Genomic DNA, 57,671 nt, shown 5'->3' with positions numbered 1-57,671 from the left:
TTGGCGAACCGCTTTTGAAAAGTGTGGGCAAAAGCATAACTGTTCCAGTAGACGTTCATCTCATGATTTGCGATCCTATCAGATATATTGATAACTACGCAGATCTTGGAGCTGACCTTATAACTTTTCATTATGAGGCGGCTGATGATCCGCAAGCTGTTATTGACAAAATACATTCGAGGGGGATCAAGGCAGGAATCTCCATTAAGCCTGCAACACCTGTAAGTGCGATCCAGCCATTTCTTAAGTCTGTTGATATGGTACTCGTTATGACAGTAAACCCAGGTTTTGGCGGTCAAAAGTTTATTCCTGACACTCTTGAAAAAATAAGCGAAGTGAGATATCTAATTGACCAGACGGAAAGGGATATCAGACTTCAGGTTGACGGTGGCGTAAATCTCGAAACTGCTGGTTTGCTTAAAGAGTCTGGTGCAGACACTTTAGTAACGGGAACATATGCGTTTAAGGCAAACGATATGCCAGAGGCTGTTAAGCTTCTAAGAGAAATAGTTTAGTTTTTCAAAAGGAGTACTGCTCAATAATGGGCTGTACTCCTTTATTTTGTTTATAATCACGTTGTCAGTAGCGCAGGTTTTCAGTAAAGCTTTTTTCGCAACTGTTGAGCGTGCGTATCCTATGGTGAAGATTAGAGCATAACCACTAGGAAGCTGATACAGACTGCTTTTTATAATCTTTTCGGAGTGTTTTTTGTATATTTCAGTAGCTTTTGATATTAGCTCGTTTGGATCGTAGCTGATTATGGCAAGTTCGGTGGTGTGATGACTGTCGTTTTTAGGTAGTATAAAATATATGTTTATTGTTTCTTCGCTTGTCAAAGCAACATCAACTTCAATATTTCCTTCGGATATTTTTATAAGTCCTGTCTCTTTGAGTATAAACATGAGTTCAGATAAAAAATCTTTGCTCCTTTTGTTGTTTTTCTCAAAATCTTCAAAGGATATATTCATTATCCGCATATCCTTTTCGTTGAGAATAACTTTTATTTCATACTCTGACAGCCTTTTTATCTCCAAAACAAACACCCCTTATGTATAATGTCAGTCTGTGCTGTATCATTATACTCATAAGGGGTGGTTTCTGTGAAAATTTGTTTATGAAAGCTGATCTGAAAGTTCTGCCCATTCGTCCATTTTCTGGTCAAGGGCGGTTTTGGCTTCTTCAAGCTCTTTGCATTTCTCGCTCATTTTGCTGTAGTCGGAAGCTATCTCAGGGTCAGATATGGCATTTTCAAGTTCAAATATCAGAACTTCTGTATCTTCGATCTCCTTTTCAAGTTCTCTTATGCGGTTGCGTTTTTGAGCGTCAGCGGCACGCTGTTCCTTACTGCGATATTGTCTTGCTTTGTTTTCTTTGTACGCTTTTTCCTCTTCAGCACGCTTTATCTCTGCTTCGCTCTGCATCTTGAGCTGACGGGCAGCGTTCACCGCTTCGCTGTATGCGTCAAAGTTGCCCTCGTATGAGTTCACCTCGTCATGCTTTATCTCTATTATCCTGCTTGCTACCTTGTTGAGTAGATATCTGTCATGAGATATAAGGATTATCGTTCCACCAAACTCTGCCAAAGCGTCCTCCAGCACTTCTTTTGTGCTTAGGTCAAGGTGGTTTGTAGGCTCGTCAAGCACAAGTACATTTCCACGATTGAGAGCCATTATGGCAAAGCAAAGCTTTGCCCTTTCGCCACCGCTGAGAACAGAAATAGGCTTGAACACATTCTCGCCTGTAAGCAGAACTGCACCTAGCACGCTTCTTGCCTGTTGTTCTGATAATCTTGGATAGCGATCCGTTATTTCTTCAAGCACTGTCTTATGAGGATCAAGTATAGCGTGTTCCTGTTCAAAATAGGATATCTTCACGTTTCCGCCCCAACTTATATTCCCACCCTCGTGTGGGATAATGCCTTGGATAAGTTTCAGTATGGAAGTTTTTCCGATACCGTTCGCACCGATTATAGCAACGTGCTCTCCACGGCGAACGTTCATTGTAAGTGACTTTATAAGCTCCTTTTTGTCAGCACCCTCGCCAACGACCAGCGGACAGTCAACAACTCGCACAATATCCTTTGTTGGCTCAATATCATATTCAAGCTTTATCTTTGGCGGCTTTGAGTACATAAGCGGTTTGTCGATTCGCTCGATACGGTCAAGCATATGCTGTCTTGACTTCGCCATTTTTGAGGTTGAAGCCCTGACGAGATTTTTCGCCACATAGTCCTCAAGCTTTGCTATCTCTTTTTGCTGTGCTTCATATTCTTTGAGCTGACGCTCTGATTTCATTTTCTTTTGCACAAGATAGGAGGAATAGTCCCCTCGATATGATGTGAGCCTGCCTTGTTCTATCTCACATATTCTCGTACAGACCTTGTTTAGAAAATATCTGTCGTGGGAAACTATGATTATTGCACCCTTGTAGCCTTTGAGATAGTCCTCTAACCACATGAGCGTTTCAAAATCAAGGTGGTTGGTAGGCTCGTCAAGTATAAGCAGATTAGGCTCTTCAAGAAGAAGCTTAGCCAGTGCAAGACGTGTTTTTTCACCGCCTGAAAGGGTAGAGATGACTCTGTCTGTAGGTGTTGAGCCAAAGCCCATGCCGTTAAGCACCTGCTTTATTTTTACATCTATCCTATATCCGTCCCGAGCCTCAAAGTATGAAGAAAGCTCGGCATATTCGTGGCTTATACTGTCAATATCTCCGCCATCTGCCATTTTCTTTTCAAGGACTTTCATTTTATCCAGTGTTTCAAGGAGGGGAGCGAAAGCGTTCTTCATTTCCTCACCTATGGTAAATTCAGAATTAAGTCCGCTGTTCTGCCTTAAAAAACCAATGGAAGCCTTTCCTGCGATATTCACAGAGCCCAGTCCTTCGGGGGTCTTGTCGTAGCCCTCACTGCCTGTAATGATATTAAGCAGGGTAGACTTTCCACATCCGTTTATGCCGATAAGTCCAACGGCTTCTCTGTCTTCAACTGTGAAATTTATATCCTTGAGCAGTGCCTGCCCATTGAAATATTTGTAAAGATGTTCAACATTCAATAACATTGTATATTTCTCCTGTAACAATTATCAGAACTAATTATACACTATTTTCTTCTTGATTTCAACCTTTTTTATTTTATTGCCACACTTATGCCATGCTTAATAAAAAAATATGAAAAAAGTGCGTAAAACTATGTACTTTTTGATCGAGATGTGGTATAATGAAAACAAGTCTATAATTTTAGTCTTGATAGGCTGATTATTTTATCCGAAAGGACGGGTGATGTTAGGGTTGGAGCAGAAGCTTTCTTTGTATGGTTTTAATAATCTAACCAAGACCCTTAGCTTTAACATATATGATGTATGTTATGCCAAAACTGAAAGAGAACAAAAGGAATATATTGCTTATATTGACGAGCAGTATAATTCAGAAAGACTTACGAAAATTCTTTGCGACGTTATTGAGATGATAGGCGCAAGGATACTTAATATATCAAAACAGGATTATGAGCCGCAGGGTGCGTCTGTGAACGTGCTTATTGCTGAAAAAGCCCTCGATGAGGACAGTATCGACCCTTCGTGCAATCAAGGAAAAATAGGCGGCGATGTGCCTGAAATGATACACGCTCACCTTGACAAGAGCCATGTTACCGTTCACACATTTCCTGAATATCACCCAGACAATGCTATTTCCACATTCAGAGTGGATATAGATGTTTCTACTTGCGGAACTATTTCTCCGCTAAATGCACTGAATTATCTTATCAGCAGCTTTGACTCTGATATTATCACTATTGACTACCGAGTAAGAGGCTTTACGCGAGATGTTTTGGGAAAAAAGTTTTTTATTGATCACAAGATAACTTCGATTCAGGATTATATAGATAAAAATACGCTGACTAAATATGATGCAATAGATGTCAACGTTTACCAGTCGAATATTTTCCATACCAAGCTTCTCATTAAGGATATCGACTTGCAGAATTATCTTTTCAAGCAGGACGTATATGAGCTTACGCCGAAGCAAAGGCTTGACATAACAGATAGTCTGCGCCGTGAGATGATTGAGATATACAGCGGCATGAACATATACTGATAAGGTAGTGATAGATTTGAACTTAACACAGAATAACGCACCTGTGTATGAGGCTTTAAAAAAACATATGAGGAACAGAGTGGTGCGTCTTGACGTACCTGGTCACAAGGGCGGAAGAATGAATAAAGAGCTTCGTGACTTTTTGGGCGTGGATTGTCTGAAGTGCGATGTGAACTCCATGAAGCCACTTGACAACCTTTGTCACCCTGTTTCTGTGATAAAAGATGCTGAAATGCTTGCCGCTGAGGCTTTTGGTGCAAAGCACGCATTCTTTATTGTAAACGGCACAACTGCCGCAGTTCAGACGATGATATTTACAAGCTGTAAGGCAGGAGATAAGATAATAATGCCGAGAAACGTTCACAGAAGTGCTATCAATGCACTTGTTGTGTGCGGTGCTATACCTGTTTATGTAAACCCAGGCACAAACAAACAGCTTGGAATACCTCTTGGAATGTCCGTTAAGGACGTTGAAAAAGCTATCAAGGAAAATCCTGATGCAAAGGCTGTTTTGGTGAATAACCCAACTTATTACGGAATTTGCTCTGATATAAAAAGTATCGTCAAGCTTGCCCATGAGCATGGTATGTTGGTGCTTGCGGACGAAGCACATGGCACTCACCTTTATTTTGGTGAGGGTCTGCCTTGCTCTGCAATGGCGGCAGGAGCAGATATGGCGGCAGTATCAATACACAAAACAGGAGGAAGCCTAACACAGTCATCACTCCTTCTTTGTGCAGACACTGTTTCAGAGGGTTATGTAAGACAGATAATTAACCTCACTCAGACCACAAGCGGCTCTTATCTGCTTATGGTATCACTTGACCTTGCAAGAAAAAATCTTGCGCTCAACGGCAAGGAGCTTTTTAAAAAGGCAGTTGACTATGCCGATTATGCAAGGGAAGAGATAAATAAGATAGGTGGCTATTATGCTTTCGGTCGGGAGCTTGAAAATGGTGATGATATCTTCGCATTTGACAGCACAAAGCTTTCCGTTCACACAAGAGCCATGGGATTGGCAGGTGTTGAGGTCTATGACATTCTACGTGACGATTACGACATTCAGATAGAGTTCGGTGATATCGGAAATATACTTGCTATAGTTTCCGCAGGAGATAGAGAGCTTGAGATAGAGCGTTTTATATCCGCACTTTCCGAAATTAAAAGGCTTTATTCAAAAGACCCGTCAGGAATGTTTGACCACGAATATATCAATCCTATCGTTGAGATACCGCCGCAGCAAGCTTTCTACAGCGAGAAAAAATCAGTGCCTATAGAAGAAAGCAACGGTATGATATGCGGAGAGTTTGTTATGTGCTATCCGCCGGGAATACCTATCCTTGCCCCTGGTGAGAAGATAACTTCCGACATACTTAATTATATCGCATACTGTAAAGAAAAGGGCTGTTTCCTTACAGGTACGGAGGATCTTGAGATAAACAACATAAACGTAGTGGTAAATTCATAGAGAGGAGATACATTTTATGGATCTTTGGTTTACTGAGAAACATACGGACGATGTTAATTTCACCATTCGTGTAAAAAAACAGCTTTATTCTAAAAAAAGCTATTATCAGGAAATAGACGTTTTTGACACATATGAGTTCGGCAGGGTATTAGTGCTTGACGGCTTTATAATGCTTACCGAAAAGGACGAGTTCATCTATCATGAAATGGTAACGGCAGTCCCTATGGCGGTCAATCCTGAGATAAAAAAGGTGCTTGTTATTGGTGCGGGGGACGGTGGAACTATCCGCGAGCTTTGCAGATATAACACTATTGAAAAGATAGATATGGTGGAGATAGATGAGCAGGTAGTAAATGTGTGCAAGGAGTATCTTCCACAGACAGCCTGTGCATTTGACGACCCTAGACTTACCCTCTATATTGAGGACGGTCTGAAATTCGTTCGCCGCAAGGAAAATGAATATGACCTTATTATAGTTGACTCCACCGACCCGTTTGGACCTGGAGAGGGACTTTTTACAAAAGAATTTTACGGCAACTGCTCAAAGGCGCTCACAGATCAGGGAATATTGATAAACCAACATGAAAGCACTTATTATGATTCCTATGTGGATATGGTAAAGCGCACACACAGAAGAATAGGCAGTGCGTTCCCGGTTTCAATGGTCTATCAGACACATATACCTACCTATCCGTCGGGTCATTGGCTTTTCGGCTTTGCTTCTAAAAATCTTCACCCTATATATGACCTTAAGGCTGATGAGTGGAAAAAATTCGGCATAAAGACAAGATATTATAACACAGAGCTTCACAAGGGCTGTTTCGCACTGCCGAATTACGTCCTTGATGTACTTGAGGACTGTGACTAAAGGAGAAAAGTATGGAAAAAAATGTTCATACCTTTATAGGCTGTGATTGTGAATATGATGATTCAAAGATAGTCCTTTTCGGCGCACCATATGACAGCACAACTTCGTTCAGGCCGGGTACAAGATTTGCAAGCTCTGCAATGCGCAATGAGAGCTTCGGCATTGAGACTTATTCACCGTATCAGGATAAGGATCTCCTTGATGTGAATGTGTTCGACAGCGGCGACCTTGAACTGCCATTTGGCAATCCTGAGGGCGCACTGAGGGATATCCAAAGCCGTACATCAGAAATACTTGATGACGGCAAAGTGCCTTGCATGATAGGCGGCGAACACCTTGTCACTCTCGGTGCAGTTAGAGCTGTGGCAGAGAAATATCCAGATCTGCATATCGTTCACTTTGACGCTCATGCCGATCTGAGGGACGATTACCTTGGAGTGAAAGAGTCACACGCCTGTGTGCTTCATAGATGCTGGGATATTGTGGGCGACGGAAAGATATATCAATTTGGCATCAGAAGCGGTGACAGGGACGAGTTCAAGTTTGCGAAAGAGCATACTTTCATGGAAAAGTTCGGCTTTTTCAGACTTGACAGCATAGTGAAAAAACTTCAGGGCAAACCTGTTTACTTTACCCTTGACCTTGACGTGCTCGACCCTTCAGAGTTTCCGGGAACGGGTACTCCTGAGGCAGGGGGAGTTACTTTCAAGGAGCTTATGTTTGCAGTGGAGGAAGTCGCAAAGCTCAATATCGTGGGCTTTGATGTGAATGAGCTGTCCCCTGTATACGATCAGACAGGACGTTCAACGGCACTTGCCTGCAAGCTGCTGAGAGAGATACTTTTGTATTTTTATAAGTAAATAAGTATAATTGATAAAATAGAAAGGAATGATCTAATATGTCAAGAGCATTGATAATCGGTGCAGGCGGAGTTGCAGGTGTAGTTATACACAAGTGTTGTCAGAACAGCGAGGTATTTACTGATATCTGTATCGCCAGCAGAACAAAGTCAAAGTGCGATAAATTCAAGGAGGAACTTCAGGATAAGACAAAGACAAATATCACAACTGCACAGGTGAACGCAGACAACGTGCCTGAGCTTGTTGCTCTTATGAAAGAATATAAGCCTGATATTTGTATCAACGTGGCTCTGCCTTATCAGGATCTCCATATCATGGACGCTTGTCTTGAGTGTAAAGTAGACTATGTTGACACAGCAAACTATGAGCCAGAGGACACTGCAAAGTTTGAATACAAGTGGCAGTGGGCTTACAGAGAGAGATTTGAAAAGGCTGGTATCACAGCGCTTCTCGGATCTGGCTTTGACCCAGGTGTAACAGGTGTTTTCTGTGCATATGCTCAGAAGCATTATTTTGATGAAATAAACTATATAGATATCCTCGACTGCAATGGAGGCGATCATGGCTATCCATTCGCAACGAACTTCAATCCTGAGATAAACATAAGAGAAGTTTCTGCAAAGGGTTCTTATATTCAGGACGGCAAGTGGGTAGAAACTGAGCCAATGGAGATAAAGAGAGTTTATAACTTCGATCAGGTTGGCGAAAAGGATATGTATCTTCTTCACCACGAGGAGCTTGAATCACTGGCTCTCAACATCAAGGGTATCAAGAGGATTCGTTTCTTTATGACATTTGGTCAAAGCTATCTTACACACCTTAAGTGCCTTGAGGACGTGGGTATGACTTCTATCGAGCCTATCGACTTTGAGGGCAAGAAGATAGTACCGCTACAGTTCCTTAAAGCAGTTCTTCCTGATCCAGCTTCACTCGGTCCAAGAACAAAGGGTAAGACAAATATCGGTTGTATCTTCCAGGGCAAAAAGGACGGCAAGGACAAGACATATTACGTTTACAACGTATGCGATCATCAGGAGTGCTATAAGGAAGTCGGTTCACAGGCTATCTCCTACACAACAGGCGTGCCTGCAATGATAGGCGCAATGATGATACTCACAGGCAAGTGGAAAAAGCCGGGCGTACACAATATAGAGGAGTTTGATCCGGATCCATTCATGGACGCACTTAACAAGTGGGGTCTGCCTTGGACAGAGAACTTTGATCCTGTTCTTGTTGACTAATAGGAGAACAAAAAAATGAAGATCGAAGAAGCTTTTGCGAGATATCTCGGACAAGAGGTTCTTGTTTATACAGTTTCGCAGGGAGGTTCGCTTTCATCAGTTATAGACTGCACACTTGAAGAGATAGGCGATGGCTGGGTAAGAGTTACTCAGGGTGATGATAGAAACGAAAGTATCGTGAATACAGCCAATATCATCAGGATAAGAGAGTATCCACGAAACAAAAACGGCAAAAAGAAAATGGTTTTTGATTAAAGGTGACGAAAAGTGAAAACCAAAACAAAAAAAATGATAGCACCAGTTGTGATAGTTGCTTTGATATCTATTTATTATATAGCTATTGGCGTTATTTTTGCATATATGAATGGTGTTCCTATGCTTGCAAAGATAATTGCTCTGGTAGTTCCTGCCTTGCTGTCAGGCGTTGCGATAACGGTGCTTATTCAGCGTATAAAAGAAATAAAGAAGGGCGAAGATGATGATCTTAGTAAATACTGATTATATTTCTGGCAAAAAGCTTGAAATGCTTGGGCTTGTCAAAGGCTCAACTATCCAGACCAAAAATGTCGGAAAGGATATCATGCAGAGCTTTAAAAATCTTGTTGGCGGAGAACTTACTGCCTATAATGAGATGATGAATGATGCAAGAGCTCTTGCCACGAAGAGAATGGTGGTTGAAGCTGAACAATTGGGTGCTGATGCAGTAGTTAATATAAGATATGCTTCATCTGCTATTGCGGCAGGCGCGGCTGAGGTGATTGCATACGGAACAGCAGTAAAATTTATGGGGGACGAGTAAATGATATTGATGATAGACGATGTTAAAATGGTAAATGCTGATATGTTTTACCCATATGTCAGCAAGGCGCTTGCTCATGATATGGATTCTATAGCTAACGGCGACAAGCTTTATGAGAAGCTATGTGAAGTCGAAGAGCCATTGGAAATAATGATACATGACTTTGACGATATTCCTGAGGAGAGTCTTGAATTTGCCAAGGGTGTTCTTAGTGTTTTTATGGACGCAAGAATGAAAAACAAAAATATTACAGTAAACTTTATCAACGATGGTTCATATAGATGAGCTGTGGAGGAAAAGAATGTTTGATATTTCTAAGGTGAAAACCCCTTGTTATGTTGTTGACGAAGCAAAGCTTCTAAAAAATCTGACTATCTTGAATAATGTCATGGAGAAAACGGGTTGTAAAATACTTTTGGCACAGAAAGCTTTTTCCATGTATAGCACATATCCTATGATATCACAGCACTTGAAAGGCACTACCGCCAGCGGTCTTTATGAGGCAAAGCTTGGCAGGGAAGAGTTTGACGGAGAAGTTCATGTTTATTCTCCTGCATACACAGAAAAGGACATGAATGAGCTTGTTCAGATATGCGACCATATCGTGTTCAACTCACCAAAACAGTGGCAGAAATTCAAGGGCATTGTTGAAAAAAGCGGCAGGAAGATATCCTGCGGAATAAGGTGCAATCCTGAGTATTCGGAGATCAAAACTGATATCTACAATCCATGCTTCAAAAATTCAAGGCTCGGAACAACTTTAGATAATTTTGATGACAGTCTTATCGATGGCATAGATGGTCTGCATTTTCATACTATGTGTGAGCAAGGCTCTGATGTGCTAAAAAGAACGATACCACATATTGAGGAGAAGTTCGGCAAGTATCTTTACAATATGAAATGGATAAATCTTGGTGGTGGACATCACATAACCCGTGATGACTATGACCTAGATACCCTTATCGAGTGTGTGAATTATCTTCATGACAAATATGGTGTTCAGGTCTATCTTGAACCGGGCGAGGCTGTTGCACTCAATGCAGGATATCTTGTTTCAGAGGTGATAGACACGGCTAAAAACGGCATGGATCTTGCTATCCTTGATGCCTCAGCAGCCTGTCATATGCCTGACGTTCTGGAAATGCCTTACCGACCGAATATCATCGGTTCAGGGCAGGCAGACGAAAAGGCTTACACCTATCGCCTTGGCGGTCCGACCTGTCTTGCAGGTGATATAATCGGGGATTATTCCTTTGATAAGCCGCTTAAAGAGGGTGACAGGCTTGTTTTCTGTGATATGGCTATATATTCCATGTGTAAAAACAACACTTTCAACGGAATGCCTTTGCCGTCAATATATCTTCAAAAGCTTGACGGCGAGTTGGAGCTTATAAAAGAGTTCGGCTATGATGATTTTAAAATGAGATTATAAGAAAAAGCGGTCTGATTTTTGGTCAGATCGCTTTGTTTATGTTTTATTTATGCAAGGCAGTGTTTTTCGATTTCTTTCATAACGCTGTTGTCATTGTTTGAGCCTGTCATGAAATTTGCTACCTTTTTAATAGACTCATGAGCATTTGACATTGCAAAGCTGTAGTAAGAATTGTTGAGCATATCAACATCGTTAAGATAATCGCCGAAAGCCATGGTTTCTTCATATCGTACTCCAATGCGGTTTTCTATGGTTCGCAGTGCAGTGCCTTTTGTTACGCCCTTATTCATTATATCCGTCCAGTATTTACCTGAAAGCTGCACGTTGAAATTTTCGCCGAAGCGTTCTTCAAGCTTGCAGTAGCCGTCATTTTCAATGCCGCTTTCTTCAAAAACGGCTATCTTGAAAATATCATCGTCGACAAGGGTGAGATCCTCCATCTTTACTTGATTTACATAGTATGAAGCTATTTCTTGGTGCTGACTATCATTTCTTGAGTTATGCCATGTGCCATTTTTTCCGCAAAGAAGGACTGTAAGTCCTAATTTGTCGCAAAATCTAACTGCTTCTTTAACGGTATCCTTTGGCAACACTGAAACCGAAAGAAGTTTTCCTTTATCAACAACATATGCACCATTGTCGCAAATAAATGTCATGTCGTCAAGATATTCAGAAAACTGTTTTTTTAGCGTGCAGTAGCTTCTGCCACTTGAAATAACAAATCTGATATTTTTATTAAACAGCCGTTTTACTATGTTGTCAAAATTTTTGGGAAGCTGCTTGTTATCGTCAAGCAAAGTGCCGTCCATGTCAGTTGCAATAAGTTTTATCATTGTTTTCCTCCGTGATCATTGTTATGCTCAGACATTCATATTATAATGTATTTCTATACTATTTTCAATTATTTTTGATTTTTGACAAAAAACTTTGTCGATTTTAATATATTTATTCCATATAAACAAAAGCACATTGAGATTATTGTACAGTTAAATTATTTGAACATACATAAAATGTAAATTGTTTTACACGATTATTACAAAAGTGAAAAATAGCTGAAATTTCAGCTTAATTTGTTGACATTAAGGTTCAATGGGAGTAAAATATACTTTGTTCAAGGAATATTGCCTTTAAATTAGTTGGCTTGTTTGAGGAAAGTTTTGTGTATTTCACTGAAAAGGTTTTAATATGCTTGACTTTTATCAGAAAAAATTATACAATATTCTTTGCGACTGAATAAAGTAAATTGAAAAGGAGATATAAATGAATAAGGTCATAACAAAGATCCGCAGTGGAATAGGCGGATACCTGAAGGATAACATCTTGTTTCTAACATTTGTATTTGCATCTGTTCTGAATGGATTTCTTCTTAGAGCATTTACTGTTAAGTTTAATTACAGCCAGATAAAACCGCTCATGGCTGATATGGCAGTTATACTGTTGCTTGCTCTAATTTCATATGTGTTTAAAAAGCCAAGAAAGCAATTTGTATATTTGCTTGTACTCACCATAATTTTTTCTATTCTTTGTACGGCAAATTCTATATACTATACAAATTATAAGTCGTTTATCTCAGTATCGCTTATTTCAACGGCTTCACAGCTCGGCGGAGTAATGGACGCTGTTACTGAGAACATCATGGAACCAAAGGATCTTATTTTCCTGTGGGATATCCCTGTGATCATAGTTGTGTACATACTTCTTAAAAGACGTACAAGAGATTATATCACCGAGGTCAAGGAAAAGAGAAAGCGCCGTGAATATGCTCTTGGAACATTTTGTGTTTCCATAGGTCTTGCAGGAATATTTTGTTCAACACTTACCGGCACTGATTATTCAAGACTTGCTAAGCAGTGGAACAGAGAATATGTTCTTGGCACTTTTGGTCTTTACACATATCAGTTCAGCGATGTTATTTCCTGCACTCATGCGAAAATAAATATGATGTTTGGTTACGAGGAAAGCGAGGAGGTTTTCAATAAGTTCTATGACGATAAGTCAAAGACTGAAGAAACTTCTGAAAAGAGTAACAAGTACACGAATATTTTCAAGGATAAGAACATTATAGTTATCCACGCTGAAAGTTTTCAGCAATTCTGTATGGATACATATATAAACGGAGAAGAGCTTACACCTAATATGAACAAGCTTGCGAGAGAGGGTCTTTATTTTTCAAATTTCTACGCTCAAGAGAGTGTGGGAACAAGCTCAGATAGCGAGTTTACCTTTGCTTCTTCACTTATGCCAGCTTCAAGCGGTACAGTTGCTATCAACTATTGGGACAGAGATTACACAACTACCCAGAAAATGCTTAAGAAGAAGGGCTATTATACTTTCAGTATGCACGGCAACAACGGCTCTTACTGGAACAGACTTAATCTACATCATTCCCTTGGTTATGATGATTTCTTTAACTATAACAAAGATTTTAACATTGATGAAACTATTGGTCTTGGTCTGTCAGACAAATCGTTCTTCAGACAGGCAGTGCCAAAGATCGAGAAGATAAACAAGGAGCATGATAAGTGGTATGGTGCGTTCCTTATGCTCACAAACCATACGCCGTTTACTGACATTGAGCGTGTGAGCGACTATGAGGTAGATTTCAAGTATAAGATGTTCAACGAAGAGGATGGAATGTATGAGGAAAAATCTGCACCGTTCCTTGAGGGTACAAAGCTTGGATCTTATTTTAAGTCTGTTCACTATGCAGATCAGGCTATTGGTCAGTTCATGACAGAACTTGACAATGCAGGACTTCTTGATAACACTGTTGTTGTTATTTATGGTGACCATGACGCAAAAATAAAGGCAGAGGAGTATGACCGATATTTCAACTATAATCCATTTACTGATTCTGTTCTTACTGAGGATGACGAGGGCTATGTTCCTGTTGACGATTTCTACTACAATCTTAACAGAAAAGTGCCGTTCATAATATGGTCGAAAGACGGCGGATATGAGCCTACAGAGGTCAAGCAGATAATGGGTATGTATGACGTTCAGCCAACACTTGGAAATATGTTTGGCTTCTCAAATGTCTATGCACTTGGTCATGATATCTTTTCTGTTGCTGATAACGAGGAAAATGTTGTTATCTTCCCAAACGGCAATTTTGTAACAGATACTGTTTACTATGATAGCCAGAAAAACACATATTTTGATCTTACGGATTACAAAAATGTGGCAACGGCGGTGTCATGCAATCAAGTATATAAAGATGATCCTAACCCAGTGTATATGGACGACGATCAGGGTCTGTTCAAGACCACTGTGAATGAAACGTACTGTCAGGATTCTTGTAACGCACGAATAAACGATGGTGTTGTGGACGAGGATTATATCAGTAACTATTCAAATTATGCCGAGGAGCGAATTAACATCTCCAATGCTATAATCTACTATGATATGATATATAAGACCGACCACGGTTTCAGCAACAACAATATGAACAGTGACAATTCATCGTCAGGTGCTAATTCTGTTTTTGCACCGCCTGAGAATAAGAGAACATTTGGCAGACACGCTGCATAATAAAAATCGGAGCAGAGTATGACACTCGGCTCCGGTTTTTTTGTATCTTAAAAAGCATAAAAAAAAGACTAGCGAAGCTAGTCGATTTTTTGGAATATTCAAGCATTAAGCTCTTTCTACCTTACCTGAACGCAGGCATCTTGAGCAAGCGTAAATGTGACAAGGAGTGCCGTTTACAACAGCTTTAACTCTCTTTACATTTGGCTTCCAAGTTCTGTTTGTTCTTCTGTGTGAGTGTGATACCTTGATACCAAAAGTAACGCCCTTACCGCAGATTTCGCATTTTGCCATTACGCTGCACCTCCTTTACCCTTAAAAATGCAATACTATTATTCACAATATTAAATATTATAGCATAACTGAAAAGAAATTGCAAGAGCTTTTTGAGATTTTTTTTGAAATTTCCGTAAAATCGCATATATTTATCGTTTTCGATTAAAAATAAAGACAAAATGCCTTGAAATTTCATTGAAAATAGTGTATAATTACACTTGTGGTTTGTGTAATTTTGTTTTGAAATGACAGGAGGTCATGAAAATATGGATCCGCAGAAAATTCTTGATTACGGTGCAAAGCTCATCGTAATTTTCATGTGTATACCTATCCATGAGTACGCTCACGCATGGGCGGCAACAAAGCTTGGGGATGATACCCCACGTTATCAGGGTAGACTTTCCCTTAACCCTCTTGCACATCTTGACCCTATTGGTGCATTGTGCATATTCTTCATAGGTTTTGGTTGGGGTAAACCTGTTCAGGTAAACCCTATCAGGTTTAAGAATTACAGGAAGGGCATGGCACTCACGGCAGCCGCAGGTCCTATCTCAAATATCATAATGGGACTTATCGGAATAGTTCTTTATAAGCTTTTCTATGTGCTTTATATAGTGCATTATTCTATAGCTTTTTACTATGTGTCGCTTGTATTATATTACTTTACAGCTATAAACGTGGGACTTGCAGTGTTCAACCTTATACCTATCCCGCCGCTTGACGGTCAGAAGATACTTTCTTACTTTACAAGCAGTAAGGTAGATCGCTTTATGGCACAGTATCAGAACTATATCGCTATTGCATTTATGATACTTGTTGTAACAGGCGTTCTTGATACGCCTATAGGTTGGTTACAAAATGGTATGTTCTGGATAATGGATAAGCTTACGTTCTGGGTTGACCCTATACTAAAAGCGATATTTTTGAAATAAAACTGTTCATGAAAGGAAAAACGTAAATGAGTGCTGCTCAGTTCAAGCTGGATATGTTTGAAGGACCGCTTGACTTGCTTCTTCACCTTATCAGCAAGCACAAACTGAATATTTACGATATTGAGATATCTTTGCTCCTTGAACAGTATATGGACTATATCAATGATCTTGACCACGAGGATTATGAGGATGCCGCTGATTTTCTTGAAATGGCGGCACGCCTTATATACATAAAGACCTGTTCGCTTCTGCCTCATGACGAGGAGTCAAAAGAGCTTAAAAAAGAGCTTGAAGGCAGGATCATCGAGTATTCTCTGTGCAAACAGGCTGCACAGACTCTCCGTGAAGTTTACGTTGGTGACCTTGTTTTTATAAGGACAGCGATAAAGCTTCCTGTAAACAAGACCTATACCCGTGAGCATGACCCTCAGTGCCTTTATGACGCTTATATGGGCATATCAAAGAAAGCCCGTGAGAGCGTTCCGCTGAAAGCGAAGATGTTTGAGCCGATAGTTTCACATAAGATAGTATCGGTCACATCGAAGATAATCCATGTCCTTAAAAGACTTTATAAGCATGGTGAATGCGATATGGGCGACCTTTATGACGGCATGACGGAGAAAAGTGAGAAAGTCGCTACTTTTCTTGCTATATTGGAGCTTACAAAGTCTGGCAGGATATTTCTCAATGACGATAACTCAAAGATTTTTTTCAACAAGGCTTCAAAGAACAAAAAAGTCGAGTCCGACTTCGATAAGCCTGTTGTTATCGAAAGCGAAACGACAGAAGCTGTCCCCGAGCCTGAGCCTATAGAAAATATACTTGACGATGAGCCTGCAGATGAGATAGAAGAAGTTGCTGATGTTGACGCAGAGCGTGAAGAAGCTTCTCAGTCAAAGCGGTATATATCTGCAAAATCCGAGCGCATATCAGGTGAAGTTATTGCGGCGTATGCTCCTGTGAAATCAGCTGAGGAGGTCATGGCTGAAATGGAGCAGATATCTGAAAAGATAGACAGTGTTGTTTTATATACCGAGCCTGTTATGGCAAAGCCTGAGCCCGAACAGCCTGATGAAGCCACTATGGAGGAGATAAGGCTGATCGAACAGCTTGCGGATATTACCCCTGATACTGTATTCAAGCCGAACTATTGGGCAAAAAGAAGATATTATTGGGGATATTCACCTGTGGGCGATGACGGAGACAATAATTTCTGGTGCTACGGATAAAATAAGAAAAGGGATAATCTATGGAACATTCAAATATACAGGCAGCCGTCGAGGCTGTGCTTTTTGCAAGCGGAGAGCCTGTGGAGAGCGAGAAGCTATGCGAGGCAGTTGGTATCGTCAAAGATCAGCTTGAGGAAGCTCTTGGCTCTTTGGCAGATAAATACAGCAAGGCTGAAAGCGGAATTACGCTTCTGAGCCTTAATGGGTCATATCAGCTTGCCACAAAAGAAGAGCTTGCGACATTCATAAAGGCGGCTTTGGAGATAAAGAAAAACTCTGTTCTTAGCCCTGCGGCAATGGAGACGCTGACAATAGTCGCATACAATCAGCCTGTAACAAAGGGCTTTGTCGAACACGTCAGGGGAGTTGACTCCTCGGGAGTTGTAAATTCTCTCGTAGATAAGGGTTTGCTTGCAGAAGCGGGAAGACTTGACCTGCCTGGCAGGCCTATTGCATACAAGACGACGGACAATTTTCTCCGTTGTTTCAGGCTGTCAAGCCTGGACGATCTGCCGCCTATCCCTGATAAGCAGGAGCAGATAACCATTGACGAGATAACAAAAGAGAATGATACGGAAGAATAAAGTATGACCATGAGGGGAGATGATAACGATAATTGTTTTATGGATACTGCTTGGTATTATAGCGGTTATTGTTATCCTGCTGCATTTTTCCATTACGGCACAGATAGATCTGAATAAAAAAGGCTTTGATCTTAAAGTACGGTATATGTTTTTTGACATTTATCCACGAAAGCCTAAGAAGAAAAAACAGAAAAGATCAAAAAAAGCTGAACTGCCTGAGGATAGTTTTGATGATTTTGAGGAGTTTGAGGACAATATTGAAGAAAGCTTACCTGTCCCACAGACTGATGATACGACAGATAAAACAGGAGAAGTGTCCGAGCAAATTGTTGAAGCTAAGCCTGAAAAAATAGAAAATAATGAAGCAGATGAAAATGTCAGCGTGACTGAGGTAGAGGATAAGCAGGAAGATATCGCTGATATTGATACTGATACCAATGTTGAAGCTGGTGCAGAGGACAAACCCGAGGAAATAACTGTGAAGCAGGAGAAAAAGGGCTTTGTCGGAAAGCTTTTTCATAAAAAGGATAAGGGTGAAAAGAAGCCGGTTTCCAAATCTAAAGAAAAGAAAAAAAGCAAGTTCTATGAGCTGAAAGCGCAGTATAAAAAGGTGAAGCCTTATATTCCCATGGGCTGGAAATATTTCAAAAAGCTTCTGAAAGCTATACGCTTTACAGACACAAGGATAGTTCTTGACGTTGGAAAAGAGGACGCTTACGAAGCGGCTATGCTATACGGCAAGGTGCAGGCAGGGCTTTTCAATACTATTGCAATACTTGCGGGTGTTTTTACAGTAAAGCTTAAAAAAGCTGATGTGAACTGCATTTTTGATGAAAAAAAGTTCGGATATGACGTTCATACCTTAGTCAGGGTAAGACCAAGCACTTTGATAGCAATAGGGTTTTGCACGGGCGTTAATTTTCTTAAAATATATCTTTCAGGCAGACGTAAGAAAAAGCGTGCTGCCAAGCGTCGCAGTAAAGAGCTTGCGGCTAAAAAGAATGAAGTTAAAGCAACAAATTGAAATACGAAAGGTTGAGAAAAATGAGCGAAAGTACAAAGATCGAGGGACTTGTTAAAACTGCAATGGACAAGGTCCGTGAAATGGCAGACTGCGAGACTGTTGTGGGCAAGCCTATCGTTACCGCAGATGGTACTACTATAATCCCAGTTTCAAAGATATCAGTGGGCTTTGCGTCGGGTGGCTCTGACTTGCCAACAAAAAGCACAAAGGAAACGTTCGGCGGTGGCTCAGGCGGAGGAGTAACTATCCAGCCTATCGCTTTTATCGCTGTTTACAAGGGCGAAGCAAAGCTTTTACAGCTTTCGATGAATGCGACAAAGGAAAACGCTATCATAAATATGGTACCTGAGGTGATAGATAAGATAACAGATTTTCTTGGCAAAAAGTCTGACGACGAGGACGAAGACGAGGAATAATTTTACTGAATTTTAAAAGCACAAGTGAGCAAACTAATCCTTGAAATTGATTTTAAGGGTGTGGTTTGTTTGAAATGCGTGACGGTATTTATTTGTACGGTCATGATGATGTGCTTTTGCTGTATGAATGTCAGTGCTGACGATCTCAGTGAGATATCCGCGAAGAGTGCTATAGTTATAGACGGTGAAACAGGTGATGTGCTGTTCGAGAAAAACGCCTATGAAAGGCGTCCGATGGCAAGCACTACCAAAATAATGTCTGTGCTTCTTGTGCTTGAAAGTGGTGAAGATCTTGACAAGCAGTTCGTGGTAGACAGCGAAGCTATAAAGGTCGAAGGCTCGTCCATGGGTCTTCAAGATGGTGACAAAGTCACTCTACGCGATCTATGCTGTGGCATGCTTCTTCCAAGCGGAAATGACGCTGCAAATGCTGCTGCGGTAAGAGTGGCAGGAAGTATCGGCAAGTTCGTTCAGCTTATGAACAAAAAGGCTGAACAATTGGAGCTTAATGATACTCATTTTGTAACGCCGTCAGGGCTTGATGATGATACAGATGAGCATTATTCCACTGCAGCGGATATGGCAAAGCTTGCAGCGGAAGCAATGAAAAATGAAGATTTTAGGGCTATATGCCACCTTGAAAAGGTTGAGTTGTGCTATGGAAACCCACCGTATGACCGCTGGCTAATTAACTCAAACAAGCTTTTAAAAAGCTGTGAAGGTATTGTGGGCGTAAAAACGGGGTTTACGGACAAGGCGAGGAGATGTCTTGTTTCAGCCTGTGACAGAAAGAATAAAGAGCTTATATGCGTTACCTTGAATGCTCCTGATGATTGGAATGATCACTCAAAGCTCTATGATTATTGCTTTGATTTTGTATCTAAACAGAAGCTTCCACTGGATAAAAGTAGTTTTGATGTTGCAGTTGTTGGCGGAGTGAGCGACAGTGTGAAATGTAAGGTAGGGCATGCAAGTGCGGTGCTTTTGAACGGCAGGGCTTACAAAGTCAAGACAAAGATATATCTGCCAAGGTTTGTTTATGCGCCTGTGAAAAGTGGAGATAAAATAGGGCTGGCATTGTTTTACTACAATGATGTGGAAATAGCCCGAACGGATATCACGGCGGTGGAAGATTCGATGCTTGCAGAGCCTGAAAAGCCAGATATATTCCACTATTATCTAGATAAGCTGAAAAAATTGTTTGCATAACGGCTCAATGTGAGCCGTACATAAATAAGGAGAAAATATGGAAAAGATTCGTATACAGAAAATAATGTCTGACAGTGGTGTTTGTTCAAGAAGAAAGGCAGAGGAGTATATCTCAGAGGGAAGGGTAAAGGTCAATGGCAGACCTTGCAAGCTTGGCGACAAGGCTTTGGCAGGCAAGGATATAATCACCCTTGATGGGGAAAAAATATATGTTGCCAAGAAAAGACAGCTTTATTATATCATGCTCCACAAGCCAAGAGGATATGTTACCACAATGAGCGATGAGCTTGATAGAAAGTGTGTAACCGAGCTTCTAACAAAAGTGCCTGAAAGAGTTTATCCTATCGGCAGACTTGACAAGAACTCAGAGGGACTGTTGCTTTTCACAAATGACGGAAATTTTGCCAATGATATCATGCACCCTTCAAGGCATATCGCTAAGACTTATCGTGTTACAGTAAGACCTGACATAAACGATGAGCAACTCATAAAGCTTGCTTCAGGAGTTGAAATAGACGGCAAAATGACGCAGGAGTGTTCAGTTGTTGTGCTCGACAAACAGCCTGGCAGGGTTGTGCTTCAAATGACTATCCATGAGGGCAGGAACCGTCAGATAAGAAAAATGTGCGAAGCTGTGGGACTTGAAGTCGCAAGACTAAAGCGCACTGCCATCGGTCCGATTAAACTTGGTATGCTAAAACCAGGTGAGTATAGAGAGCTTAAACCTGACGAGCTAAGGGCTTTAAGGAATGCTATCACCAAAAAATAACGCTTATCGGGGGTCTCTTTTTGTCAGGAGGCCCTTTGTTATTGTGCAAAATGCTTAATAATATGCGTGTATCGATATTGATTATGCTACTAAACGTAAAATATGCGGAAATAGGTCAATTTACTCTTGTAAATTTGGCGAAAAAATAGTATAATATTAAGTGTATAAATATGATAAAATCCAGTAGTTTTGCGTTATTTTATCACAAAAATTATTTGAATGGAGGAAACTGTATGTCTGATTCAATTTCTACTCTTGCTGAGCTTAAAGCTGCGTCGCAGACTCCTACTGCTGCAAGAAACAGGCTGACATATTTGTTTGACGAAGGAAAATTTACAGAGCTTGACGCTTATGCTGCTGCGGGTGACTCCCTTGCTGGAGTTATTACTGCTTTTGGCTATGTTGAGGGTAATCCTGTATATGCTTTTTCTCAGGACGTGACTGTTAAGGACGGTGCTTTGACAGAGGCACAGGCAAAGAAGATAGCAAAGGTTTATGACCTTGCTGCTAAGACAGGTGTTCCTGTTGTCGGAATATTCGATTCTTATGGTGCTGACGTAAGCGACGGTTCAAAGGCTCTCAATGCTTATGGTGAACTGCTTATGTGGACTTCTAACCTTTCAGGTGTTGTTCCTCAGATAGCTGTTGTCGCTGGCACTTGTGCAGGCTGTGCAGCAATGCTCGCTGAGTCTGCTGACTTCACTGTTATCGCAAAGGATGCTGAGCTTTATGTTGCACCAAACGCAAACATAAAGAACTCTGCTGAAAATGCTGCTGAAAACGGCACTGCTGCTGTTGTTTGCGAGGACGATAAGGCTGCTGTTGAGGCTGCAAAGAGTATACTTACAAAACTTCCACAGAACAACCTTTCACCAGTACCAATGTATGAATTTGCTGATCCAACTGAGGCTGTTGGTGATGACGCTGATGGCATTGCAAAGGCTGTTTGCGATGGCGACAGTGTAAATGAGCTTAATGCTGAGTATGGCAAGGCTTCTTATACAGCACTTGCAACACTTGGCGGTGCTACAGTTGGCGTTGTTGCTACTAACAAGACAGGCGACAAGCTTACGTCTGCTGATTGCTCAAAGATCGCAAGATTTGTAAGAACTTGCGACGCTTACGCTATCCCTGTTGTAACTTTTGTTGATACAGAGGGCTTTAAGGCTGATGATGATACTGAGGCTTACGGTGCTGTGAAGGATATGGCAAAGCTTTGCCACGCTTACGCTGAGGCTACTACTATTAAACTTGCTGTTGTTACAGGTAAGGCTTATGGTCCTGCATTTATTGCACTTGCTGGTAAGGGTTCAAATGCTGATCTGTCATTTGCTCTTGATACAGCTGTTATCTCTGCACTTGCTCCTGTAACTGCTGTTGAGTTCCTCCAGCATGATGAGCTGAAGGGTGCTGCTGATCTTACTGCTGCAAGAAACACTCTTGCTGATAAGTTCGCTAAGGAGAATGCCTCTGCTGCTGTTGCTGCAAAGAATGGCTGCGTTGACGGTATAATCGCTAAGAACGAGATCAGACAGACACTTATGGATTCTATCGAGGTAATGGCTGGAAAGAGAATTTCCAGACTGCCTAAGAAACATAGCAATATTCAGTTGTGATAAACATATCAAATTAAAAAGATTGGTGGTTTTTTAAGATGAAAAGATATAATATTACAGTAAACGGAAAAGCTTATGACGTTGCAGTTGAAGAAGTCGGCGGAAGTGCCGCTGCTGCTCCTGTAGCCGCTGCCCCTGTTGCAGCCGCTCCTGCTGCTCCAGCTCCAGCCGCTGCACCTGTTGCAGATGGCACAAAGGTAACAGCTCCAATGCCTGGTACTATCCTTGACATCAAGGTAGCTGTAGGCGACACTGTTAAGTCAGGTCAGGCTATTTGCGTACTGGAAGCTATGAAAATGGAGAATGACGTTAACGCTCCTTGCGACGGTAAGGTACTGAGCGTTAATACTACTAAGGGCTCTGCTGTTGAGACTGGTGCAGTTCTTGCTGTTATCGGCTAATAACATTCCTGAAAAATAACGAAAGGATCGATTTAAAATGGCAAAGCTTAAAATAACTGAAACTGTCCTCCGTGACGCTCATCAGTCACTTCTTGCTACAAGAATGTCAATGGACGATATGCGTGAGATACTCCCTGAGATCGACAAGATCGGTTTTTATTCTGCTGAGTGTTGGGGCGGTGCTACATTTGACTCATGTATCAGATTCTTAAATGAAGATCCATGGGAAAGACTTCGTATACTTAGAAAAGAAATGCCTAACACAAAGCTCCAGATGCTTTTCAGAGGTCAGAATATGCTTGGCTACCGTCACTATGCTGATGACCTTGTTGAGTATTTTGTACAGAAGTCTATTGCAAATGGTATTGATATTATCAGAATTTTTGACGCACTGAACGATATCAGAAACCTTGAAACAGCTATCAAGGCTGCTAAGAAGGAAAATGGTCACGCTCAGGTTGCTATCTCGTACACACTTGGCGAGGTATTTACTCATGAGTATTACATGAACTATGCAAAGCAGATTGAGAATGCAGGTGCAGATTCTATCTGTATTAAGGATATGGCGGCTCTTCTGACTCCATATGAGGCTGAAACACTTGTTAAGGACCTCAAGTCAGCAGTTAAGATCCCGATCCAGTTGCATACTCACTACACATCAGGTCTTGCTTCTATGTGCATCCTCAAGGCTGTTGAGGCTGGTGTTGACGGCGTTGATACAGCAATGTCACCACTTGCTCTTGGTACATCTCATGCACCAACTGAGTCTATCGTTGCTACATTCAAGGGCACTGAGTATGACACAGGTCTTGACCTTGTTAAGCTCAACGTGATAAGAGATTACTTCATGAAACTCAGAAAGAAGTACATCGACAACGGTCTGCTTGACCCTTCAATGCTCGCTACAAATACAAACGCACTTCTTTATCAGGTTCCTGGCGGAATGCTTTCAAACCTCCTTTCACAGCTGAAACAGGCTGGCAAGGCAGATCAGCTTGACGACGTTCTCAAGGAAGTTCCAAAGGTTCGTAAGGACGCAGGTTATCCACCACTTGTTACACCTACATCACAGATCGTTGGTACACAGGCTGTGTTCAACGTAATCATGGGCGAGAGATACAAGACAGTAACTAAGGAGTTCAAGGGACTTGTTAAGGGCGAGTACGGTAAGACACCAGTTGCTATCGACCCTGAGTTCCAGAAGAAGATTCTTGGCGACGAAGAGCCTATCACTTGCCGTCCTGCTGACCTTCTCCAGCCAGAGTTTGAAACAATGAAGAAAGAGGCTGCTGAGTGGACAGAGCAGGAGGAAGATATCCTCACATATGCAATGTTCCCTAAGGTTGCACCTAAGTTCTTCAAGGACAGACGTGATAGAAAGTACGGCGTTGACGGTAAGCACTCAGACGCTGAAAATAAGGTTCACCCAGTTTAATAACAATTATCCCACAGTTTCGGCTGTGGGATTTTTTTGTCTGTGGCTCTTGAAAAATCTGTACATTTGTGCTATAATTAATATACATTTTTTCGGGAGGACGCCAAGATGAACAAAAAGGAAATAAATGAAATAAAGAAAAATTTTAATGACGATTGTGGCTTTTTCACTGTAAATCACGTTGTTACGGCATTTGTGGATGCTGAAAAGAACATAAAGTGCAAGACCAATCAGCTTTACAACACTATTCCGCAGGACGAGGCGGAGCTGATAATGATAAACCTGAAAAAGGTGCTCAGCGGCTCTATCGGCAAAAATCTGCTGGAATATTCGTTTCCAAAGGACGCATATCTTGAGGGTGGGGCACAGCCTTTCATGTATGAAACATTGCAAAGCAAGCTGCTTGATGAGGAAAAGGTTGATAATTTTCTCAACGCCATAGTTGAAAAGGTGGAGTATGTGTCAACATATACCATTTTCATGGCACATTGTACATATTCTGTGCTGAAAAAGAACAAAATGGACGAGTTTGAGGACGAAGCTGACACAGATTACAACTTCATAGTGACGGCGCTTTGCCCTGTAAATCTGCGTATTGACGGGCTTGTGTATGACGAGCAGGACAACTCTATCGCTAAGAAAGAGTCATGCGATAGAATTGTTGAGCTTCCAAGCGATGGCTTTTTGTTTCCTCTTTTCAATGATCGTGCGCCTGATATCAACGGCGTGCTTTACTACACGAAAAACGCCAAAAAGCCGAACACTTCCGTTGTGGAAGAGCTTCTGGGTTGTGAGTTCTCAATGACATGTCAGAACGAAAAGGAAACTTTCAAGGATATCCTCACAAGCGTTGTGGGTGATGAGCTTGACTATGATCTTATCACTACTGTGAATGACAAGATTTCCACATTTGTTGACCAAAATGCTCATGAAACTGAGATACCGACAATTGACGAACATAAACTTTCGTCCATTCTGTGGGAAGCTGGAGTTAGTCAGGATAAGCTTGATAATCTTCCTAAAGTTTTTGACGCAGCGGCTGGTGGAAAGCCACTCACAGCGGTAAACCTTGTGGAGAAAAGGACCGTAGTTTCTGCTCCAAGCATAACCGTAAATATTGGCAAGGACGCAGTTGACAAGGTAAAAACTCAGATAGTCGATGGCAGAAAATGCCTTATAATCAATCTTGATGACCCTGAGATAGAGGTCAACGGACTTGAAACTACAATAAAATAGGCACAAAAAAAGGCAGCCTTGAGCTGCCTTTTATTTATGTGAGATCACCGAATGTGAACTTGCCGTTTTCCAGTATCAGATAGCTGTGTGCTGAATTTTCTTTCGGGATAGATACTGAACCCGGATTTATGTAGGTGTAATCGCCCTGATCTTTTATTACCGGTACATGGGTGTGACCGTGGAGCAGAATATCGCCCTTAGACAGCGGTGGCAGATTGTCGCAGTTGAATTTGTGACCATGTGTGGCGAATATCCTCAGTCCGTCACAGCATATATAAGCATATTCCGCCATAACAGGGAAGTCAAGCACCATTTGATCGACTTCTGTGTCACAATTACCACGCACGCATAGAAGCTTATCCTTTAGCGGATTGAGCATGGCTATCACCTGCTTTGGTGCATATTCCTTTGGAAGGTCGTTTCTTGGTCCGTGATAGAGGATATCACCCAAAAGAATTAGTTTTTCCGCACCGTTTTGCTCAAAGGCTTCAAGCATTTTTTTGCACCAGTAAGCCGAACCATGAATGTCTGACGCTATCATAAGTTTCATATTTTACACTCCTTTATTTAATGATCTCAGATGCAAGCTTGTGCAAAGACACATACTCTGGCTTTATTTTGTTATATATATCGCAGCCTTTTTCCTTTTTGAACTCTTTTACCATTCTGATATAAAGCTGCTGTTTTGTTGTGGCGTCAATGACTGCTTCTCTTATAAGTGCCAGTTCGTCTTTGTTGCATTTGCCGTCGAGTAGCTCATCAAGTTTTACGGATAGTACATCATGGTAAACAACCTTTTCAGTTTTCTGAGCCGTCATCGTTTTATCTTCATCAGCGGTGCATGTATTTTCGGATTCCTGTAGTCCTTTAAGTCGCAGATATCTTGGCCTAAGAAGCTTGTAAAAATCTGTAGCCTGCTTTTTATATACCTTTGCAAGAGAATTGTGAAGCTCCTCTTTTGTGTTAGACTCAGCTATAAGTTTGCTGATCTCTTCTATTTGCTCTTCGCTGCAAATGTTTGCAAGTATGCTTTGGAGATCGTTGTTTTTTTGTGTGGTACACTTTTTTCTATCCTTTTTCACTTTGACGATAGTTTCAACAACAGGATCACTTTCTACTTCGACAATATCAGGTGCACAGGCTTCTGGTTCTTCTTCGACCTCTTCTGTATTACCATTCATATTTTCGTTTAGTGTAACAGAATAATCTATAGCCGCAGGCTCTGTGCTTGGCTCGTCAGTTTCGTCAAGGGTTATCACTGATTCTGCGTGAACTTCTGCTTTTTCTTGTACTTCCTCAGTATATTCAGCTACAGGCTCAGCTATATCATCAGGTTCACTGCTTTCGTTTGTACCGACCTTGTGGTTTGCAAAGTTTATTGCCGTTTGTATCGTTCTGGTTCTGTAGACCATAGCATTTGGGCTGTCAACATACTTACCGTGCCAGAAATCATGAAGAAAGTCAAAACCTCTGTCATTGCTGATAACAAAAATATTCGTATAAGTATCCTTGGCTACCAGATAACCCAGAAGTGTTGAAAGCTGAAAATCCAAAGCATTTTTGCCACCAACGTTTACCTTGAAGTATTCAATATCAGCCTTTGATGTAAGAACTTTCTGGTGCATTTCAAAGTTAATGGTATCGGAATTTTCACTGTAAAAAATTATGACGGTATCAGTTTCAGTTAAATTGTCTATGCCTTGAAGTCCTTTGGATTTGACATTTTCAAAGTCTACCAAATAAATTTTCATGTTGATCTATCCTTTCTTTTTGTGTCGTATAAGAATCGTAGCTGCGATTATAACAATAAGTCCGCCTGTCGCAGTTGCTATCATAAGTATGGCATTTTTGCCCTTTTCATCGTTCTCACTGCTGTCAGGAACGACCTCCTCATAGGTATAAGTTTTTGTCCTTAACGCCTTGTCTATACAAGAAGCAATAAGTGCATGACCTTTTTTATTAGGGTGTATATCAAAGTCATTTATGTTGGTAAGTTCCTTTCCGTGACCGCTGAATTCACTAAAAACATCTGCTACTATGTATCTCTCATTTTCATCTTCGTCAGTGGAGTGTTCTTTGATAATGTTGTTAAGTTTTGAAATCTTATCCTTCGATATACTCTGGAAAACAGCAGCCGCAGTGAAATTATCAAGCGGGTCATATAGTGTCTGAACGATTATTTCACCCTTACTTTTAGCTTCAACAGCGTTAATTATATCATCTAGAGTGCTCGTAAAATTTTTCAGCGCCTTATCCATATCATCAGACATATCCTTCATATCCATTGCAATGCCAATAATATCCTTGGTTTTATCCATCAAATCAGACAATGTGCTTTTAGAAGTAATGCCCAGATCGTTCATCAAAAAATCTATGAAAAGACCAAGAATGTCATTGCCACCTATGGATATAATAACAGCGTCGCTGTCTGCAAGGTCAGCGTCAAATTCGCCTGAATTAATGCGGTCAAGAAGCTGTTGTGAAGTGTCGCCCACAACAGCAGAGTTCACAAGCTTACAGCCGCCAGCGTTTTTAAGCTCAGCGTCATACTGGTCGTGAAGAAGATTTGCATAAGACGCACAAGAATACCTGTTTTCACTGTAGCCTTCCAGACCATAGCCAGCGGCGATTGAATCCCCAAGTACAAGTATATTAGGCGGAACATTTACTTCATGCTTTATAACTTCAGCGTTGCAGGCAAGAGGTGTGGCACATGCCATAACGGTTGCCGTGAAAAAAGCCGTTAATTTTTTTAACATCTTATCATCTCCTATATGAGTATATTAACCTTATTATATAATATATTGTACCACATTCAGGACAATTGTACAACATATTTTTTTGAAATTTCTTGACTTTTTTAGTGTGTTGTGATAATATATAATAAAAGAATATGAAATCAGTTTGGAAAGCGAGATTTATTATGACTGACTATTATTACCCTGTCCTCAGCGATGAAACGAGCCTGCCTTTGTATGTGCTTGGAATCGGTGCGAGAGATAGAGAATTTCATTTTGTAAGAGAAGATGGCTATCCTAATCATCAGATAATATACTGCACTCGTGGTCAGGGTCACATTATATTTGATGGTCATGAGTATGATATAAAGCCGGGGGATGCATTTTATCTGCCGCCTTCTGTGCCGCATGAGTATTATCCTGTTGGTGATATATGGGAAACCCACTGGATAACCTTTGAGGGCAGGGAAGCAATTGAAATACTCAAGCATATCAAGCTTGAGAAGGCTAAAGTGTTTCACATAAATGATATCAATGCTGTTGATGCCATATTTAAGAAGATACTTTATCTTATGAAGACTAATTACTACTACTGTGGTCACCAGTGTTCGGCATATCTATATCAGTTTCTTATTGAGCTACACAGAGTCGTAAACCTACAAAATGGTAGTCAGGACGGACAAAAACTCAATCAGCTGCAGCCTGTAATTGATTATATTGATAAGAATTTCAGAAAAGAACTTACACTTGTGGAGCTTGCTGATCTTATTGACCTTTCACCGCAGTATCTTTGCAGACTTTTCAAGGAGTGTCTTAGTCTAAGACCTTTTGAGTATTTAGCAAGAAAGCGTATACAGCAGGCAAAGCTGCTTTTATTGGAGGATAAGCTTAACATCAATGAAATCGCTGCGGAGGTAGGTTATAACGATTGCAGTTATTTTTGTGCGGTGTTCAAAAAGCATGAAATGCTTTCCCCTGCAGAATTTCGTTCTCTTCATAAAAAAGCAGGTAATTAAAAATTTGATGCCCCACGGAAATGGATCCGTGGGGCTTTTTTTATAATATAGTTCCGCCTCCGATAACGTATTCACCGTCATAGAAAACCACTGCCTGTCCCTTTGAGATAGCTTTATGAGGTTCTTTAAAAGTCACGAGTACCTTGCCATCATTCATTGGTGAAACTGTACATTCAGCGTCCTTTTGATGATAACGTGTCTGAGCAGTGCAGGTTATAGGCTCTGTGAGGGTGTCAAACGGAATAAAGTTCACATCTCCTGCCACAAGGCTGTCACTGTATACTTCATCAGCCTTTCCCATAATAAGCCTGTTATGTTCCATATCTTTTGTAACAACGAAAAGCGGTTCGCTATATGAAATGCCTACGCCCTTTCGCTGTCCAATAGTATAGTGTATCAGACCTTTGTGTTTACCAAGCTTTGTGCCGTCAGAAAGAACGATATCTCCCGACTGCTGTTCACCGCAGCGTTTTGTGATAAAGCCTGCGTAATCACCGTCAGGGATAAAGCAGATGTCCTGAGAGTCAGGCTTGTTTGCATTTATAAGTTTGTTTTCTTCTGCGATATCACGGATCTTGTCCTTGTGCATCTCGCCAACAGGAAAGAGAGTGTGTGCTAACTGCTCTTGCGTCATGCTGTAAAGAACATAACTTTGATCCTTTGACCTGTCAGGTGAGCGTTTCAGAAGCCACTTGCCTGAATTTCCGTCATATTCTCTGGCAGCGTAATGCCCTGTAGCTATATAATCAAAGCCCAGCAGCTTTGCACGCTCATAGAATTTTGCGAATTTCAGATGTTTGTTGCACTCGATACACGGGTTAGGCGTGCCGCCTGCCAGATATGTATCAACAAAATTGTCGATAACATAGTGCTTAAAATCATCAGAAAAATTGAATACATGGAAATCAATGCCTAGTTTAAAAGCAACAAAACGTGCGTCCTCTACATCATTGAGAGAACAGCACGTTCTTGTTTTATCCAGACCGATGTCCTCATTGCTGTAGAGCCGCATGGTAGCCCCTGCCACGTCATAACCCTCATCAAGAAGGAGCTTGACCGAAACAGAGCTGTCAACGCCGCCGCTCATTGCCACAAGAACTTTATCAGCCATTGCAGTTCTCACAATCAGGAGCAGACTGCTTACCTACGAACGGAGTTGGATCTATACCCTGTCTTTTATAGTAGTCAGAAACAGCGGCTTTCATTGCTTCCTCCGCAAGAACAGAGCAGTGAAGCTTTGCTGGCGGCAGACCGTCAAGAGCTTCAACAACTGCCTTGTTTGTAAGTTTCAAAGCGTCTTCAAGCTTTTTACCCTTTATCATTTCTGTAGCGATAGAAGATGTAGCAACAGCCGCACCGCAACCAAAAGTCTTGAACTTAACGTCAGTTATGACGCCGTCATTGACCTTGATGTACATTTTCATAATATCTCCGCACTTGGCGTTTCCTACCTCGCCGACACCGTCAGCATCTTCAATCTCGCCGACATTTCTCGGATGCGCGAAATGATCCATTACCTTTTCGCTGTATATCATTTTTTATTCCTCCTAATCAAGTGTATAGTCGTGAATATTCTCAGTTCTGCAAATTCTTTCCCAAAGTGGTGACATACTTCTCAGGTGCTTTACGATAGGTGGAAGAACCTCAAGAATATAATCAACGTCCTCCTCTGTGTTCTCGTCATTGATAGAAAGTCTGAGTGAGCCATGTGCTACTTCGTGTGGCAGACCAAGTGAAAGCAGAACGTGTGACGGGTCAAGTGATCCGCTTGTGCAGGCTGAGCCTGATGAAGCTGCAACTCCCTGAAGGTCAAGTGAAAGCAGCAGGCTCTCGCCCTCTACTCCACGAACAGATATGTTTACATTTCCTGCAAGTCTGTGTTCTGTGTCACCATTGAGCCTTGACTCAGGTATCTTGAGCAGACCCTCGATAAGTCTATCTCTCATCTTTCTAACACGCTCATTCTTTGCAGGGATATCCTTTACAGCATCAGTGATAGCAACGCCGAGAGCCACGATAGAAGGTACGTTCTCGGTACCTGCACGCTTATTTCTCTCCTGTGCTCCACCGTAGATAAGGTTAGGAAGGTTAATGCCTGTTTTTACATAAAGCGCGCCAACGCCCTTTGGAGCGTGGAGCTTATGTCCTGAAAGTGAGAGCATATCAATGTTCATATCTTTAACATTGATGTCAATATTTCCTACAGCCTGAACAGCGTCAGTATGGAACCATACGCCATGTTTGTGGCAAACTTCGCCGATCTCAGCGATAGGCTGTATAGTACCGATCTCGTTGTTAGCTGTCATTATTGTAACAAGGCAGGTATCCTCACGGATAGCGTCCTCGACCTGCTGTGCAGTAACAAGACCTTTGTCACCTACAGGAAGATATGTTACCTCAAAGCCAAGCTTTTCGAGATACTGACAAGTGTGCAGAACTGCATGATGTTCAAAAGCAGTTGTGATGATATGCTTCTTGCCCTTTTTTTCTCCAAGCTGTGCACAGCCTCTTATAGCCCAGTTGTCAGACTCAGAGCCACCAGCAGTGAAATAGATCTCGTTGACCTTCGCACCAAGAGCGTTTGCGACCTGTTCCCTTGCTTTAAGAACGGCTTTTGCACATTCCATTCCCAAAGAATATATACTTGACGGATTTCCGTATAGCTCAGTGAAATAAGGCAGAGCGGCGTCAAGAGCTTTCTGAGATACTCTAGTCGTAGCTGAGTTATCTGCATAGACAAATCTCTTTTCCAATTAAATCATACCTTTCATATATAGATTTCTATTTTATTATATACTAAATTACTACAAAATGCAATAGTTTTCCCTAACTTAATAAAAAATTAATATTTATTTAATTCTATTTATACTGTTTAGAGCCCATTACTGCAAGTTCGTCACAACGTTCGTTTTCCGGATGTCCTGCATGGCCTTTTACCCAGTTGAAATTGACCTTATGCACCTCTAACAAATCAAGAAGCTTTTCCCACAGATCACTGTTTAGAGCCTTTTTCTTGTCCGATTTCACCCAGTTGTTTGCACGCCATTTTTTTGCCCAGCCTTTTGTAACAGCGTCGATTATATACTTTGAGTCGCTGTAAAGCTCTACCTCACATGGCTCTTTCAGTGCTGAAAGAGCAGTGATAACAGCGGTTAGCTCCATGCGGTTATTGGTTGTAGAGGGATCACCGCCCCAAAGTTCTTTTGAATTGCCTTTGTATCTTAGTATAACACCATATCCACCCGGTCCAGGATTTCCAGAGCAAGCACCGTCAGTGAAAATTTCTATTTTCTTCATTTATTTATCTCCGTTTTTGTGATGATTATTATGTAAAACATATTATACTACATTTCTCCCTTTTTTTCAAGTACCTCTCGAGGTTTAATATTTTAATATTTATTACTTTTGAAATGTTCAAATTATACAAATGGCTTGAATGTCTTTGTATAAAATGAGAATTGACTTAAAGGACATTAAGCTTTATAATTGTAGTGTAACATTGGTTATTAAGACAGAAAATCATTTGATTTGGAGGTCAATTATTTTATGAAGATCAAGAAGATTCTTGCATTGGCAGTAGCGCTTACATCTGTTTTTGCAGTTGCAGGTTGCGGCTCCACAGGCGACAGCAGTTCAAAGGTATCAACAGTAAAGAAAGTTAAAGTCGAGGACACACAGGAAATAGAGGCTATCCCTGACGACGCTCAGAAAACTATCCGTTGGATGGGTACATATGACCTTAATCCTGACGAGAAAAAGGGCGAGGATAAGTCCGTTGAGATGACCCTTTTCAACAACAAGGGTGGTAAAGTAGAGTACACAAGAGTAACTGATAGCGAAAAATTTGACCAGCTCGCTAGTGCTATCATGGCTCAGCAGAATGTGCCTGATATCTTCAAGTATGAGTGGATGGCTTTCCCTGCACAGGTGCTTAAGGATATGTATCAGCCGGTTGACGATATTGTGAACTTTGATGATCCGTTGTGGGCTGATGTGAAAACAGCGGCTGATAAGTTCGTTATGGGCGGCAAGCATTATGTTGCTCCTATAAGCTTCACGGTCGGCACGCTTATGATGTACGATCAGGACGTTATCGATGCTGAGGGTCTTGACGATCCATATGAGCTTTATAAGAACAACGAGTGGAATTGGGATAACTGGTATGACATGATGTCGGAGTTTGTTTCAAACGCTCCTGCTGATGTTGAGAGATTTGGTATCAATGGTTGGTTCCAGACACAGGTCATTCAGCAGACCGGTAAAACAATGGTAAACTATGACGGAGAGAAGTTCACAAATAATATAAATGACCCTGATATTGAAAGAGCAGAAGATCTGCTTTATCAGGTAGGTAAGAACAACCTTGTAAACGGCAACTGGCTTGGCAATGCTAAGCAGGCGCTTAAAGACGGCAATCTGCTGTTCTACTGCATGGGTACATGGGCTATGACAGGAAATAACGGACCTTCTGACGCTGACACTTGGAGAGTGGTCCCTGTTCCGTCTGATCCTAACACTGATGAAAAGTACATGACATCTGATATGACGGCATATATGTGGGTAAGAGGTTCAACAGCTAAGGAGGCTGTTAAGTGCTGGTATGAGTGTTGCAGAATGGCTAACACAGATGAAACATATAAGGAAAACGGCAAAGAGAAATTTCTCAACGCTAACCCTAACTGGACAGAGGATATGTATCAGGTGATCGTTGACTGCTCATCTTCTGAGTACAATCAGGTGTTTGACTACGGCTACGGAATTTCTTCCACAATGTCTGACGACAACGCAAATGAGGACGGCAACTGCGTAACAAGAAAGCTTTATGAATACACAAACAAGGCTGACGATAATGGCAAACAATTCTCATGGACAGAGCTGAGAGAATCATACTCCGCAACTGTTGACGCCGAGCTTAAGACTATCAACGATGCTGTTGTTGCATTCAATAAGAAAAATTCATAAGAATACTTTACAAGACTTCGATTTTATCGGGGGCTTGTTTTTGCATAAAAATATGGCTCTGAGAGATACATTTCTCAGAGCCTTTGCTATTGTTATGTTTAGTTGTCCATACCCTCACGAACAGATTTGATAAACTTGCCAATATATTCAGGAGCGTCTTTGCCGTGTTCCTCAACAATTTTAACAACAGCACTTCCCATGATAACGCCGTCAGCGTACTGGGACATTTTCTTTGCCTGCTCAGGATTTGAAATTCCGAAACCTATGCAGCAAGGGCAGTGATTGTTGTTTCGGATAGGTGCAAGCAGCTCGTTAAAGTCTGTTGTTATCTCAGAACGCATACCAGTAACGCCAAGGGAGGATACAACATACAAAAAGCCTTTAGATTTTTCAGCTATCATTTTTACACGCTCGTGTGAAGTCGGTGCAACGAGGAAGATAGTGTAGATACCATTTTTCTCAGCCTCGCCCTCAAGCTCTTCACGTTCTTCAAAAGGCATATCTGGAACGATAACGCCGTCTATCTGTGTTTCTTTGCAAAGCTCAAAGAACTTTGCTGTACCGAACTTGAAGATAGTGTTTATATACATCATCAGAAGCATAGGCTTGTCAGTCTGTGTGCGGAGTTTTCTTACAAGGTCAAATATCTTGTCAAGATTTGTTCCACCACTGAGTGAACGCAGAGAAGCTTTCTGAATAGTCGCACCCTCTGCGATAGGGTCAGAGAACGGCACTCCGATCTCGATAATGTCAGAACCATTCTTATACATTTCAAGAACGCACTTTTCTGTTGTATCCATATCAGGGTCGCCTGCGGTGATAAATGTCACAAGCGCCTTTTTGTTTTCTGCTTTAAGCTTTTCAAAGCAAGCGTCTATCCTATTCTTCATTAAGGTCTACCTCCCTGTATCTTGCTATTGAGTAAACGTCCTTGTCGCCTCTGCCTGAAAGGTTGATGACAAGTATTGAGTCCTTATCCATTGTAGGAGCAATCTTAAGCGCAGCGGCAACTGCGTGTGATGACTCGATAGCAGGGATTATACCTTCTGTTCTTGAAAGGTACTCAAAAGCACAAACTGCTTCTTCATCGGTTATGTCAACATACTGCGCTCTGCCTATAGAGTTAAGATATGCGTGCTCAGGTCCGATACCTGGGTAGTCAAGACCTGCGGAAATTGAGTAAACAGGGTCGATCTGACCATATTCGTTCTGCAAAAAAAGCGATTTCATGCCGTGGAATATACCAAGTGAACCCTTTGCAACAGTTGCTGCATGGTCAGGTGTGTCAATGCCTCTGCCTGCTGCTTCTGCACCAACAAGCTTGACTGACTTGTCTTCGATAAAGTTGTAGAATGCACCCATAGCGTTTGAGCCACCGCCTACGCAGGCAACAACGCAATCAGGCAGTTTGCCTTCCTTTTCCATAAGCTGTGCCTTTATCTCAGCACTGATAACTTTCTGGAAATCCCTTACCATTGTAGGATAAGGGTGAGGTCCCATTACAGAGCCTATGCAGTAGAAAGTTGTGTCGATATTTGATACCCAATCTCTGAAAGCTTCATTGATAGCGTCTTTCAGTGTAGCAGTACCGCTTGCAACGCCTGTTACCTTTGCACCAAGAAGATTCATTCTGTAAACGTTAAGGGATTGTCTTTTCATATCGGTCTCGCCCATGTAGACCTCACATTCCAGACCCATAAGAGCGCAAACTGTAGCGGTAGCAACACCGTGTTGACCGGCACCGGTTTCAGCGATGATACGCTTTTTGCCCATTTTCTTTGCCAGAAGTATCTGACCCAAAACGTTGTTTATCTTGTGTGAGCCTGTGTGGTTAAGATCCTCACGTTTGATGTATATTTTAGCTCCGCCAAGATCTTTGGTCATCTTTTCTGCATAATAAAGCATTGACGGTCTGCCTGCATAATTGTGGTATAGCTCCTGAAGCTCTTTGTTGAACTCAGGATCGTCCTTGTATTTATCGTAAGCTTTTTCAAGCTCGTGAACAGCAGTCATGACAGTTTCAGGGATATACTGTCCGCCAAATTCACCGAATCGTCCAATTTTACTCATTTATATCCTTCTTTCGGTATTATTTCTGATAGTTTCAACTATCCTTTTTATCTTGTTTTCGTCCTTGAAGCCATCGGTTTCCACTGAACTTGAAAAGTCAACGCCATAAGGTTGTACCTTTTCCATAGCAGAGCAGATGTTATCCTCGTTCAGTCCACCTGCAAGTAAGAAAGGCTTTGAAATACTCACATTGGAGAACACATCAAGGTCAACACGCTTGCCTGTTCCGCCGTAGCTGCCTGCTGAAAAGCTGTCTATAAGCAACTTGTGGACGGGAAGTTCGTCAGCTTTTGCGATATCATCAGCATATTTCACACGAACGGCTTTCCATATCTCGCAGCCGCAGTTTTCACGGAGCTTATCAATATACTCTGCGTTTTCTTCACCGTGAAGCTGGATAACATCAAGCTTCTGTGCAAAGCTTTTCAGAATATTCTCTATAGGCTCGTTTACAAAAACGCCCACTCGTTTGATTTCCTTATTAAGAAGAAGTTCAAGATCGTAGAATGTGTCAATGTCTACCGTGCGTGTAAAGCCCTCCGACAGTATAAAGCCTGCATAATCAGGGTGGTATGTGTTCACATAAAGAATATCGTCCACACGGCGCATACCACATATCTTGATTTTTGTCATTTATACGCCCTCTCTCAGTTCATGGAGAGTTTTGCTGATGTTGCCGCTTCTCATAAGCGTTTCACCTATAAGCACAGCGTCAGCACCAAGGCTGCGTACTTTTTTCATATCGGCATTTGTTTTTATACCGCTCTCTGAAACAAGCACTGCATGGTCGCCTACTATATTGCTGAGCCTGCCCGTGGTTTCAAGGTCAACGTCAAAAGTGTAAAGATTTCTGTTGTTTATGCCAAGCATGTCAGGCTTAAAACCAAGCGTTTTTTCATATTCTTCCTCGTTGTGTACCTCTACAAGACATTCAAGGTCAAGCTCGTGTGCAATGTCAGAATATTCTTTCATTTGATTCTCGCTGAGTATAGCCGAGATAAGCAGCACTGCATCAGCACCTATGGCTCTTGCCTCGTAAAGCTGATATTCGTCGATAACGAAGTCCTTGCGGAGTATAGGCAGATTCACAGCCTTTCTTATTGCTTTGAGATATTCCGCAGAGCCTTGAAAATAATGCTCTTCAGTGAGACAGGAAATAGCGTTCGCACCGCTTTTCTCATATTCGCAGGCAGTTTTCACTGGGTCAAAGTCAGGGCAGATAAGTCCCTTTGACGGCGAGGCTTTCTTTACCTCGCTTATGACTGAAATGGTGTCACGCTTGATAGATTTTGAAAAGGAAACTGTCTGATACTCTTTTTCGGCTGCCATGTATTTGATATCTTGTCTTGAAATTATTGATATATCTCTTTCAAGCTGTTCTTTTCTTTTGTCGCAGATATTGTCTAGTATCATTTTTTATCCTCTGTTAGTAAGTTCAACAAGTTCCTCATGCTTTTTAAGAGCCTTTCCGCTGTCTATCATTTCAGCTGCAGTCTTTACACCCTCTTCGATGCTGTCGCATTTGCCGCAGATATAAAGTGCACAGCCTGAGTTGAGAAGAACGATATCTCTCTTTGCACCCTTGATAGTGCCCTCGAGTATACCTCTTGTGATAGCTGCGTTGCCCTTTCCGTCCTCGCCAACGATGTCAGAAAGCTTTCCTCTTTTAAGACCGAAGTCCTCAGGCTTTATCTCATACTTGATAATCTTTCCACCATTTATCTCGCAGATAGTTGTAGGAGCTGATATAGAAACTTCGTCAAGTCTGTCGTTGCCGTAAACGAGCATTGCTCTTTTTATGCCTAGGTTCATAAGCACCTTAGCCATTGGTTCAAGCAGATCAGGATCATATGTGCCAAGTATCATGAAGTCTGCTTTTGCAGGATTAGCGAGAGGTCCGAGAATGTTGAAAACAGTTCTTACACCTATCTGCGCTCTTGTAGGTCCTACAAATCTCATTGCTGAGTGATATGACTGTGCAAACAGGAATGAAAGACCGATCTCGTCAAGGGACTTTTCAGCCTGTTCATGTGTTGACTGAATTTTAACTCCAAGAGCCTCGAGAACATCAGCCGCACCGCTCTTTGAAGAAACGCTTCTGTTGCCGTGTTTTGCGACTTTCTGTCCTGCTGCCGCAATTACGAATGAAGAGGTTGTGGAAATGTTGAAGCTGTTTGAAAGATCTCCACCTGTGCCAACTATATCAAGAGTACCCTTGACGTTGACCTTGGACATTTTCTCTCTCATTACCTTTGCAAAACCGGTTATCTCGTCAATAGTCTCACCTTTCATTCTCAGAGCTGTGAGCAGGCAGGCGATCTGAGCATTAGAAGCTCTGTCGCTCATGATGATATCCATTGCTTTATAAGCTTCGTCCTCAGTTAGTGACTTTCCATCACATACTATTTTGAGATACTTTTTAAGCTCAACTCTTTCGCTGTCAGGAAGAGCAGCTGACTTTGTTTTTGTGGTCTTTATGCCTGCGATATCGTTCAGGAAGTTTTCGATTATCATGTTTCCAACTTCGCCAGTGAGAACTGACTCAGGGTGGAACTGAACGCCGTAGGTCGGGTGTTCTCTGTGTCTTATTGCCATTATCTGAGCTTTATCGTCAGTTGCAATAACAGACAGGCAGGTAGGAAGTGAAATGCTGTCAACAACAAGTGAGTGATATCTTGCGGCTTTTATTGTGCTTTTCAGACCGCTGAAAAGTGGGTTTGCAGTGTTAAGATTGATATCTGTCTGCTTGCCGTGAAGCTGCTGCTTTGCGTGAACTATCTTTCCACCGAATGCTTCGGCTATCGCCTGGTGTCCCAGACAAACGCCAAGTATAGGGATCCTGCCACTGAATGTTTTTATGACCTCTTCGGAAATTCCTGCGTCCTTTGGATAACCAGGACCAGGGGAGATGATGATAGCCGCAGGTGACATTTTTTCGATCTCTTCTATGGTTATCTCATCATTTCTTGCTACTGTAATGTCTTTTGTGAGTACGCCTACAGCCTGATAAAGATTGTAGGTAAAGCTGTCATAGTTGTCAATAAGTAAAATCATAGTAATCTTCCTTTACAGTACAAACTTATCAATGAAAGTTTTGTCGTTGAAGTAGTTTATGCCGATAGCATTCCTTATTTCTGAAACAGTTTCGTTTGAAACCTCTATTGCACGTTGTGTGCCTTTTTTAAGTATCTCTATGAGCTGCTCTTTGTCTTTTTCATATTCCTCACGTCTTGCTCTGATTGGTGCGAGAAATTCCTGCATAACGTTGTTAAGGAACTTCTTACATTTCATATCGCCAAGGCCGCCACGCTCATAATGTTCTTTCATCTCTGCGAGGTTCTTATAGTCAGGGAAGTATTTAGCAAAATCTTCGTCCTTGCTGAATGCGTCAAGATAGATAAATACTGGATTGCCCTCTGTGTGACCGGGGTCGCTTACATTGATGTGTATAGGGTCAGTGTACATTGACATTATCTTGTTTTTCAGCGTTTTTTCATCGTCTTTAAGGTAAATGCAGTTGCCAAGAGATTTGCTCATCTTTGTGTTGCCGTCTGTACCAACAAGTCTGTTGCAGCTTGCGTTGTCTGGGAGAACAGCCTCAGGCTCAACAAGTATATCGCACTTATAAATTCTGTTGAAGCTGTTTACTATCTCTCTTGCCTGTTCAAGCATTGGAAGCTGATCTTCTCCAACAGGAACATACTTAGCCTTGAATGCTGTGATGTCTGCTGCCTGGCTGATAGGATATGTCATAAATCCAACAGGGAGGTTTCTTTCAAAGTTTCTCATTTTTATCTCAGACTTGATAGTAGGGTTTCTTTCAAGTCTTGACATTGTAACGAGGTTTGAATAGTACATTGGAAGCTCATAAAGTGCTGGGATATGTGACTGAACGAAGAATGTTGTCTTGTCAGGCTCAAGCCCTACCGCAAGATAGTCAAGCATTACCTCAAGAATGTTTTGTCTTATCTTCTCGGGATTGTCAGCGTTATCTGTAAGTGCCTGAAGATCGGCTATCATAACGAACTGATCGAATTTTCCTGTGTTTTGAAGTTCAACTCTTTTTCTGAGGGAACCTACATAATGACCAAGATGAAGTGATCCAGTTGGTCTATCGCCTGTAAGAATAATATTATTGCTCATGTTATTAACTCCTTTTAAATTATAATTTGCTTGCTTCTTTTATTGCATTTATAACAGCCATTGCCTTGTTGCATGACTCCTGATATTCGTTCTCAGGAACTGAGTCTGCGACAACTCCGCCTCCTGCTTGGATATAAGCCTTGTTATTTTTGAAAAGCACTGTTCTTATAGCGATACAAGTATCCAGCGAACCGTCAAATGCAAGATAACCAACTGTTCCGCCATAAAGGCCTCTTTTTGTTGTTTCAAGCTCGTCGATTATCTCCATTGCTCTTACCTTCGGTGCGCCTGAAAGAGTGCCTGCAGGAAGAACTGCCATAAGTGCGTCAAGAGGTTTCTTATCTTCTCTCAGTGTACCCTTTACATTCGATACAAGGTGCATAACCTTTGAATATCTTTCAACTATCATCATGTCTGTAACAGTTACGGAGCCGAACTCAGAAACCTTTCCTATGTCGTTTCTTCCAAGGTCAACGAGCATTGTGTGTTCAGCTCTTTCCTTTGGATCGTTGAGAAGCTGTTGTTCATTGCGGATATCTTCGTCGTAGGTCGCTCCACGCTTGATAGTGCCTGCGATAGGTCTTGTTACTACCGTTCTGTTTTCAACAGATACAAGCATTTCAGGTGAAGCACCTGCAACAGCATAATCATTGTGCTTAAAGTAGTAAAGGTAAGGTGACGGATTAGTGGAGCGGAGCATTCTGTAAACGTCAAAGCTGTCAGGCGGATTGTCTATCTCAAATCTCTGTGACGGAACTATCTGGAAGATGTCGCCCTCTTTGATGTATTCCTTAGCCTTTTCAACGTTTGCGAGATAATGTTCCTTTGTGATGTTGGATTTTACTGTGATGTTGTCCTCCGTTGTCTTTGGAGTTTTCATAACAGGCTTGTAATTTCTAAGAGCTTCAACTACTTCGTTGCATATCTTTTCACATTCTTTGTATTTAATTTCAAGATCATCGCTCTTATTGATGTTGAGGATTATTACAGCCTTGTTTGAAAGGTGATCGTAAGCAACGATCTTTTCAAAAAGGTGCAGGTCAGCGTCAGGAAGTTTAAGATCGTCCTCAGGTGGGTTGCACAGTGTTTTCTCAAAGTATCTTATCATATCATAAGCGAAAAATCCTATTAGACCACCTGTGAGCTTTGGATAATTATTAAATCTCGGTGACTTGTGGCCTTCGATTATCTCAGAAAAGAAAGCGATAGGATCATCGACTTTTACCGTTTCATCAGCCTTGCCTTTCTCCTTAACAGTAACAACGTGCTTGTCAAGAATATATTCGCATTTAGGATCAATGCCCACATATGAATATCTGCCCCACTTGTCTTTATTATCTACAGATTCAAGAATGAAACAATCATCATACGCCTCGTGCAGACAGTTAAAAAGTTGTATTGGCGTACATGAATCCATGAGAAGCTCATAGAATACAGGCACAGTCTTGTAGTTTTCAAAAAGTTCCTTTACTTGTTCAATAGCAGGGTACAGCATAAATATTCCTCCTAAATGCTTTTTTGTCGTAAAATTGGCAATAAAAAAAAGTCCTGTCATCACACATAACATCTAGTTATGGGACGATAGAACCGTGGTGCCACCCAATTTCCCGATAATAAATTATCGGCTCACAGATACGCATTCTGACTGGCAGAAATCAATATCCTGTCCTTTAACGCAGGAATCACGGCGAGTGATACTCGTAAAAACTTTCACACCGCTCCTCACAAATCCATTCATCTGAAGAAAATGTATCAGCTCACACCTACCGCTGACTCTCTGTGACCTTTTGCATCAAACTACTTACTTTTGCTCATAGGATTTATCGTATTAACTTTAGTTTTATTATATTCCTCTGTTTCTAAAATGTCAATATCAGAAAATGTAAATATTATTGCTATTATGTAAATATTCTTTTGCGATTTGGATTTATACCAAAATAAATAATTTAAAATTTTCAATATTCCTTGCATTTATAAATAATGTAGTGTATAATAAAGTAATAGTTAAGGTAATTGAGAAAGGAAAATATATGAAAGTACAAACTAATAAGAAATACACCACAATTGCATTTTATGCAGTTATCGTTATTGCTATAAATGTGCTTTTGGTAGTGGCTGTATTTAAATTTAATACGATCTTAAAGCTTATTTCCACACTTGTTTCTGCACTTACGCCTGTTATAGTTGGTCTTGTGATCGCATTTCTTATAAATCCTATAATGGTGAATTTTGAAAAGCTGTTCAGAAATAAAGTGGTAAAAAATCCAGCTAAGAAAAAGCTTACCAGAGCCTGCTCAGTAACTGTAGCGTCACTTGTTTTTCTGGGGATAGTTGTTGGACTTACTTATGTTGTTGTTCCAGAACTTATAAATTCCATAATTGATATTTTTAACAATGCATCTAACATCGTTGTTAAAGTGCAGGGTTGGATAAATAAGCTGTTTAAAAACTATCCTGATATTGAAACAATGGCTACGGAGAAGCTCAAAGCTTTTTCAACTGATTTGGGAACCGTTATCGAGAAGATACAGCCGATGTTTGAAAATATTCTTTCGGGTGCATGGGGCGTTATCAATGTTCTTAAAAACTTTGTATTTGGATTTATCGTTTCTATCTATATGCTTTGCAGCAAGGAAAAGCTTCTTGCTCAGGCTAAGAAGATAATCATTGCAAACACAAAAAAGTCTACATGTGAGAAGATTATGAGAGTTTGCACTGAAACAAATAAAGTTTTTGCAGGTTTTTTGAGCGGAAAGATCATTGACTCGGCAATAATCGGAGTTCTTTGCTTTATAGGTCTGACTATCATGAATATGCCTTACAACATCATGATAAGTGTTCTTGTGGGTGTAACTAATATTATCCCATTTTTTGGACCGATAATCGGTGCGATACCATCAACTGCACTTATGCTGTTTATTGATCCTAAAAAAGCCATTATACTTCTTATTTTCATAGTTATTCTACAGCAGTTTGACGGCAATATCCTTGGTCCTAAGATACTTGGTGATTCTACTGGGCTTCCGGGTTTTTGGGTGCTGGTATCACTGTTCTTCTTTGGAAATTTGTTTGGGTTCATAGGTATGGTCATTGCAGTTCCGACTTTTGCATTGCTTTATACTTTTACACGAGAGAGCGTTGTTCAGCGATTAAGAAAGAAGAAGCTCCCTGTAGATACCGACTATTATATGGAGGATGTTGAGCATTTGTATAAGAAAAATGAAAAGCGTATTCCGCTTACACCTGAACAGCTTGACGCCATGGTCATTCCAAGTGCTGATGAGGTAAATGAGGTCAACAGAGAGGATGATCCAGAAATAGTTGACGATCACAACGAAAATAAAGATCAGTAAACGCAAAAGAGCGGTCTGTTCACGATTCATAGTGAGCAGACCGCTTGTTTTATTTCATGTATTTTTTCTGTATTTTTGCAATATGTATCACAGAGTATATTACTATAAGTGCAATAAGTATTGTTAATGTGACCTTGAAAACAGACGATTCAAAGTATGACTTAGCTATTTTAACCTTCGCTTTGACTTGGGAACGTTCTACTTTAGTTGTGGAAACTAGATCTATAGTTGCAAGCACTTCACCTTTGTAGACAAGTTCCATTTTACCAAGCACATCGCCAACTTCAACAGGTGCAACAACGTTGTCATAAACGGTTATTTTCTTTTCCACATCATTTACTGATATATCTACAGGCCACAGCCTTGTAAAACCATTTGCAGGTTTAAGATTTGCATAATCTATGCCGTCACCATAGCTTACCTTTACATCACGGACTTCGCTGTCTTTGTCCACAAAATCCGTTGCTACAAGACTTGAAAATGCCCATTTGTAAAGATTGATGTGATCAAGGAGGTTGTAGTAAACATTATCTCCACCATATATGGAATCAGGATCTTCCTCGCCCTTCTTCACATCTTCTTCAAGCTTATCCATTGGTGCACCCATTGTCACAATAAGATATGTGGTGCCTTCATATTCCGCATATGAAGCTAAACATCTTCCAGCGGAGTCAAGGGTGCCTGTCTTTATGCCTTTAGCATAGGAGTAGTAATAATCGGTCATTGAGTCAAGCATAAGGTTTGTATTATAAATATCTGTTCCATCTGAGTGATAAGAGGTGGATGCCATATGATAGCTTGGCAGACAGACAATATCACGAAATACCTGATATTTGCTTATGGCATATTCACAAAGAGTTGCCATATCCTTGCAGGACGAATAATTCTGTTGCGCCCATAGACCATGTGCATTTGAAAAGTGTGTATTTTCCATGCCGAGTTTTTCAGCTTTTTCATTCATAAGATCTGTAAATCCTGTTATGGAATCGGACACATTCAAAGCGATTATATTCGCTGCTTCACATGAGGATGGGATAAGCAGTGCCGCCAGAAGATCATAACAGCTTACTTCTTCGCCTGGTTGTATATCAGCTGTTGAAGCACCAGTATCATATAGTTCATCAAATGCTTCCGAGCCTGCTGAATAGTATGTATCTTTCAGTTTTTGTTCATCACCTTTGAATTTGTCCAGAAGCACTACAGCAGTCATTATCTTTGTTAGGGAAGCAGGCACACGCTCGTCCTCACCGTTTATGTCAGCGATAGCTTCACCGCTGTCAAGATTGACCATATAGACCGCTTCAGAGTAAAGCTCCAACGGTATCGCTTTTCCGTCATCGTCATAGCCTGATGTAGGTGTAAAATTGAATGCGTCTGCACACATCGCAGGCACAAGCAGCATTATTGCCAGCGTCATGGATAATATCCTGCTGATTTTTCGTTTTAGTTTCATTTACAGCTTCCTTTCGCACTGTATGTAAAGAGTCTTGCTCATTCAGTTTTCTCATAAAGTATATTAGCACCCTGTTTGCCCACACGTTTCACTCTTTCAAGATATGTGAGTATATTAAGCGTTACCTGTGCATATTCACGAGATATCTTTGCATTAAGGGCAAAGTCTTTAGAAGTGAACTGCTTTGGCAGGTCCTCCGGGAGGAACATATCAAAGTCGGCAGGGCAGTCGATATGTATTTCGTCAATAAGTCCCTTTGGTATCCTGTCATGGCGTGAAGATCCACGCTTTTTGTTCTTTGACCAGCCGTTAAGCAATCTTATCTCCTCGGTTTCAAGCATACAAAGGCACAAATGAAATCGGGGGTTATCAAGGGTGTATTTTATTTTGTACAGTTCGGGCATGACTTCATAGATAGTGTATTTTCTCGGCGATTTGTGCTTTTCTGACAACTCTCCTGTTTCAGTATCTATCCAACGGACATATTTGACCGCAGGGATAGGGTAGACCACTGTCACGTCACAGTAGTCAAGAAAGGCTTCAAGTTTTTTCAGCAGTTTGTTGAACTGTCTTGTTTGTACCTCGATAACACCGTTTTCGCATACGATATCAGCCACATATCCGCCAATGCGTATCTCCTGATTTTCACCATATGGCTCAAAATAGTTTTTCAAAACAGCATGAAGCGTTTTCTCACCTAGAGTTCCGATGCCGTTGCGTTCACGGCTTTTGCCTATGATTTTATCGCAAGCATCTTGAAATTTCAGCCTGTCCGTAAGATCACCTCAGTTTTTATTATATCAGATATTCACTCTCACGTCAATCACAAAAACGCATAAAAAGAGCCTGAGATCTGCTCAGGCTCTTTAATCATACCATGACCCATCAGGTTATGCTGTCCGCAGTTATCTTGTCCCACTGGTCGCAATACTTGACTTCCATTTTGTCCATTCTTTCGTTGTAAAGCTTTGAGATAGCAGGTGTATCATATGAATAGATCATATCGTCTATGTTCTGTTCTACATAATCCATATCAACCGGCAAACGCTTGATTATGAAATATCCATATGTGTCATTCTCTGTAAGTTCAGTGGAAATGTCGTTTTCTTTTAGTTTGAAAGCGTCTTTTACAAGCTCCTCAGGATATCCAGTCGTATCTTTATTGAAATAATATCCTGTTGAAGGATCTTCAAGACCGAGATCCCAGCCGTACTTCTCAATAAGCTTGTCAAAGTCTTCTCCATCCTGAGCTTTTTTCAGAACTTCCTCTGCAAGCTTCTTAGCTTTTTCCTTAGCTTTCTTTACACCGTCATCATCAAGCTTCGCATAAGCTGACTGCTTTGCGCTCGCTTTGTCTGAAAGTGACATACTGTCATAACTGTCAGCGGTACTGTCATCAAGATCTACCTGTGCATAGAAAGGGATCATAACGTGAATCTCACGGCAATACTCGCTTGTATCCTTGACTATTTTTTTAAAGTCCTCTTTTTTAGTTGCATATTTACCGTTATTCTTAAAAAGAGTATCGTTTACTTTAGTATAGATAGCGGCTGTTTCAAGCATTTTCCTGTAAAGATCTTCTGTGAGGTAAGCCGACTTAATATCATTAAGATAAGCTTCATCTGAATCATAGTTTGCTTTTGCTTTAGCTATCTGCTCATCAATTGTCTTGTTGTCATCGTCTGTAAGCTCAATTCCGTTTTCTTCTGCAAGCTCAGGTGCAACAAGTTCCTGCTTAAGTGCAGTGATAACGTCCTCCATAAGAAGCTCAAAACCACCGTCAGTTGACTTGATAGTGTCAAGGGTGGCTCCGTAAGTGGAAGTGTACTTGCTTATAGTATAATAATAGTAGTATCTGAAAGTATCAAAATCAATATCCTTGCCGTCAATGGTGCAAACGATAAAGTCCTTAGTATCAATGGACTTGCCGTCAATTGTAAGGGACGGCTCAGGTGTCTGTTTTTCAGTTGTGCTGTCAACAGCTGAAACAGAAGAATCCACTGTGGAAGATACGGTTGATGAGCTGTCGTTATTTTTGCTGCATGAAGTAAAGCTGCAAATAGCTATTGTGAGAGCTGCCGTAACAGCGGCTAATTTCTTTATCATAATAATTGTCCTTTCCTTTGAGAGAAAATCCTCTGCATAACATAAATTTAATTATATCTTATTATTGTGATGATACTGTGTGATAATTCTTAAACTTTCTGTGAATGAAATATATATTATCCAGCGTGATACAGTTGACAATCTAAGCCTGGGAGAGTATAATATAAATGACTTTAATACGAAAAGAGGTATCCCATATGGATTTTGGCAAATATATTGCTCACAGAGGTCTTCACTCAGAACTTGTTCCTGAAAATTCTCTTACCGCATTCAGGCTTGCGGTTGAAAAATGTCTTTCTATCGAGCTTGATGTACGTCTAACAAAGGATTGCCGCATTGTGGTTTTCCATGACAATGACCTTATGAGAATGTGCGGCATTGAGGGCAAGGTGTTTGATTACACATATGAACAGCTTTCTGCCTTTAAACTTAAAAACAGTGATGAAAAGATACCGCTGCTGTCTGAGGTGCTGAAAACTGTTGACGGCAAAGTGCCACTTCTTATTGAGCTTAAAGGCGGTGCGCTGTTTGGAGAGCTTGAAAGCCGACTTGACCATATGATGAAGAAATACAAAGGCGAATTTGCAGTGCAGAGCTTTAACCCGTTCTCAGTGATGTGGTTTAGGTTTCATTCACCAAAAGTCACAAGAGGTCAGCTTGTCTCAAAATACAGAAAAAACATTGACCTTGAGTATATCGAAAGATTCATCTGCGCCCAGCCATTTATATGGCGTTTTATATCAAAACCGCAGTTCATTGCAGCTGACCTTAGGTCAATAAGCCTTGAAACTGCTTTTCAGGCTGTCGATATCGATGCAGACTTGCTTACATGGACGGGAAGAGGCAAAGAGCTTATAGAAACTGCTTCACAGTTTTCAAAGACAGTTATAGCAGAGCAGTTTCCAGATGATTTTGATTTTTCTGACAATTGGGAGGAAAGCTGTGAATAAGATGCAAGACCTTCCATTGTGCGACCTTAACGAAGTCAAACGTACTGCAAAACGCACTGACAGCGATATTTCAGGCTGTAAATTTAGCGGAGAATATCTTGAAAGCGAAGATCTCTCCTGCCTGTCATTTATAAACTGTATGTTTGAAAACTGCACCTTTACCGATTGCGATTTTGAGCGTTCCTCATTCGTTGATGTGACGTTCATATCCTGCGATCTGTCAAATTCATCACTGGACTCATCCTACCTCAGCAGATGTGAGTTCCGCTCCTGCAAGCTCGTTGGCGCAGAGTTCAAGGATTGTTCCATTCAAGGTGTAACCTTTGAATCCTCAAACTGCGGATATGCCATATTTGATAAGTGCAAGCTGTCTGAAACCCAGGTGAAAAACAGTGATATGTCCTCCGCTGAGCTTGTTTCCTGCAATCTCAAAGCATTCAAGACCAGCGGCAGCAAATACCTTGGCACATCATTTTTCAGAACGGCTCTCGGCGGCGTTGATTTTTCTACCTGTCTTGTAAGTGGACTGCGCGTTTCTGATACATTCAGAGAACTCCGAAACGCTGTTTTTTCAGCCAATCAAGCTGTGGAGCTTTCAATGCTCCTTGGAATAAGAATAAAATAATTTTAGCCGCTATGACAATAAACGTCACAGCGGCTTTTTATCACTTTTTATCCTGTTCTATCAGTATTTTCACAGCGTTCACCGCACAGTGGATACCTCTTGTGGTGTCGTCGCTCACATTGTCTTCAAGGTCTGCCTTTGAACGCTCCACGTTCCATATAGCTGTTATAACAGCTCCACAGCGGACGTGTCTTGCGATACCTACTGAGAAAACTGCGGCACATTCCATTTCGGAAGTCATACAGCCACACCTTAAATATGCGTCCCAGCGGTAATTTATATCGCCGCTCACAGGCATTGAGTCAGGCTCTACTTCTCCATAAAAGCTGTCCTTGCTGTGGACAACGCCCACATGATAACGCTTGCCAAGCTTATCTTCTGACAGTTCAGCCGCAGCTTTTGCAAGGGCAGTTGTTACAGTGAAATCTGCTACAGCAGGGTAGCCCTCGGGGAGATATTCTTTTGACGTACCTTCGCCACGGACAGCCGCCGAAGCTATAACAAGGTCGCCACCGCTAACGGAAAGATCCATTCCTCCGCTTGTGCCAATACGAATAAATGTGTCTGCGCCGCACTTTACCAGTTCCTCCACTGCAATTGCCGCAGATGGTCCTCCGATACCGGTCGAGCACACAGTTACCTTTTCACCGTCAAGATAGCCTGTATAAACATTGTATTCTCTGTTTTGAGCCACCTGCTTTGCGTCATCAAGAAGTGCCGCTATTTTCGGCACTCTTCCAGGGTCGCCCGGCATAATAACATATCTGCCCACTTCATCAGGGATAGTTCTTATGTGAAATTGTCTTTCACCGTCCATAATGCTTGCCATAAAAATTCCTCCTCTCAGAATTATTCGTCGTATGGATAATTATTTTCTTCGTATAATTCATTTTCTGCAAAATTTTTTCCGGATTTCTGTTTTTTCTTTATATGTATAAGCACTATGATAAGCACTATTGCTATAGTCGCAAACAGCCCGCCTAATCCACAGAAAACAACTGTTAATATGGTATTGGTTGTATCATTTGGTGCATAAAACGTTTCAGGGTCATCAGGGTCACAGAATATCTGGATCGTTTGTCCTCTTCTGTATCTGACGTTGCTGGAATATGTATTGCTGTGAGTGGTGTAGAGCTGTCCGTCAACGTTATATGAATACACTGGTGTGTAAACTGTGCTATATGATACGTGTCCGTCATCGTCCTCATGTCGTTCATCTTTGCTGAGAATGTCTGATATTATAGCATTGACTTCAAGAGTACATCTGTTTTTGAGCTGAGTTTGGTGTATTGCAAAACCTATTCCAACTGCAAGAAATGTCACGCCAACCAACATGAAAACTAACGCTATTATTTTCATTGCTGATTTGCTGTAATGCACATGAGATCTTTTGTAATAACGCATATTTTCCCCCATTTAAGCATAAAAGCCAACACCTTAATATGGCGTTGACTTTTGTTTTATCTTACTTTTCCATTTTCATTGAAATGTCAAACGCCTTGACTGAGTGTGTGATAGCACCGATAGAAATGATATCAACGCCCGTTTCAGCTATTGCACGGATTGTTTCAGAAGTCACGTTTCCTGAAGCTTCTAAAAGTGCTTTGCCATTTGTCATTTCAACAGCCTTTGCCATATCTTCATTTGTCATATTGTCTAGCATGATTATCTCAACGCCAAGTGTAAGAGCTTCTTTGAGTTCTTCAAGGTTTCCGACTTCAACTTCTATCTTGACAGTATGCCCCATTTTTTCTCTGAGAGCGTTTACTGCGCCTGTCATGCTGCCATATGCGTCAAGGTGAGTGTCTTTTAGCATTGCGCAATCTGAAAGATTGTATCTGTGGTTTTTTCCACCGCCTACTGTAACTGCATATTTCTGCAAAACTCTAAGACCTGGGAGCGTTTTTCTTGTATCCGCAACAGACGCATTTGTACCCTTTACAAGCTCTACGCATCTGTTTGTTGCAGTTGCAACGCCTGACATATGCTGAACGATGTTCAGTGCCGTTCTTTCGCCTTTGAGCAAGGCTCTTGTTGAGCCTGTTATTCTTGCGATAATGTCGCCTTTCTTGACCTTTTCACCGTCATGGATAAATATCTCACATTTAACATTGCTGTCAAGAAGCTGAAAAACTCTCATTGCAACATCAATTCCACAAAGAACGCCTTCGTCCTTTGAAACATACTTTGCTGTTGAAACTGAATTTTCGTCAACAAGATAATCCGTTGTAACGTCTATATAGTTGATATCCTCCAGCAGAGCTGTTTTAATGATATCGTCGATCTGAAACTGCATTAATCTCATTTGTTTTCCTCCATTTTTTCTTTGGATTTGAGCTTTTCGATAGCGTCCTTTAATACGATATAAGCGACAGTTGTAAGAGACCTTGCTTCAACATAATCTCTGTCTATTTTGAAATTACCGTCACAAAGGAAATTTTTTAGCTTTGTTACTTCTTCAAGATCAGGCGGCAAAGCCTCCTTATCAGGGATAACGAAATATGCACGCTGCATTATATCTCTTATCTCTGTTCTTATGCCCTGAGGAATGTGCGGGGCTTCATTGTCTATCTTGAAATCGTATGTTTCAAGGTCACCACTGTCAGATTTTATCTTCTCATTGATGTCAGCCGCAGCACGTCTTGAAAATACCAAAGCTTCAAGTAGGGAATTGCTTGCAAGTCTGTTATTGCCGTGAACACCTGTATGTGAACATTCGCCGCAAGCATAGAGCCTGTCAATGTTAGTTCTTGCATATGTATCAACATTTATGCCGCCCATAAGGTAATGATGACAAGGGAAAATAGGTATCATATCCTTGGTCATGTCATAACCTGCTTCGAGAAGCTTTTCATTTATCATAGGAAATCTGTTTCTGACAAACTCAGGGTCTTTGTGAGTGATATCAAGATAGAATTTGTCAGAGCCTGTTTTCTTGGCTTCAGCCATGATTGCATGAGAAACAACATCTCTTGGCGCAAGCTCCAGACGGTCGTCATAATTTTGCATAAATCTTTCGCCGTTGCAGTTTTTAAGATAAGCTCCCTCGCCTCTGACAGATTCAGATATAAGGAAAGTTTCACGAGTGTGCTTGTTGTTAAAGCCTGTTGGGTGGAACTGGATATAGCTGAGGTTTTTTATCTCTGCTCCAAGCTCATGAGCGATAGTTATGCCGTCGCCTGTTGCGATAGCGGAGTTTGTAGTGTATTCGTAAACTCTGCCTATTCCACCAGTTGCAAAAATGGCGTATCTGCAATTATATGTCGTATATTCGTTGTCATTAGTCAGTACAAGAATGGAAAAACCTGTTTCGGTTTTCTTTGCGTTGCACATAACGACATTTTCGAGTATTTCAACATTATCTAGCTGTTGAACATTTCTTAGTAGAGTTGTTTCGATCTCCAGACCTGTGGTATCGGCATGATGAAAAATCCTGTTCATACCGTGTCCACCTTCGAGAGTGCGGTGATAAGATCCATCAGGACACTTATCAAAGTCAGCACCAAGCTCTATGAGTTTTCCAATGTCAATATAGGCTTCGTCAACAAGGACCTGAGTGGACTCAGGATCATTTTCAAATCCACCTGCTACAAATGTATCATGTTTGTGATATTCAGGCGAGTCCTTTGGATTGTCATAAACGCCTGCAATTCCACCCTGCGCAAGGGAAGAGTTACACAAGGTCAGCTCTCTTTTGGAAAGCACAAGTACATTTAAATCACGGGAAAGGTTAAGTGCTGCATATAGACCTGCCGCACCGCAGCCAGCGATAATAACGTCATAATTTTTGTTGTTCATATTTGTAACCTCTTTGTATGGCGGAGTGTCGCCAAGTGTTATGTAAAAATCACATCAGATATTGCTCTGAAATAATTTATACTTATTTCATTATACCATATATTTTTTCATTTTTCAACTGTTATTTGAATATATAATACACATACCTTACATTATTATTTTAAGTGCAAATTAACAAAAAAATGACTGCCTGCTCCCTAAAGGGAACAAGCAGTCGGAGGTTTATTATAGATCAACTAATAATCAAATATTAGTCACTCTGCAAATTGCTTTGTCAGCAAAGATTATTTGCCGTAGTAAGCCTTGAGGTACATTTCCTTCAGCTCGCTCATCAGTGGGTATCTTGGGTTAGCACCTGTGCACTGGTCATCAAATGCGTCCTCAACCATGTTGTCGAGAGTGTCAAGGAAGTGCTTCTCGTCTACGCCGTAATCAGCGATAGTCTTCTTGATACCAACTCTTTCCTTGAGAGCCTCGATAGCGTCGATGAACTTGTTGAGTGTATCCTCATCGTTCTTACCAACGATACCAAGTGAATGTGCACACTCGCAGTATCTCTCAAGAGTATGTGGATACTGATACTGTGAGAAAGTACCCATCTTTCTAGGTGTTGGGTCAGCGTTGTATCTCATTACCATTGTGATAAGGAGAGCGTTAGCAACGCCGTGTGGCAGGTGATGATAAGCACCAAGCTTATGAGCCATTGAGTGGCAAACACCGAGGAATGCGTTAGCAAATGCCATACCAGCCATTGTAGATGCTGTAGCCATTTCCTCACGAGCCTTAACGTCTGTCTGACCGTTGTCATATGCACCTGGCAGATACTTGAAAATGAGCTTCATAGCTCTCAGTGCAAGACCGTCAGTGTAATCTGTAGCCATTACAGATGCATAAGCCTCAAGAGCGTGTGTCAGAGCGTCGATACCTGATGCAGAAGTCAGACCTCTTGGAGCAGACATCATCATATCTGTATCAACGATAGCCATGTTAGGCATGAGCTGGTAGTCAGCCAGAGGATACTTAGTACCTGTCTTTTCATCAGTGATAACTGCGAAAGGTGTTACCTCAGAACCTGTACCAGAAGATGTTGGGATAGCAATGAAGTATGCCTTCTCACCCATCTTAGGGAATGTGTAAACTCTCTTACGGATATCGATATATCTCATAGCCATATCGAAAAAGTCAGCGTCTGGATGCTCGTAAAGAACCCACATGATCTTACCAGCGTCCATTGCAGAACCACCGCCGATAGCGATAATTGTGTCAGGCTCGAAAGCTCTCAACTGAGCAACACCCTCAAGTGCGCAAGCAAGTGTTGGGTCTGGAGCAACATCGAAGAATGTTTCGTGGAGAATACCCATTTCATCGAGTTTATCTGTGATAGCCTTTGTATAACCATTCTTATAAAGGAACTGGTCTGTTACGATGAATGCCTTTTTCTTGCCCATAACAGTCTTCAACTCGTCAAGAGCAACAGGGAGACAACCCTTCTTGAAGTATACCTTTTCAGGTGCTCTGAACCAAAGCATATTCTCTCTCCTCTCAACGACTGTCTTAATGTTCAGCAGGTGCTTAACGCCAACGTTCTCAGAAACTGAGTTGCCGCCCCATGAGCCGCAGCCGAGTGTGAGGGAAGGAGCAAAGTCAAAGTTGTAGAGGTCACCGATACCGCCAAGTGAAGAAGGTGTGTTTACGATAAGACGGCAAGTCTTCATTCTTGCAGCGAACTTATTGAGCTTTTCTCTCTCGTTTATGTTATCTACCCAAAGAACTGAAGTATGACCAAGACCACCGTTGTTTACGAGAAGTGCCTCTGCGATGTCAAGAGCGTCGTCAAAGTTCTTTGACTTGTACATACCAAGGATAGTTGTGAGCTTTTCGTGACCGAAAGCCTCTTCAGGAGCTGTGCTTGTAGCCTCGCCGATGAGTACCTTTGTATCCTCTGGAACTTCAAAGCCAGCCATTTTAGCGATAGTTACAGGACGCTGACCAACGATCTTAGCATTAAGAGCACCGTTGATGAGCATTGTCTTTCTTATCTTGTCAGCCTCTTCATCGTTGAGGAAGTAGCAACCTCTCTTGATGAATTCCTTCTTAACATCGTTGTAAACTGTCTTATCAGCGATAACTGTCTGCTCTGTAGCACAAATCATACCGTTATCAAATGTCTTAGAATGAATGATAGAGTTTACAGCGTTTACGATATCAGCAGAAGAATCGATGATAGCGGATGCGTTACCGGCACCAACACCGAGAGCTGGTGTACCAGATGAGTAAGCAGCCTTTACCATTCCAGGACCGCCTGTAGCGAGGATTGTGTCAGACTCTCTCATGATCATGTTTGTGAGTTCAAGAGAAGGAACATCGATCCAACCGATGATACCCTTTGGAGCACCTGCTGCAACAGCTGCATCATAAACGATTTTAGCAGCAGCGATAGTTGACTTCTTTGCTCTTGGGTGTGGTGAGATTATGATACCATTTCTTGTCTTAAGACAGATAAGTGTCTTGAATATAGCAGTAGAAGTTGGGTTTGTTGTTGGGATAACAGCAGCGATAAGACCGATAGGCTCGTAAATTCTCATTGTGCCGTAAGCCTTGTTTTCCTCAAAAACACCACAAGTCTGAACATTCTTGTACTTATTGTAGATGTGCTCAGCAGCATAGTTGTTCTTGATAACCTTGTCTTCAACGATACCCATGCCTGTTTCCTCAACAGCCATCTTTGCAAGTGGGATTCTTGCCTTGTTAGCAGCGATAGCAGCAGCCTTGAAAATCTTATCTACCTGCTCCTGTGTGTAGGTAGCGAAGATAGCCTGTGCAGCTCTTACTTCAGCGATCTTAGCAGTCAAAGCTTCCTCTGTATCGACGATGCCGACTGTTTTAGCTTCACTCTTTGCCATAAAATAAACCTCCAATAAATTAATTATTGTTTTTTACTCTTGATAACCCCCGCTCGGGTTTTATCTTAGTTATATTATATACGATTGTTATTTTTTTGTCAATCTTATAAAGTCACAGCTTTTTTGATATTTTACGTCGTTTTATTATGCAATATACATAAATATTGAACATTGTTTTATGATAGATTAACAATTCATGACCGTCATATTGCACAATAAAAATCAGATTGATAAAAATTTATCATATATGCCGCCTGAAAGAAGATTAATAAACATAAGATAAAATCTAAACAAAAATAAAACAGTTGTGAAAATAACGAAAAAGTGCTTGACATTTAGAAAATATGTAGTATAATATAGACATAACAGAGATACATAGAAAGCGCTGAGATGTAAAGGTAATTTTACACAATAAGGCTGTTGAAAAATCGATGTATACTCTGAAACTCGACTTAATACCATATTTTAAAATAAAAGGAGATATGACTTATGAAACTTGATAACTTTGTAGCATCCAGCGACATCTATGATGTTTATGAATCTGATGGAATGGCAGTCAGGATCTATAAGAAGCCTGAATACAAGGAAAAGTGTCTGTATGCGGCTCTTACACACGCAAGAGTTGAAACAACACTTGGCAATTCCTTTATAAAGATGCCTGTTCTTCACGAGGTTTCCGTTATTGACGGCAAATGGGCTATTACAATGGACTTTATAAAAGGTAAGACTCTTCAGCAGCTTATGGACGAAAATCCAGACAAGAAAGACACATATCTTAACCAGTTTATCGACATTCAGTGCGAGATACACGCTCAGTATATGCCACTTCTTTCAAAGCTGAAAGATAAGATGGCAAGACAGATCAAGACTCTTGGTCAGATCGATGAGATAAAGAAGTATGAGCTTCTCACAAGACTTGATTCAATGCCAAAGCACATCAAGCTTTGCCATGGTAACTTTGAGCCAAAGAACGTTATCATTAATGACGAAGGTACTTATGTTATCAATTGGGGTTCTGCTAGACAAGGCAATGCTTCTGCTGACGTTGCAAGAACATACCTGCTGTTCTGCCTTAACAATCCTGATCTTGCTGAGGCTTATCTTGATAAGTATTGCGTAAAGAGCGGAACATCTAAGCAGTATGTACAGGCTTGGTTGCCGATCGTTGCAGCAGCACAGCTCATTAAGGGCAAACCAGAGGAGAAGGATCTGCTCATGAAGTGGATCGACGTTGTAGATTACGATTAGTCTTTTCGTCAGGTTGTAACAAATTTGTAACCTCTTATTGTGCAAATAGCTAAAAAATGATTTATCCCGATTATGAGTTTCGTCATAATCGGGATATTTTGTTACAATTCTTTATAATCTCTTTACAGAGTAATTTTCATGTGATATAATGTGAAACTGTTGAAATATGACATAATGATTTAGGACTACAGAGGTTATTCGGAGGATCAATATGAAAAAGCTAATGATAGCTGTTGCTATAGTTTGCACTATGTTTGCTTTCCCGGCTTGTGGAAAAAATGCCGATAATAAAACAGAAAATAATGTTAATCTTACAAATAATGACGTAACGACAGCTCAGACAGAGGTTACTGATGAAGTGCCAGACGAAACTACTTCACTCCCTGACAGAAGCACTCTTGAAAAGATACCAGATGAGGCTGTTGATTCGTTTAATCAGGTCGTAGATGTCTGCAAGGAGATATACCCTTTGGCTGAAAAAACAAAAAGGCTTTATGGCTATACAGGCACTAAGACTGTGAACAAAAAGAATTGTTACATTTTTGTTATATATGATAAAAATGATGATGTGTTGACAAAGGTGGCAACTGTCGCTGCCGAGGTCGCATCAGATAAGCTTTACGTTCTCGATGATGAAACAGGAAGTGCTGAAAAAATCAATACCGAGGATGTTAAAACTCAATCTACAGAGTCATGGGCAGATCAAGTAACTGAGTCTTTTGCTGAATACTATCAGAGCAAAGAGGTTAACGACCATCTTGCTGCAGTTGTTGAAACAGCCGCGGTTAAAACAGTTCGCTAATACTTTATATAAAAGGGGCTGTAAAAAAACGCGCAATAAAAAAAGACTGCAACCACCCTTAAAAGGGTAGGAAAGCAGTCTTTTTTGTGGTA

General features: G+C 41.1%; 56 protein-coding genes and 1 other annotated feature (1 of these 57 running past the window's edge). Of the genes, 30 read left to right on the top strand and 26 right to left on the bottom strand.

The features are described 5' to 3' along the window. On the top strand, positions 1-515 hold the 3' portion of the coding sequence (gene rpe, locus AB5627_RS01670; RefSeq protein WP_022286755.1) for a ribulose-phosphate 3-epimerase. The gene continues 139 nt to the left of window position 1, outside the view; 515 of the gene's 654 nt are visible here — the last part of the coding sequence; its start codon lies off the left edge, out of view; it ends in the stop codon at positions 513-515. On the opposite strand, the gene AB5627_RS01665 is transcribed toward rpe, so the two are convergent. Beyond that, positions 498-1,034, bottom strand: coding sequence for an adaptor protein MecA (locus AB5627_RS01665; RefSeq protein WP_288177689.1), 537 nt, complete (start codon positions 1,032-1,034; stop codon positions 498-500). The two genes, rpe and AB5627_RS01665, sit on opposite strands and share 18 nt — an antisense overlap. Before the next feature lie 78 nt (positions 1,035-1,112). Next, positions 1,113-3,056, bottom strand: coding sequence for a ribosomal protection-like ABC-F family protein (abc-f, locus tag AB5627_RS01660; protein WP_368369634.1), 1,944 nt, complete (start codon positions 3,054-3,056; stop codon positions 1,113-1,115). Positions 3,057-3,273: 217 nt separating this feature from the next. Between abc-f and speD the strand changes: the two genes are divergently transcribed. Genes speD through nspC form a run of 10 tightly spaced genes read left to right on the top strand, consistent with a single transcriptional unit; the run spans position 3,274 to position 10,757 of the window. Further along, the gene (gene speD, locus AB5627_RS01655; RefSeq protein ID WP_265290474.1) at positions 3,274-4,089 is read left to right on the top strand and encodes an adenosylmethionine decarboxylase; all 816 of its coding nucleotides are present in this window, start codon (positions 3,274-3,276) and stop codon (positions 4,087-4,089) included. Positions 4,090-4,105: 16 nt separating this feature from the next. Further along, entirely contained in the window at positions 4,106-5,557 is a 1,452-nt protein-coding gene (locus tag AB5627_RS01650; RefSeq protein WP_038671728.1) for an aminotransferase class I/II-fold pyridoxal phosphate-dependent enzyme, read from the top strand. Between the two features lie 16 nt (positions 5,558-5,573). Beyond that, positions 5,574-6,425: a polyamine aminopropyltransferase gene (gene speE, locus AB5627_RS01645; RefSeq protein ID WP_038671730.1), complete on the top strand. Its 852-nt coding sequence runs from the start codon at positions 5,574-5,576 to the stop codon at positions 6,423-6,425. An 11-nt stretch (positions 6,426-6,436) separates the two neighbouring features. Continuing rightward, positions 6,437-7,285, top strand: coding sequence for an agmatinase (gene speB / locus AB5627_RS01640; RefSeq protein WP_117876113.1), 849 nt, complete (start codon positions 6,437-6,439; stop codon positions 7,283-7,285). Positions 7,286-7,323: 38 nt separating this feature from the next. Continuing rightward, positions 7,324-8,526, top strand: a complete 1,203-nt coding sequence (locus tag AB5627_RS01635; RefSeq protein ID WP_022288393.1) for a saccharopine dehydrogenase family protein — start codon at positions 7,324-7,326, stop codon at positions 8,524-8,526. A 15-nt stretch (positions 8,527-8,541) separates the two neighbouring features. Beyond that, entirely contained in the window at positions 8,542-8,781 is a 240-nt protein-coding gene (locus tag AB5627_RS01630) for a hypothetical protein (protein ID WP_022288394.1), read from the top strand. Between the two features lie 12 nt (positions 8,782-8,793). Beyond that, positions 8,794-9,024, top strand: a complete 231-nt coding sequence (locus AB5627_RS01625; protein WP_022288395.1) for a hypothetical protein — start codon at positions 8,794-8,796, stop codon at positions 9,022-9,024. Continuing rightward, positions 9,005-9,325: a YbjQ family protein gene (locus AB5627_RS01620; protein ID WP_038673184.1), complete on the top strand. Its 321-nt coding sequence runs from the start codon at positions 9,005-9,007 to the stop codon at positions 9,323-9,325. The genes AB5627_RS01625 and AB5627_RS01620 overlap by 20 nt, the downstream gene beginning before the upstream one ends. Beyond that, complete coding sequence (locus AB5627_RS01615) at positions 9,326-9,610, top strand: hypothetical protein (protein ID WP_046439728.1); 285 nt, start codon at positions 9,326-9,328, stop codon at positions 9,608-9,610. Positions 9,611-9,626: 16 nt separating this feature from the next. Then, positions 9,627-10,757, top strand: coding sequence for a carboxynorspermidine decarboxylase (gene nspC / locus AB5627_RS01610; protein ID WP_368369633.1), 1,131 nt, complete (start codon positions 9,627-9,629; stop codon positions 10,755-10,757). 47 nt (positions 10,758-10,804) lie between these two features. Here the strand turns inward: nspC and AB5627_RS01605 are convergent, their stop codons facing one another. Beyond that, positions 10,805-11,590 carry a Cof-type HAD-IIB family hydrolase gene (locus tag AB5627_RS01605; RefSeq protein ID WP_038671740.1) on the bottom strand — a complete coding sequence of 262 codons (786 nt, stop codon included), beginning with the start codon at positions 11,588-11,590 and terminating at the stop codon, positions 10,805-10,807. A gap of 427 nt (positions 11,591-12,017) precedes the next feature. Between AB5627_RS01605 and AB5627_RS01600 the strand changes: the two genes are divergently transcribed. Continuing rightward, a complete protein-coding gene (locus AB5627_RS01600) occupies positions 12,018-14,288 on the top strand; it encodes an LTA synthase family protein (RefSeq protein ID WP_368369632.1) in 2,271 nt (756 codons plus the stop codon). A gap of 105 nt (positions 14,289-14,393) precedes the next feature. Here the strand turns inward: AB5627_RS01600 and rpmB are convergent, their stop codons facing one another. Beyond that, on the bottom strand, positions 14,394-14,579 hold the full coding sequence (rpmB, locus tag AB5627_RS01595) for a 50S ribosomal protein L28 (protein ID WP_022288401.1): 186 nt from the start codon (positions 14,577-14,579) through the stop codon (positions 14,394-14,396). A gap of 248 nt (positions 14,580-14,827) precedes the next feature. Here rpmB and AB5627_RS01590 point away from each other — a divergent pair, with 248 nt between their 5' ends. The 11 genes from AB5627_RS01590 to AB5627_RS01540 all read left to right on the top strand — a co-directional run bounded on the left by AB5627_RS01590 (position 14,828) and on the right by AB5627_RS01540 (position 25,412). Next, positions 14,828-15,493, top strand: coding sequence for a site-2 protease family protein (locus AB5627_RS01590; RefSeq protein ID WP_368369631.1), 666 nt, complete (start codon positions 14,828-14,830; stop codon positions 15,491-15,493). A 26-nt stretch (positions 15,494-15,519) separates the two neighbouring features. Beyond that, positions 15,520-16,722 carry a ScpA family protein gene (locus tag AB5627_RS01585; RefSeq protein ID WP_022288403.1) on the top strand — a complete coding sequence of 401 codons (1,203 nt, stop codon included), beginning with the start codon at positions 15,520-15,522 and terminating at the stop codon, positions 16,720-16,722. Positions 16,723-16,742: 20 nt separating this feature from the next. Next, complete coding sequence (scpB, locus tag AB5627_RS01580; protein WP_022288404.1) at positions 16,743-17,306, top strand: SMC-Scp complex subunit ScpB; 564 nt, start codon at positions 16,743-16,745, stop codon at positions 17,304-17,306. 19 nt (positions 17,307-17,325) lie between these two features. Then, entirely contained in the window at positions 17,326-18,330 is a 1,005-nt protein-coding gene (locus tag AB5627_RS01575; protein ID WP_022288405.1) for a hypothetical protein, read from the top strand. Positions 18,331-18,350: 20 nt separating this feature from the next. Then, complete coding sequence (gene ytfJ, locus AB5627_RS01570; RefSeq protein ID WP_022288406.1) at positions 18,351-18,746, top strand: GerW family sporulation protein; 396 nt, start codon at positions 18,351-18,353, stop codon at positions 18,744-18,746. A 78-nt stretch (positions 18,747-18,824) separates the two neighbouring features. Further along, positions 18,825-19,955 (top strand): D-alanyl-D-alanine carboxypeptidase family protein, encoded by a 1,131-nt coding sequence (locus tag AB5627_RS01565; protein WP_265290492.1) that lies wholly within the window; start codon positions 18,825-18,827, stop codon positions 19,953-19,955. 37 nt (positions 19,956-19,992) lie between these two features. Further along, a complete protein-coding gene (locus AB5627_RS01560) occupies positions 19,993-20,724 on the top strand; it encodes a pseudouridine synthase (RefSeq protein ID WP_022288408.1) in 732 nt (243 codons plus the stop codon). Positions 20,725-20,957: 233 nt separating this feature from the next. Continuing rightward, the gene (locus AB5627_RS01555; RefSeq protein ID WP_022288409.1) at positions 20,958-22,340 is read left to right on the top strand and encodes a carboxyl transferase domain-containing protein; all 1,383 of its coding nucleotides are present in this window, start codon (positions 20,958-20,960) and stop codon (positions 22,338-22,340) included. 38 nt (positions 22,341-22,378) lie between these two features. Then, positions 22,379-22,741, top strand: coding sequence for a biotin/lipoyl-containing protein (locus AB5627_RS01550; RefSeq protein WP_022288410.1), 363 nt, complete (start codon positions 22,379-22,381; stop codon positions 22,739-22,741). A 37-nt stretch (positions 22,742-22,778) separates the two neighbouring features. Further along, on the top strand, positions 22,779-24,176 hold the full coding sequence (locus tag AB5627_RS01545) for an oxaloacetate decarboxylase subunit alpha (RefSeq protein ID WP_022288411.1): 1,398 nt from the start codon (positions 22,779-22,781) through the stop codon (positions 24,174-24,176). Positions 24,177-24,284: 108 nt separating this feature from the next. Next, a complete protein-coding gene (locus tag AB5627_RS01540) occupies positions 24,285-25,412 on the top strand; it encodes a DUF4317 domain-containing protein (RefSeq protein ID WP_022288412.1) in 1,128 nt (375 codons plus the stop codon). 34 nt (positions 25,413-25,446) lie between these two features. Here AB5627_RS01540 and yfcE read toward each other — a convergent pair whose 3' ends face one another. The 3 genes from yfcE to AB5627_RS01525 are packed head-to-tail and all read right to left on the bottom strand — an operon-like array spanning position 25,447 to position 28,171. Then, positions 25,447-25,962, bottom strand: coding sequence for a phosphodiesterase (yfcE, locus tag AB5627_RS01535; RefSeq protein WP_022288413.1), 516 nt, complete (start codon positions 25,960-25,962; stop codon positions 25,447-25,449). A 13-nt stretch (positions 25,963-25,975) separates the two neighbouring features. Then, positions 25,976-27,163, bottom strand: a complete 1,188-nt coding sequence (locus AB5627_RS01530) for a PIN domain-containing protein (protein ID WP_265290477.1) — start codon at positions 27,161-27,163, stop codon at positions 25,976-25,978. Positions 27,164-27,169: 6 nt separating this feature from the next. Continuing rightward, positions 27,170-28,171: an SGNH/GDSL hydrolase family protein gene (locus AB5627_RS01525; RefSeq protein ID WP_333634966.1), complete on the bottom strand. Its 1,002-nt coding sequence runs from the start codon at positions 28,169-28,171 to the stop codon at positions 27,170-27,172. A gap of 164 nt (positions 28,172-28,335) precedes the next feature. Here AB5627_RS01525 and AB5627_RS01520 point away from each other — a divergent pair, with 164 nt between their 5' ends. Further along, a complete protein-coding gene (locus AB5627_RS01520; protein ID WP_117856409.1) occupies positions 28,336-29,166 on the top strand; it encodes an AraC family ligand binding domain-containing protein in 831 nt (276 codons plus the stop codon). A gap of 40 nt (positions 29,167-29,206) precedes the next feature. Here the strand turns inward: AB5627_RS01520 and mnmA are convergent, their stop codons facing one another. The 4 genes from mnmA to rnhA all read right to left on the bottom strand — a co-directional run bounded on the left by mnmA (position 29,207) and on the right by rnhA (position 32,463). Continuing rightward, positions 29,207-30,277, bottom strand: coding sequence for a tRNA 2-thiouridine(34) synthase MnmA (gene mnmA / locus AB5627_RS01515; RefSeq protein WP_368369630.1), 1,071 nt, complete (start codon positions 30,275-30,277; stop codon positions 29,207-29,209). Beyond that, a complete protein-coding gene (gene nifU, locus AB5627_RS01510; protein ID WP_022288418.1) occupies positions 30,270-30,701 on the bottom strand; it encodes a Fe-S cluster assembly scaffold protein NifU in 432 nt (143 codons plus the stop codon). The genes mnmA and nifU overlap by 8 nt, the downstream gene beginning before the upstream one ends. A 12-nt stretch (positions 30,702-30,713) precedes the next feature. Then, a complete protein-coding gene (gene nifS, locus AB5627_RS01505; RefSeq protein WP_022288419.1) occupies positions 30,714-31,919 on the bottom strand; it encodes a cysteine desulfurase NifS in 1,206 nt (401 codons plus the stop codon). 106 nt (positions 31,920-32,025) lie between these two features. Then, positions 32,026-32,463 (bottom strand): ribonuclease HI, encoded by a 438-nt coding sequence (rnhA, locus tag AB5627_RS01500; RefSeq protein ID WP_022288420.1) that lies wholly within the window; start codon positions 32,461-32,463, stop codon positions 32,026-32,028. Positions 32,464-32,712: 249 nt separating this feature from the next. Here rnhA and AB5627_RS01495 point away from each other — a divergent pair, with 249 nt between their 5' ends. After that, positions 32,713-34,128 carry an ABC transporter substrate-binding protein gene (locus AB5627_RS01495; protein WP_022288421.1) on the top strand — a complete coding sequence of 472 codons (1,416 nt, stop codon included), beginning with the start codon at positions 32,713-32,715 and terminating at the stop codon, positions 34,126-34,128. A gap of 98 nt (positions 34,129-34,226) precedes the next feature. On the opposite strand, the gene trpA is transcribed toward AB5627_RS01495, so the two are convergent. Genes trpA through trpE form a run of 7 tightly spaced genes read right to left on the bottom strand, consistent with a single transcriptional unit; the run spans position 34,227 to position 41,836 of the window. Then, on the bottom strand, positions 34,227-35,018 hold the full coding sequence (gene trpA / locus AB5627_RS01490; RefSeq protein ID WP_022288422.1) for a tryptophan synthase subunit alpha: 792 nt from the start codon (positions 35,016-35,018) through the stop codon (positions 34,227-34,229). After that, positions 35,008-36,198: a tryptophan synthase subunit beta gene (gene trpB / locus AB5627_RS01485; RefSeq protein ID WP_256322441.1), complete on the bottom strand. Its 1,191-nt coding sequence runs from the start codon at positions 36,196-36,198 to the stop codon at positions 35,008-35,010. The genes trpA and trpB overlap by 11 nt, the downstream gene beginning before the upstream one ends. Then, complete coding sequence (locus AB5627_RS01480; protein WP_022288424.1) at positions 36,199-36,831, bottom strand: phosphoribosylanthranilate isomerase; 633 nt, start codon at positions 36,829-36,831, stop codon at positions 36,199-36,201. Then, positions 36,832-37,611, bottom strand: coding sequence for an indole-3-glycerol phosphate synthase TrpC (trpC, locus tag AB5627_RS01475; protein WP_022288425.1), 780 nt, complete (start codon positions 37,609-37,611; stop codon positions 36,832-36,834). A gap of 3 nt (positions 37,612-37,614) precedes the next feature. Further along, positions 37,615-39,252: a bifunctional anthranilate synthase component II/anthranilate phosphoribosyltransferase gene (locus AB5627_RS01470; RefSeq protein WP_333634965.1), complete on the bottom strand. Its 1,638-nt coding sequence runs from the start codon at positions 39,250-39,252 to the stop codon at positions 37,615-37,617. A 12-nt stretch (positions 39,253-39,264) separates the two neighbouring features. Further along, positions 39,265-40,341 carry a tryptophan--tRNA ligase gene (trpS, locus tag AB5627_RS01465; protein ID WP_038671777.1) on the bottom strand — a complete coding sequence of 359 codons (1,077 nt, stop codon included), beginning with the start codon at positions 40,339-40,341 and terminating at the stop codon, positions 39,265-39,267. 19 nt (positions 40,342-40,360) lie between these two features. Then, the gene (trpE, locus tag AB5627_RS01460) at positions 40,361-41,836 is read right to left on the bottom strand and encodes an anthranilate synthase component I (protein ID WP_022288428.1); all 1,476 of its coding nucleotides are present in this window, start codon (positions 41,834-41,836) and stop codon (positions 40,361-40,363) included. 76 nt (positions 41,837-41,912) lie between these two features. Next, positions 41,913-42,165 (bottom strand) — a binding site (T-box leader). 206 nt (positions 42,166-42,371) lie between these two features. Here trpE and AB5627_RS01455 point away from each other — a divergent pair. After that, on the top strand, positions 42,372-43,694 hold the full coding sequence (locus tag AB5627_RS01455) for an AI-2E family transporter (RefSeq protein ID WP_022288429.1): 1,323 nt from the start codon (positions 42,372-42,374) through the stop codon (positions 43,692-43,694). Positions 43,695-43,743: 49 nt separating this feature from the next. Here the strand turns inward: AB5627_RS01455 and AB5627_RS01450 are convergent, their stop codons facing one another. The 3 genes from AB5627_RS01450 to AB5627_RS01440 all read right to left on the bottom strand — a co-directional run bounded on the left by AB5627_RS01450 (position 43,744) and on the right by AB5627_RS01440 (position 47,253). Further along, positions 43,744-45,147 carry a serine hydrolase gene (locus AB5627_RS01450; protein ID WP_302837495.1) on the bottom strand — a complete coding sequence of 468 codons (1,404 nt, stop codon included), beginning with the start codon at positions 45,145-45,147 and terminating at the stop codon, positions 43,744-43,746. A 38-nt stretch (positions 45,148-45,185) separates the two neighbouring features. Continuing rightward, entirely contained in the window at positions 45,186-45,821 is a 636-nt protein-coding gene (locus tag AB5627_RS01445) for a hypothetical protein (RefSeq protein WP_265290483.1), read from the bottom strand. A gap of 211 nt (positions 45,822-46,032) precedes the next feature. After that, positions 46,033-47,253, bottom strand: a complete 1,221-nt coding sequence (locus AB5627_RS01440; protein WP_265290484.1) for a peptidylprolyl isomerase — start codon at positions 47,251-47,253, stop codon at positions 46,033-46,035. 197 nt (positions 47,254-47,450) lie between these two features. On the opposite strand from AB5627_RS01440, the gene AB5627_RS01435 reads away from it, so the two are divergent. Then, positions 47,451-48,203: a glycerophosphodiester phosphodiesterase family protein gene (locus AB5627_RS01435; protein WP_368369629.1), complete on the top strand. Its 753-nt coding sequence runs from the start codon at positions 47,451-47,453 to the stop codon at positions 48,201-48,203. Between the two features lies 1 nt (position 48,204). After that, entirely contained in the window at positions 48,205-48,828 is a 624-nt protein-coding gene (locus AB5627_RS01430; protein WP_242989503.1) for a pentapeptide repeat-containing protein, read from the top strand. A gap of 40 nt (positions 48,829-48,868) precedes the next feature. Here the strand turns inward: AB5627_RS01430 and udp are convergent, their stop codons facing one another. The 5 genes from udp to adhE form a co-directional block, all read right to left on the bottom strand. Then, positions 48,869-49,657: a uridine phosphorylase gene (gene udp, locus AB5627_RS01425; RefSeq protein ID WP_117898031.1), complete on the bottom strand. Its 789-nt coding sequence runs from the start codon at positions 49,655-49,657 to the stop codon at positions 48,869-48,871. Positions 49,658-49,677: 20 nt separating this feature from the next. Beyond that, the gene (locus AB5627_RS01420; RefSeq protein ID WP_368369628.1) at positions 49,678-50,232 is read right to left on the bottom strand and encodes a DUF3592 domain-containing protein; all 555 of its coding nucleotides are present in this window, start codon (positions 50,230-50,232) and stop codon (positions 49,678-49,680) included. A gap of 61 nt (positions 50,233-50,293) precedes the next feature. Then, positions 50,294-51,133, bottom strand: coding sequence for a carboxylating nicotinate-nucleotide diphosphorylase (gene nadC / locus AB5627_RS01415; protein WP_302838188.1), 840 nt, complete (start codon positions 51,131-51,133; stop codon positions 50,294-50,296). Continuing rightward, positions 51,130-52,626: an L-aspartate oxidase gene (locus AB5627_RS01410; protein ID WP_368369627.1), complete on the bottom strand. Its 1,497-nt coding sequence runs from the start codon at positions 52,624-52,626 to the stop codon at positions 51,130-51,132. Before AB5627_RS01410 ends, nadC begins: the two co-directional genes overlap by 4 nt. Positions 52,627-52,910: 284 nt before the next feature. Continuing rightward, positions 52,911-55,529, bottom strand: coding sequence for a bifunctional acetaldehyde-CoA/alcohol dehydrogenase (gene adhE, locus AB5627_RS01405; protein ID WP_117856427.1), 2,619 nt, complete (start codon positions 55,527-55,529; stop codon positions 52,911-52,913). 489 nt (positions 55,530-56,018) lie between these two features. On the opposite strand from adhE, the gene AB5627_RS01400 reads away from it, so the two are divergent. Together AB5627_RS01400 and AB5627_RS01395 are read left to right on the top strand one after the other, a co-directional pair. Then, positions 56,019-56,777: a phosphotransferase family protein gene (locus AB5627_RS01400; protein ID WP_022288440.1), complete on the top strand. Its 759-nt coding sequence runs from the start codon at positions 56,019-56,021 to the stop codon at positions 56,775-56,777. A 211-nt stretch (positions 56,778-56,988) separates the two neighbouring features. After that, positions 56,989-57,579 carry a hypothetical protein gene (locus tag AB5627_RS01395; RefSeq protein ID WP_022288441.1) on the top strand — a complete coding sequence of 197 codons (591 nt, stop codon included), beginning with the start codon at positions 56,989-56,991 and terminating at the stop codon, positions 57,577-57,579. The last annotated feature ends 92 nt before the right edge of the window (positions 57,580-57,671 follow it).

The organism is Ruminococcus sp. RTP21198st1_G1_RTP21198_201120, from assembly GCF_040924265.1.
Classification (GTDB): Bacteria; Bacillota; Clostridia; order Oscillospirales; family Ruminococcaceae; genus Hominimerdicola; species Hominimerdicola aceti.
Note: the sequence above shows the minus strand (reverse complement) of the source record. Positions and strands in the feature narration are given on the sequence as shown.

Excerpts from the sequence above, each read along its gene's own strand:
- AB5627_RS01480 (WP_022288424.1), bottom strand. The coding sequence starts at position 36,831 with ATGACAAAAATCAAGATATGTGGTATGCGCCGTGTGGACGATATTCTT.
- speB (WP_117876113.1), top strand. The coding sequence starts at position 6,437 with ATGGAAAAAAATGTTCATACCTTTATAGGCTGTGATTGTGAATATGAT.
- AB5627_RS01530 (WP_265290477.1), bottom strand. The coding sequence starts at position 27,163 with ATGAAAATTTATTTGGTAGACTTTGAAAATGTCAAATCCAAAGGACTT.
- AB5627_RS01435 (WP_368369629.1), top strand. The coding sequence starts at position 47,451 with ATGGATTTTGGCAAATATATTGCTCACAGAGGTCTTCACTCAGAACTT.
- AB5627_RS01455 (WP_022288429.1), top strand. The coding sequence starts at position 42,372 with ATGAAAGTACAAACTAATAAGAAATACACCACAATTGCATTTTATGCA.
- AB5627_RS01555 (WP_022288409.1), top strand. The coding sequence starts at position 20,958 with ATGTCTGATTCAATTTCTACTCTTGCTGAGCTTAAAGCTGCGTCGCAG.
- AB5627_RS01430 (WP_242989503.1), top strand. The coding sequence starts at position 48,205 with ATGCAAGACCTTCCATTGTGCGACCTTAACGAAGTCAAACGTACTGCA.
- AB5627_RS01520 (WP_117856409.1), top strand. The coding sequence starts at position 28,336 with ATGACTGACTATTATTACCCTGTCCTCAGCGATGAAACGAGCCTGCCT.
- AB5627_RS01560 (WP_022288408.1), top strand. The coding sequence starts at position 19,993 with ATGGAAAAGATTCGTATACAGAAAATAATGTCTGACAGTGGTGTTTGT.
- udp (WP_117898031.1), bottom strand. The coding sequence starts at position 49,657 with ATGGCAAGCATTATGGACGGTGAAAGACAATTTCACATAAGAACTATC.
- AB5627_RS01495 (WP_022288421.1), top strand. The coding sequence starts at position 32,713 with ATGAAGATCAAGAAGATTCTTGCATTGGCAGTAGCGCTTACATCTGTT.
- AB5627_RS01450 (WP_302837495.1), bottom strand. The coding sequence starts at position 45,147 with ATGAAACTAAAACGAAAAATCAGCAGGATATTATCCATGACGCTGGCA.
- AB5627_RS01440 (WP_265290484.1), bottom strand. The coding sequence starts at position 47,253 with ATGATAAAGAAATTAGCCGCTGTTACGGCAGCTCTCACAATAGCTATT.
- AB5627_RS01470 (WP_333634965.1), bottom strand. The coding sequence starts at position 39,252 with ATGATTTTACTTATTGACAACTATGACAGCTTTACCTACAATCTTTAT.
- mnmA (WP_368369630.1), bottom strand. The coding sequence starts at position 30,277 with ATGGCTGATAAAGTTCTTGTGGCAATGAGCGGCGGCGTTGACAGCTCT.
- abc-f (WP_368369634.1), bottom strand. The coding sequence starts at position 3,056 with ATGTTATTGAATGTTGAACATCTTTACAAATATTTCAATGGGCAGGCA.
- AB5627_RS01525 (WP_333634966.1), bottom strand. The coding sequence starts at position 28,171 with ATGTTAAAAAAATTAACGGCTTTTTTCACGGCAACCGTTATGGCATGT.
- AB5627_RS01575 (WP_022288405.1), top strand. The coding sequence starts at position 17,326 with ATGATAACGATAATTGTTTTATGGATACTGCTTGGTATTATAGCGGTT.
- trpE (WP_022288428.1), bottom strand. The coding sequence starts at position 41,836 with ATGCTGTACCCTGCTATTGAACAAGTAAAGGAACTTTTTGAAAACTAC.
- AB5627_RS01540 (WP_022288412.1), top strand. The coding sequence starts at position 24,285 with ATGAACAAAAAGGAAATAAATGAAATAAAGAAAAATTTTAATGACGAT.
- trpB (WP_256322441.1), bottom strand. The coding sequence starts at position 36,198 with ATGAGTAAAATTGGACGATTCGGTGAATTTGGCGGACAGTATATCCCT.
- AB5627_RS01615 (WP_046439728.1), top strand. The coding sequence starts at position 9,326 with ATGATATTGATGATAGACGATGTTAAAATGGTAAATGCTGATATGTTT.
- trpA (WP_022288422.1), bottom strand. The coding sequence starts at position 35,018 with ATGAAGAATAGGATAGACGCTTGCTTTGAAAAGCTTAAAGCAGAAAAC.
- yfcE (WP_022288413.1), bottom strand. The coding sequence starts at position 25,962 with ATGAAACTTATGATAGCGTCAGACATTCATGGTTCGGCTTACTGGTGC.
- AB5627_RS01585 (WP_022288403.1), top strand. The coding sequence starts at position 15,520 with ATGAGTGCTGCTCAGTTCAAGCTGGATATGTTTGAAGGACCGCTTGAC.
- AB5627_RS01605 (WP_038671740.1), bottom strand. The coding sequence starts at position 11,590 with ATGATAAAACTTATTGCAACTGACATGGACGGCACTTTGCTTGACGAT.
- rnhA (WP_022288420.1), bottom strand. The coding sequence starts at position 32,463 with ATGAAGAAAATAGAAATTTTCACTGACGGTGCTTGCTCTGGAAATCCT.
- nadC (WP_302838188.1), bottom strand. The coding sequence starts at position 51,133 with ATGAGATTAATGCAGTTTCAGATCGACGATATCATTAAAACAGCTCTG.
- AB5627_RS01635 (WP_022288393.1), top strand. The coding sequence starts at position 7,324 with ATGTCAAGAGCATTGATAATCGGTGCAGGCGGAGTTGCAGGTGTAGTT.
- AB5627_RS01410 (WP_368369627.1), bottom strand. The coding sequence starts at position 52,626 with ATGAACAACAAAAATTATGACGTTATTATCGCTGGCTGCGGTGCGGCA.
- AB5627_RS01600 (WP_368369632.1), top strand. The coding sequence starts at position 12,018 with ATGAATAAGGTCATAACAAAGATCCGCAGTGGAATAGGCGGATACCTG.
- ytfJ (WP_022288406.1), top strand. The coding sequence starts at position 18,351 with ATGAGCGAAAGTACAAAGATCGAGGGACTTGTTAAAACTGCAATGGAC.
- adhE (WP_117856427.1), bottom strand. The coding sequence starts at position 55,529 with ATGGCAAAGAGTGAAGCTAAAACAGTCGGCATCGTCGATACAGAGGAA.
- AB5627_RS01420 (WP_368369628.1), bottom strand. The coding sequence starts at position 50,232 with ATGCGTTATTACAAAAGATCTCATGTGCATTACAGCAAATCAGCAATG.
- trpC (WP_022288425.1), bottom strand. The coding sequence starts at position 37,611 with ATGATACTAGACAATATCTGCGACAAAAGAAAAGAACAGCTTGAAAGA.
- rpmB (WP_022288401.1), bottom strand. The coding sequence starts at position 14,579 with ATGGCAAAATGCGAAATCTGCGGTAAGGGCGTTACTTTTGGTATCAAG.
- nifU (WP_022288418.1), bottom strand. The coding sequence starts at position 30,701 with ATGATATACAGCGAAAAGGTAATGGATCATTTCGCGCATCCGAGAAAT.
- nspC (WP_368369633.1), top strand. The coding sequence starts at position 9,627 with ATGTTTGATATTTCTAAGGTGAAAACCCCTTGTTATGTTGTTGACGAA.
- AB5627_RS01395 (WP_022288441.1), top strand. The coding sequence starts at position 56,989 with ATGAAAAAGCTAATGATAGCTGTTGCTATAGTTTGCACTATGTTTGCT.
- AB5627_RS01550 (WP_022288410.1), top strand. The coding sequence starts at position 22,379 with ATGAAAAGATATAATATTACAGTAAACGGAAAAGCTTATGACGTTGCA.
- speE (WP_038671730.1), top strand. The coding sequence starts at position 5,574 with ATGGATCTTTGGTTTACTGAGAAACATACGGACGATGTTAATTTCACC.
- scpB (WP_022288404.1), top strand. The coding sequence starts at position 16,743 with ATGGAACATTCAAATATACAGGCAGCCGTCGAGGCTGTGCTTTTTGCA.
- AB5627_RS01590 (WP_368369631.1), top strand. The coding sequence starts at position 14,828 with ATGGATCCGCAGAAAATTCTTGATTACGGTGCAAAGCTCATCGTAATT.
- AB5627_RS01620 (WP_038673184.1), top strand. The coding sequence starts at position 9,005 with ATGATCTTAGTAAATACTGATTATATTTCTGGCAAAAAGCTTGAAATG.
- AB5627_RS01545 (WP_022288411.1), top strand. The coding sequence starts at position 22,779 with ATGGCAAAGCTTAAAATAACTGAAACTGTCCTCCGTGACGCTCATCAG.
- AB5627_RS01400 (WP_022288440.1), top strand. The coding sequence starts at position 56,019 with ATGAAACTTGATAACTTTGTAGCATCCAGCGACATCTATGATGTTTAT.
- trpS (WP_038671777.1), bottom strand. The coding sequence starts at position 40,341 with ATGAGCAATAATATTATTCTTACAGGCGATAGACCAACTGGATCACTT.
- AB5627_RS01630 (WP_022288394.1), top strand. The coding sequence starts at position 8,542 with ATGAAGATCGAAGAAGCTTTTGCGAGATATCTCGGACAAGAGGTTCTT.